Genomic DNA, 57,671 nt, shown 5'->3' on the forward strand with positions numbered 1-57,671 from the left:
GGATTTCGTGTTGAACAAGCCGGCCTACCAGAACGCCAAGATCCTCGTCGCCGGCGACAATTTCGGCTGCGGCTCCTCGCGCGAGCATGCTCCCTGGGCGCTGCTCGATTTCGGGATCCGTTGCGTCATCTCGACGAGCTTCGCCGACATCTTCTACAACAACTGCTTCAAGAACGGCATCCTGCCGATCAAGGTCAGCCAGCAAGATCTCGACAAGCTGATGGACGACGCCTCGCGCGGCTCCAATGCCATCCTGACGGTCGATCTGGAAAACCTCGAAATCACCGGCCCGGACGGCGGCTCGCTGAAGTTCGAACTCGACGAATTCAAGCGCCACTGCCTGCTGAACGGCCTCGACGATATCGGCCTGACGCTGGAAAAATCCTCCGCGATCGACAATTTCGAAAAGACGAACGCCGCATCGCGCCCCTGGGCCGCCTGATCGGTTTTATCATTATCGCATGTTTTGAAGCCGGGCATTGCGCCCGGCTTTTTTCATGCCAAGAACTCCCTCTCCCCGTCAAAAACGGGGAGAGGGCTGGGGTGAGGGGCCGCGGACCATCAACTTGATGGAGGCCTATGATTATTTCACGCAGCGAGAGCGGTAGGCACCTTCCACCGTCTTTGCGAATTGCCTGCCCATCGCAAATAGCGACACGACCGCACAATTACCGCCTCCGCAAACAGCCCCTCACCCTAACCCTCTCCCCGCGCGCGGGGAGAGGGAACTATCCTCGCAATTGCCGCACCTCCAGAGCAGAAAATGCAAATCCCGGAAACGGGACGCCATCTTTCCCGCCCGCTGTAATATGATCGACAAGAAGGAGGTCCATACAGACCGCCGAGATCCTTCGGGCCGTCTCTCCCACCCTTAAATTTTCTCCACGCAATGGAGCCCCTTCATGACCTCCCTTCCCATTGTCGGCGCCGCCATGACGCTCGACGACGTCGAAATCCATCGCAATTGGCTGCTCGAAAAGCCGCGCGATCTGGAGCTGCAGAGCTTCGTCGAAGCCGAAATCCTCAACGGTGATTGGCAGCCGCTTGCCGAGCGCGCCCGCAAGTTGCTCGACGGTCATCAGGGCCGGCTTGGCATCCATGGCCCGTTCTGGGGCTTCGTCATCGCCTCGCAGGACCCGGATGTCCGAGCCGTCGTCACCAAGCGCCTGCTGCAGGCCCTTGACATCTGCGCCAATATCGGCGCCACGCAGATGGTCATTCATAGCCCCTATACGTCGTGGTCCTACAACAACCTCGACAACAACAAGGGCGAGCGCGAGAAGATCATCGAATACACGCACCTGACGCTGAAAGAAGCCGTCAAGCGCGCCGAAGACATCGGACTCACCATGGTCATCGAGAATATCGAGGACAAGGATCCCCATATCCGAGTCGGCCTCGCCGACAGCTTCAATTCATCCGCCGTCGCCGTTTCCATCGACACCGGTCACGCCCATTACGCCCATGGCTATACGGGCGCTCCGCCGGTCGACTACTACGTCCACGCCGCCGGCAATCGCCTGCAGCATGTCCACCTGCAGGATGCGGACGGCTATGCCGACCGCCACTGGAGCCTCGGCGAAGGCAGCATCCATTGGCGCGCCGTCTTTGCCGCCCTTACCAAGCTTAACAGCAATCCGCGCCTGATCATCGAGATCAAGGATAAGTCGAAAATCCCGGCATCGGCCGCCTACCTCGCTTCGCTGGGATTGGCCGAGTAAGGCTCGAATACTCCTTCTTCCCTCGGGGAGAAGGTGCCCGAAGGGCGGATGAGGGGGCGGGCATCAAGCTGCCGTTGCCAGATTTACCAAAGAAATCCCCGGTAACGCCCCCTCACCCCGCGCGTTCCGCGCGACTCTCTCCCCGACGGGGCGAGGGTAGGCTTTCAGCCCAATATGCCCGAAAACCGTACCGTTTCGGCCCCTTCCTCGCTTGAAAAGCCGCATTTGGAAGTCTAAAAACCCCGCAACTTTTTCTTTCGCGGAGGCTTTTCCATGACAGTTCGCAATCTTTTCCTCCTGCCGGGCGACGGCATCGGCCCCGAGGCCATGGGTGAGGTTCGCAAGATCATCGCCTATATGAACGAGGCAAAGAATGCCGGCTTCGTGACGGATGAAGGCCTCGTCGGCGGCAGCGCCTATGATGCGCATGGCGCGGCGATCTCCGATGCCGATATGGCAAAGGCGATGGCCGCCGATGCGGTTCTCTTCGGCGCCGTCGGCGGTCCGAAGTGGGATGCTGTGCCTTACGAAGTGCGCCCGGAAGCCGGCCTGCTGCGCCTGCGCAAGGATCTGCAGCTGTTTGCCAACCTGCGCCCGGCCATCTGCTATCCGGCGCTGGCTTCCGCTTCCTCGCTGAAGCCGGAGCTGGTCGACGGCCTCGATATCCTCATCATCCGCGAACTGACAGGCGGCGTCTATTTCGGCGAGCCGAAGGAAATCATCGATCTCGGCAACGGCCAGAAGCGCGGCATCGATACCCAGGTCTACGACACCTATGAAATCGAGCGCATTGCCGGCGTCGCCTTCGAACTGGCGCGCACCCGCAACAACCGCGTCTGCTCGATGGAAAAGCGCAACGTCATGAAATCAGGCGTGCTCTGGAACCAGGTCGTCACCGCGACGCACAAGGAAAAATATTCCGACGTGCAGCTCGAGCATATGCTTGCCGACGCTGGCGGCATGCAGCTCGTGCGCCAGCCGAAGCAGTTCGACGTCATCGTCACCGACAACCTGTTCGGCGACATGCTCTCCGACGTCGCCGCCATGCTCACCGGCTCGCTCGGCATGCTGCCGTCGGCTTCGCTCGGCGCGCCCGACGCCAAGACCGGCAAGCGCAAGGCGCTCTACGAACCCGTGCATGGCTCGGCACCTGACATCGCCGGCAAGGGCATCGCCAACCCGATCGCCATGATCGCTTCCTTCGCCATGTGCCTGCGCTACTCCTTCGGCCTGATTGCCGATGCCGATGCGCTGGAAAAGGCGATCGCCAATGTGCTCGACAGCGGCATCCGTACCGGCGACATCATGTCGCCCGGCAGCCGCCAGGTCGGCACCGCCGAAATGGGCGATGCCATCCTGGCCGAATTCAAGGTTCTGTCGGCATAGTCTCTGGCACAAGTCGCCTGATATATTTCACGTGAAACACGAAAGCCTCGTTCTTCGCCGGAACGGGGCTTTTCATTTCGAGTAGGATAGGCTGCCCGGCCTGAGCGCACGATTGCCGCTTCGGTTCGCGTCATTAATTTTTAGAAATTTTTAGAAAATTAGAAAACTGTAATAACGGCCTGTTATTTGTTGAATTGATTGGAAATCGACAATAGGCACTGATTATGCAGGCGATCTTGACGTCTCTCGACAGGCGTTGGCGGCGGAGCAACGCCGCATTTGCACCATCCCACTGGAAAATCTGCCTTTTCCTGACCGCCAATGTCGTCCTTCTCTCGGCTCTACTGTTCGATTGGCCCGTCGGCGCCACCCTTAAAAGCCTGCCGCCCTCAATACGCTTTGTCGGCGGAATGCTGACCGATTTCGGCGATTCCGGATGGATCCTTCTCATCAGCGCCTTCCTGCTCTTCGAAGGTTGGGCCGGCAGCAAGTTGCTGCATTCGCAGCGCTGTCGCTGCCAGGCATTGCGCATCTGCCAGATCGGCGGCTACCTGCTGACGACCGTGGCACTTTCGGGTCTCCTTGCCAATTTGCTGAAGCGCGCCATCGGACGCGCCCGCCCGACGCATTTTGCCGATTGGGGTCCCTTCGGCTTCTCACCTTTCAATGGCCGTGCCAGCTTCGAAAGCTTCCCCTCCGGCCATGCCACGACCATCGGCGCCTTGTTCGTGGCGCTTGTCTTCCTGTTTCCGCGCTATCGCTATATCTTCGCTGCTTGCGCCCTGTGGCTGGCGATTACCCGCGTCATGGTCGGCGCCCATTATCCGAGCGATGTCATGGCCGGCCTGGCGCTCGGCGGCTGGTTCTCCTTCATGGTGGCGATCGTCTATTCACGCTACGGCCTACTCTTCCGCATAGACGCCGCCGGCTGGCCGACGCCGCGCTTGCCGATCTTCAAAAGCGGCAAGCCGCGACAGGCCGATTCCTGAGCCGGTCACGACCGCTGCGCAAAGGTTGCCAAGGCCCTCGCACATTCATATATCTGGCAGGTAGGGATGACCGAAGCCGGTCAACCCGATTTCGTTTCCACTTGTGATAAAAAAACCATGGATGCCGGGCCAATACGTTTGAGCGAAAGGCAGATGGGATTGATCTCCCGGGCACTTGCCGAACCGCGACGTGTGCAGATCCTGAAGGAGATCGGCACGCGCAGCGAACCCACGCCCTGCAGCATCCTAAACGAATGCCATGCCGTCAGCGCCGCAACGATGTCGCATCACATCAAGGAACTCGAAAATGCCGGGCTCATCGAGATCCAGCGCGAAGGCAAGTTCGCAAACCTTGTGCTGCGCCGTGATACGCTGAACGCCTATATGGCGGAACTTTCCAAGATCTGACGCTTCCATCCATGCCTTCAGCATTTCTTGCCATGGCTCTTGTATCAGTTAGATGATTATCTAAATATCAAAGTGACGATGCGAAACGGTTTTCGGGTCGCATGCGCCAAATGATTCGATGATTGTAAAACTGTCTAAGTTTTTCGAAGGAAAATAACATGAGCAAACTGACAGGCAAGGTCGCGATCGTGACCGGGGCATCCAAGGGCATCGGCGCCGGCATCGCCAAGGCAATGGGCGAAGCGGGTGCGGCCGTTGTCGTCAACTACGCCTCGAGCCGCGAAGGCGCCGACAGGGTCGTTGCGGAAATTACCGCCAAGGGCGGCAAGGCGCTCGCCGTCCACGGCGATGTTTCCAAGGCCGAAGACGTCAAGCATCTCTTTGCCGAGGCTAAGCAGGCCTTCGGACGCGTCGATATTCTCGTCAACAATGCCGGCGTCTACAAATTCGCGCCGATCGAGGAATTCGCCGAGCAGGAATTCCATCGCCAGTTCAATATCAACGTTCTGGGCACATTGCTGGCCACGCAGGAGGGGGTGAAACATTTCGGCCCCGAGGGCGGCAGCGTGATCAACATCGGCTCCAACGCCGTCAGCATGAACCTGCCGACCGCTTCGGTTTACACCGCAACCAAGGCCGCCGTGGATTCCATCACCAAGATTCTCGCCAAGGAACTCGGTTCACGCAATATCCGGGTCAATAATCTGGCGCCTGGCGGCGTTGAAACGGAAGGCGTCGTTGCGGCGGGCATCATCGGCACCGATTTTGAAAAGCATCTCGTCTCGCAGACGCCGCTCGGCCGTCTCGGTCAGCCGACCGATATCGCCCCGGTCGCCGTCTTCCTCGCTTCGCAGGACGCCGCCTGGGTGACCGGCGAAACTATCTATGTCGGCGGTGGCCTGAAGTAATCGCTCATCCCGATACCGCCTCCGAGAAGAGGCGATATAATCGGCGCGGCATCACGGCATGCCGCGCCAATACATTAGCAAGCAATTGCCAAACCACCTCATTTTCCTATTTAGTAGAGACGTTCGGGTTTTCCGCCTAAGCATCGCAGCTGGCCATGCCGCGAAGCGGCATTTCGGCTGTGAAATTTCAAAACAATCCTGTCTTCAATGCGATCCCACGCAGCAAGCTGATGTCATCGAACTCCCCTAAGATCCGCCGGCGATCGCTGTCGTGAACAACAAACGGAGGACGTCTTTATGAATAGCGCCAATACCAAGTCGAAATTGGGCACTCGCACCAATCTCAGCGAAGACGCGACACGTGATATTTCCGCAGCGCTGACCGCCCTGCTGGCGGATGTCTTTGCTCTCTATCTGAAGACCAAGAATTTTCACTGGCACATGAGCGGCCCGCATTTCCGCGACTATCATTTGCTTCTCGACGAACATGGCGACCAGATTTTTGCAATGACCGACCCCATCGCCGAACGCTGCCGCAAGATCGGCGGAACGACGCTCCACTCGATCGGACAGATCGCCAAGCTGCAGCGTATCCCGGACAATGATGCTGAATATGTCGATCCGCAGGACATGCTTGCCGAGTTGGCGGATGATAATCTGAAGCTCTCCGCTGAAATGCGCGCCGTCCATGATGTTTGCGACCAATATGGCGATGTAGCCACCGCGAGCCTTCTCGAAAACTGGATTGACGAGACCGAACGCCGTACCTGGTTCCTGTTTGAAACCACCCGCAAGTCCAACCGCTGACACCGAAACGGCGCGCCGTCGGACATGCTAAGCTAAAGGCCGGTTTCGACCCTCGATTTCCTCGCTCCGGCAATGATGCAAGCGAGGAAATCCTTGACTCCTGTGGAAAACCTCTTAGAACCGGCGACGGAAAAGGAAGACTTCCATGGTTCGCTTCGAACAGCTCGATAGCTTCAGTCACCTGGCGCAATGTGCCGGGCGGGATGTCTATTTTCCGGTTTCTTCCAAAACCAAGGCCAAAACGACGACGAAAACCGTCTGACGTCTCTGGCCTGCCGCTCTCTCCCCGGCCCGGCCGGGGACAGGACCCGTCGCCGATGGCCGCGGTTCCCCCCTCGCCCAAGAGGAGAGAAGAGAAAGAGAGCTTGTGAAATGGGTTTCAAAGTTGCAGTAGCGGGCGCGACCGGGAATGTCGGCCGCGAAATGCTCAATATCCTCGCCGAACGCGGCTTTCCGGCCGATGAGGTCGTGGCGCTCGCATCGGCTCGCTCGCAGGGAACCGAAGTTTCCTTCGGCGACCGGACGCTGAAGGTCGCCAACCTGGAGAACTACGATTTCTCCGATACCGACATCTGCCTGATGTCGGCCGGCGGCGACGTTTCGAAGAAGGTCTCGCCGAAGATCGGCGCCCAGGGCTGCGTCGTCATCGACAACTCCTCCGCATGGCGTTACGACGCCGACGTGCCGCTGATCGTGCCGGAAGTAAATCCGGATGCCGTCACGCAGTTCACCAAGCGCAACATCATCGCCAATCCGAATTGCTCGACCGCACAGCTCGTTGTCGCCCTGAAGCCGCTGCACGACTTCGCTAAGATCAAGCGCGTCGTCGTCTCGACCTACCAGTCGGTCTCCGGCGCCGGCAAGGATGGCATGGACGAACTGTTCAACCAGACCCGCGCCGTCTTCGTCGCCGACCCGATCGAAACGAAGAAGTTCACCAAGCGCATCGCCTTCAACGTCATCCCGCACATCGATGTCTTCATGGAAGACGGCTACACCAAGGAAGAGTGGAAGGTGCTGGCCGAAACCAAGAAGATGCTCGACCCGAAGATCAAGGTCACTTGCACGGCTGTCCGCGTCCCCGTCTTCATCGGCCATTCTGAATCGGTCAACATCGAGTTCGAAAACGAGATCACTGCCGATCAGGCCCGCGACATCCTGCGCGAAGCGCCCGGCTGCCTCGTCATCGACAAGCATGAAAACGGCGGCTACATCACGCCTTACGAATCCGCCGGCGAAGATGCGACCTATATTTCGCGCATTCGCGAAGACGCGACCGTCGAGAACGGCCTCAACCTGTGGGTCGTTTCCGACAACCTACGCAAGGGTGCCGCACTGAATGCCATCCAGATCGCCGAATTGCTCGTCAACCGTGGCCTCATCAAGCCGCGCAAGCAGGCTGCATAAGGATCTGTAAACCAATTTACGGTTTATCAACCCTCATTGGGTAAGCAGGATGGAACGAAAGCCTCGCCATTTCGGATGAAAGGCGGGGCTTTTCTGAATGATTTTGGCGGCGATGTTTCACATGAAACGAAAACATCACTCGCTAAAATATGATGACATGATGGTCGGATGCTGGCATGGTCCGGTGACGACTAAACGCGCGTGATCCCCTGGCTTTCAAGGGTTTGCGCGCCATTGAAAACGGTTACCGCGCTCGCACCGCGGTAAGAATTCGGGGACACTGAATGCGCTTCACAAAATCTGGAATGGCAGCTCTCGTGGCGGGCGGATTGCTGCTGGGAATGCCGCTTGCGGCAAACGCCGCATCCTGCGGCAACACTTCCGCCGGATTCGAGAATTGGGTGCAGGAATTCAAACGGGAAGCGCAGGGACAGGGCGTCAGCCCCTCCACCCTCGATAGGGCCTTCGCCAACGTCCATTACAACCAGCCCACCATCCGGGCCGACCGCGGCCAGAAGAGCTTCAAGCTTTCCTTCGAGGAATTCATGAAGAAGCGAGGGGGACAGACGATCATCAATCGAGGCAAGAGCATGAAGCAGGCCAACGCCGCGCTCTTCGCCACGATTCAGAAGCGGTTCGGCGTTCCCCCAGGCCCGATCATCGCCATCTGGGGCATGGAAACCGGCTTCGGCAGCTATATGGGCGACCAGCATACGCTTTCGGCCGTCTCGACGCTTGCTTATGATTGCCGTCGTTCCGCATTCTTTACCGAGCAGCTCTACGCCGCCCTGAAGCTCGTTGGCGAAGGCTATCTCAGCCCGTCGGCGCGCGGCGCAGCTCATGGCGAAATCGGCCAGACGCAGTTCATGCCGAAGAACGTGGTTCTCTACGGTGTCGACGAAGATGGCGACGGCAGGGTGGATCTTGTAGGATCGCGCGCAGACGCGCTGGCCTCGACCGCCAACTTCCTGCGCGGCCACGGATGGCAGCCCGGCGCTGGCTATCAGCCCGGTGAGCCGAATTTCTCCGCCATCGCAGGCTGGAATGACGCAAAGGTCTATCAGCAGGCGATCGCCTATATCGGCCAGCAGATCGACGGCAAGTAAGCCTGATCTCGTGAACCCAAAAAGGCGCTGCGACCAGATGGTCCGCAGCGCCTTTTCGTTTGATCCACCTGCCGCCCTGCCGGGCGCCTGGCTCTTAACCCCGGGCCCCTTAAATCTCAGGGCGGATGAAATCGCGCGTTGCCGGATCCATGACCCAGAGTTCGCCGGTCGAAATATCGAACCATGCGCCGTGAAGACTAAGCTTGCCCTCTTCCTCGCGCGCCTTGATCTCCGGAAAGCTGCGCAGATTGTCGAGCGAATTGCGGATCGAGATGCGCTCCAGCGCGGTCTGACGCTCGGTTTGCGTCATGATGTCGTTGCTCTGGATCTGTTCGGCCGCAGGCTTCAATAGCGCCATCCAACGGCCGATGAAGTCGCCCGGCGACAGCGGCTCGGCATTGGGATCGAGCGCGGCTCGGATACCGCCGCAGCGGCCGTGGCCCATCACGACGATATCAGAAACCTTGAGCGACAGGACAGCGAATTCGAGCGCCGCCGAAGTCGCATGGAAGTTGCTGTCCGGTTCGTAGGGCGGCACCATGTTGGCGACGTTACGGATGACGAAGAGTTCTCCCGGTCCTGCGTCGAAGATGATCTCCGGCGCCGAACGGGAGTCACTACAGGCAATCACGAGGGTCGACGGGTTCTGGCCGAGCTCGGCGAGAGTGCGGTAGCGTTCGCGCTCATCGACGTAACGCCCGCTCATGAAGTTGCGATAACCGTTCAGAAGGGTGTCGGGAAAGCTTTGCATGATATTGGATTACAGCGCGCTTCGACCGAAGGCAACTGCTGCGCTGCAAAAAGCGTTAACCGTCGCGAACCGCTATTTTTTCTTCCGCTGTGCCGGATGAACAAGATGGCGCAGCTGCACCATGGCCATCGGTGTCGAAAGGCTTGCGGAATCGACGGCAAGCGTCAGCTCGTTGCTGCCGCGTTTAACCGCGCGCGCCAGCACTTCAAAGACGCTGGCCGTCGTCAGCTGCAGCGCCCGCTCCTCATCCATGCCGGAAAGCAGGCGCGACAGGAACACAGCGGATAAGAGATCGCCGAGCCCGTTCGGCGCACCTTCCACGCTGCGATGTTCGGCAAGTAGCGCGTTTCGGCCGCTGAGATAGAGGTTGCCGATACCACCAGCCATCATCGGAACGGCAGACGTCACCAGCATACGCGACGGTCCAAGCGCGAGCGCCGCCTCCATGATGGCGTTGTTATCCTCGAGCGGCGCTCCCGCCAGCCAGGCAAGCTCATAACGGTTCGGCGTTGCGAGTGACGCCAGCGGGATCAGGTGGTCGCGGATCGCTTCCGCCGTTGCCTCAGGCACGTAAAGCCCGCCGGCATCGCCGATAACAGGATCGCAGGCATAGAGGAGATCGGGGTTCTTCTTCCGCAAAGCCGTTACGAGCCTTGCAACGGAATGCGCCTGCGCTGCATTGCCGAAATATCCCGACAGAACCGCCTTGACCTCCGAAAGCCAGGGCGCGGCGATGAGATCGTCGATCGCATGGTCGAAATCTGCCTCGTTGAAGGTCAATCGCGTCGAACGTCCATGGCCGGGATGCCACGGCAGAACGATCGTCGGGAGCGCCCACACCGGATGGCCAAGCGTCTCCAGCGCGAAAACGGCGGCGCGATTGCCGACTGACCCTCGGACGACGTGGCTGGAGATGACGATAACGGTGCCGGCGGACACTTGCGACATGATGCTAGCTTTCAAGTTCAGGGCTTCAAACTGCCATGGCGCCGTTGATGATCCCTTCGACGGCACTCTGTCAACCGCACTTCACAGAGTCATGAAAACCTCTGTTGACGAGCCCACTCCGCTAATTTCACACCAATGATATCCGCTTTGCATCGGGATCGCGCCCTCCGGCAAGATTTTTAAAAAAAACCGGCCAAAATCAGTCCGAAAGCAACCAAATTCGCATTCTTTTTGCCAGTTTTTTCGCTAAACCTTCTGCTACTGTCGTCAAAATTCGAAAATCGGGAGGAATTCCATGGCGCCTAAGACCAATCCGAAACGGGAAAAACAGATTGAAGCGGCACGCAAGATAGCCGCGGCAACGGGCGAGGTGCATCTCGATCCCGAAATCCTGTTCGGTCGGGCAAGCAATGACGACATGGAGCTGTACAGCCCGGAAATGCTGGCCCTTGCCGCAACGCACGCGGCCAAGGAACTGGCAGCGTGGAGCGGCACCTCTCCGCGTGTGAGCATAGAACAGGTCGCCAATATCGAACCCGATGGCGTTGCGGTGTCGATCCTCTCGATCACCGACCACAACATGCCCTTCCTCTATGAATCGATCATGGGCGAAGTGACCAGCAGCTACCGCGATCTCTATATGGCCGTCCACCCGATCCTGGTCATTGAGAAGGGCAAGCAGCCGAGCCTTTATTCCGCCGATCAACCGAGCGATCCGGCCCATCGCGTCAGCCATATCCAGCTTCATCTCTCGCCCCTGACGACAGCGCAGGCGACCGATCTGACCAAGCGGATCCAGACCGTGCTCGATCAGACGCATCTTGCCGTTTCCGACTGGAAGCCGATGCTGTCGCGCCTCGATACAGTGATATCGGAACTATCGACCTATGAGGCTGCCGGCCGCCGCAAGAATGACCGCGATGAGGCGCTTGCTTTCCTTGCCTGGCTACGCGACGGCAATTTCACCTTCCTCGGCATGCGCGAATACGTCTATTCGGGCAAGGGCGCCAACGCCAAAGTCGAGCGGGATCGTGGCACGGGCCTCGGCATCCTCTCCAATCCGGATGTCCGCGTTCTCCGGCAGGGCAAGGACGCCGTCACTACCACGCCGGAAATCCTCGCCTTTCTCGACGGCCCGGATTTCCTGATCGTCACCAAGGCGAACGTCAAATCGGTCGTCCACCGCCGCGCCTACATGGATTATGTCGGCGTCAAGCGTTTCGACGCCGATGGCAACGTAACGGGCGAGCTGCGCATCGTCGGCCTCTTCACATCGACGGCTTATACCAGCGCTGCCGCCGAAGTGCCGCTGCTGCGCTCGAAGGTGCAGAAGGTCAAGGATCACTTCGGCTTCGATCCCACGAGCCACTCAGGCCGCATGCTCGAAAACACACTGGAATCCTATCCCCGCGACGACCTCTTCCAGATCGATACGACCCTGCTCGCAAGCTTCGCCGAACAGATCAACGATCTGACCGACCGGCCGCGTGTGCGCGCATTGCCGCGCATCGACCATTTCGATCGCTTCGTTTCGGTCATCGTCTATGTCCCGCGCGAGGAATATGATTCCGTCGTTCGCGAGAAGATCGGCAACTACCTGAAGTCAGTCTATGACGGCCGTGTCTCCGCTTATTACCCGGCTTTCCCGGAAGGCGGCGTGGCGCGCGTGCATTTCATCATCGGCCGCAGCGCCGGCAAGACGCCGCATGTTCCGCAAGCCAAGCTCGAAGAGGCGATCCGCGCCATAACAGCCCGGTGGGACGAGCGCTTCGTCATGCTGGCCGGCCCGAAAGCGCCGAGCATTTCCGTCAGCCAGGCCTTCCAGGAGGCCTTCTCGCCGGAAGATGCCTTTGCCGATCTGCCTGATATCATTGCCACAGCCGGCACCGAGCCGATCCGCATCGGCTTCTATATCCGCAAGGATGAAGCGGGTGACATTCTCTCGCTGAAGATCTTCCATGGAGACGGCAATCTGGCGCTGTCGCGCCGCGTGCCGCTCTTGGAAAATCTCGGCTTCAACGTCATCAGCGAGCGCACCTTCGATATCTACGTCACGGCCAAGGACGGCTCGACCGGCCATGTCGTGCTGCACGACATGGAGCTCGAGGCCCGCAATGGCCTGACCATCGATCTCGCCCGCCACGGCGCGGCTCTCGAGGAAGCTTTCCTCGCCGCCTTCGGTGGCACGATCGACAACGACGCCTTCAACAGGCTGATCGTTTCTGCCGATCTCTCCGCCCGCGAAACCAATGTGCTGCGCGCCTATTCCCGCTATCTCAGACAGGCCGGCATCGCCTATTCGCAGGATTACATCGCCGCAACGCTGGACAAATACCCGCGTATCGCCGCATCGCTCTTCCGCCTCTTCTACGACACGCTCGATCCGAAGCTCAGCGACAAGAACCGTACGAAGAAGCTCTCCGACCTGCATGCGGGCATCGAAGCCGAGCTTGCCGACGTTCCGAGCCTTGACGACGACCGCATCCTGCGCCGCTACGTCAACGCCATCGATGCGACGCTGCGCACCAACTACTTCCAGAAGAACGCGGATGGCACGCCGAAAGCCATGCTCGCCTTCAAGCTCGATCCCAAGCTGCTCGACGGCCTGCCCGAACCGCGACCGTTCCGCGAAATCTTCGTCTACGGCGTCGAAGTGGAAGGTGTGCATCTGCGCTTCGGCAAGGTGGCGCGCGGCGGCCTGCGCTGGTCTGACCGCGCCGAGGACTATCGCACCGAAGTGCTGGGTCTCGTGAAGGCACAGCAAGTCAAGAACGCCGTTATCGTGCCCGTCGGCGCCAAGGGCGGCTTCTATCCGAAAAAGCTCCCGGTCGGCGGCAGCCGCGACGAAATCTTCAATGCCGGCCGCGAGGCCTATAAGACCTATATCCGCACCCTGCTGTCGATCACCGACAACATTTCCGGCACTGATATCATCCCGCCTGCCGATACGGTCCGGCTCGATGGCGACGACCCCTATTTCGTCGTCGCCGCCGACAAGGGCACCGCAACTTTCTCCGACACCGCCAATGCGCTGGCACAGGAAGCCGGTTTCTGGCTCGACGATGCCTTTGCGTCAGGCGGCTCGGCCGGCTACGACCACAAGAAGATGGGCATCACCGCCCGCGGCGCCTGGGAAACCGTGAAGCGCCACTTCCGCGAAATGGACATCGACATCCAGACGACGCCTTTCAACGTCGTCGGCGTCGGCGACATGTCCGGTGATGTCTTCGGCAACGGCATGCTGCTGTCGCCGAAAATCCGCCTGCTCGCTGCCTTCGACCATCGCGACATCTTCATCGATCCCGATCCGGACATGGCAAAGACGCTCGCCGAGCGGCAGCGCCTGTTCGACCTGCCACGCTCGAGCTGGCAGGATTTCGACAAGTCGGTCCTGTCGAAGGGCGCGATGATCATTTCCCGCTCGGCAAAGTCGGTCACGCTGACGCCGGAAGCCGCCGCTGCCATCGGCATCGAAAAGTCGGTTGCAACGCCCTTTGAGATCATGACGGCGATCCTCAAGGCACCCGTCGACCTGCTGTGGTTCGGCGGCATCGGCACCTACGTCAAGGCGCCATCCGAAACGGACTCGGAAGTCGGCGACCGTGCCAACGATCCGATCCGCATCACCGCCGAGGAAGTCCGCGCCAGGGTGATCGGCGAGGGCGCCAATCTCGGCGTCACGCAGAAGGGCCGCATCGCCTATGGCCTGAAGGGCGGGCGCTGCAACTCCGACGCCATCGACAATTCCGCCGGCGTCAACACCTCGGACGTCGAGGTCAACATCAAGATCGCGCTCGCCAATGCCATGTTCGACGACCGGCTGACGCGCGCCAAGCGCGATACGCTGCTCGCCTCCATGACCGACGAGGTGGCAGCGCTCGTCCTGCGCAACAACTACCTGCAATCCCTGGCGATCTCGCTGACCGAGCGCAAAGGCACCGGCAACGCCCTCGAACTCAGCCGCTTCATGAGCGTGCTGGAAGCGGCAAAACAGCTCAACCGCAAGGTCGAGACCCTGCCGGACGATCAGACCTTCGCCGAGCGTTATGCCAACGGACGCCCGTTGACCCGCGCCGAAATCGGCGTGCTGCTCTCCTACGCCAAGATCGTGCTCTTCGACGCGATTGTCGCCAGCAACCTGCCTGACGATCCCTATTTCGCCGCCACCCTCAGCCGCTATTTCCCGGCCAAGATGCAGCGTTCGAACGCCACGGATATCGAAAGCCATCGCTTGCGCCGCGAAATCATCGGCACGGCGCTCGCCAACGAAGCGATCAATCGTGGCGGTCCGGGCTTTGCCGTCAGCATGATGGATGCGACGGCGGCATCGGCGGCCGAAGTCGTCAAGGCCGCCGTTATCGCCCGGGACGGCTTCGATCTCGACCGGCTCTGGAACGAGACGGATGCGCTTGACGGTAAGGTGGGCGGCCAGATGCAGAATCGCGTCTATGGCGAGATCACCGAGGTCTATACCGTGCTGACGCGGCTCCTGCTGAAGACCGGGGCCGCCAAGGGCGAGATCGAGGAAACCGTTAGCCGGCTTCGCGCAGCTCTGAAGAAACTGCGACCTGTCTTCCTGACACATATTCCGGCGGATTTCGCGGCCGAGATCGCCGCTCGCGAAGCGGAATACCAGGCTGCCGGCCTGCCGGAGAAGTTGGCTTCGGAGATCGCAACCATCTACGCGCTCGTCCTCGTGCCGGAGATCATGCAGATCGCCGAACGCACCGGCGACACGCTGAACCGGGCAGCCGAAAGCTACTTTACCGTCTCGCAGACCTTCCGCGTCGGCCGCCTGCTGCTCGCCGGCAGCCGGATCGTCACAGGCGATCACTATGAGAGCCTCGCCTTAGCGCGCAGCCTCGACCAGATTGCTGGCGCGCGCCGCGATATCGTGATCTCCGCCTTGTCCAATCATCCGAAGGACAAGCAGCCGGTCCAAGCATGGCATGCGGAAGACCGGGTCCGCATCAATCGCATCGCCGAGGAACTCGGCGGCCTCAGCGAAAGTGGCGATCCCAACCTCGCCCGCATCACTGTCGCCGCCGGCCTGCTCAGCGATCTTGCGAACGGTCGGGCAAGGTGAGACAGTCCGCCCCAACCCGTTAGGCGGATGAGGGATTGAGGGGCAGGATCTGGTGGCAACCGAAGTTAGCAATGACGTGCCGGCGAAAGTGCCGGCACGCGGCATCTGGGGCTGGATGTTCTTCGACTGGGCGGCTCAGCCGTTCTTCACCGTCGTCACTACCTTCATCTTCGGTCCCTATTTCGTCGCGCGGCTGACGGCCGATCCCGTCTCCGCCCAGACGACCTGGAGCAACATGGCGACGATCTCCTCGGTGATCATCGCCATCCTCTCGCCGGTCCTCGGCTCGATCGCCGATCAATCCGGCGCCCGCAAACCATGGATCGCCTTCTTCGCCGTCATCAAGATTGCAAGCCTTTTCTGCCTCTGGGGCGCGGCCCCCGGGTCGCCAGTCATCTATCCGGTGATCTTCATGATCCTGGCTTCCATCTCGGCCGAGTTCTCGATCGTCTTCAACGATTCCATGATGCCACGGCTGGTGGCTAAGGACGATGTCGGCAGGCTGTCGAACGCCGCTTGGGGGCTCGGCTATCTCGGCGGCATGATCGTGCTGATCACGGTCGTGACCTTGCTCGCCGGCAATCCGCAGACCGGCAAGACCATTCTCGGCCTGACACCGCTCTTCGGCCTCGACGCCACACTCGGCGAGGATGCGCGCATCACCGGGCCGATTTCCGCCGTGTGGTATTTCATCTTCATTCTGCCGATGTTCCTCTTCACACCGGATGCCGCCCGCGGCCTGCCGCTTGGCGCCGCCGTTCGCTCGGGCCTGCGTGAACTATCGGCGACCTTGGGCGAGCTGAAGCGTCGGCGCGGCATCAGTCTCTTTCTCATCGCCCGCATGATCTACCAGGATGGCGTCAACGGCCTCTTGATCCTCGGCGGCACCTTCGCGGCCGGCATGTTCGGCTGGGCGACGATCGAGATCGGTATCTACGGCATCATCCTCAACGTCATCGCCATTTTCGGCTGCTTTGCCGCCGGTTATGTCGATCGCTGGCTTGGCTCGAAGACGACGATCATGATCAGCCTGACTTTGCTGTTGATTGCCACCTTCGGCATCCTCTCGACCGAGCCGGGCTTCACGCTCTTCGGCCTCGTGCCGTTATTGACTGTCAGCTCCGGCGGCCTGTTCGGCACGGCGGCGGAAAAAGCCTATATCGGCTACGGCCTGCTGATCGGCATCGCCTTCGGCCCCGTGCAGGCCTCCTCGCGCTCCTATCTCGCCCGTAGCGTCAGCCTCTCCGAAGCCGGGCGCTATTTCGGCATCTACGCATTGTCAGGCCGCGCCACCAGCTTCATGGCGACACTGTTCTTCTCGCTGGTGACCTATTGGAGCGGCTCTGCCCGCCTCGGCATGGCGACGCTCGTCCTCTTCCTCGCCGGAGGTCTGCTGCTTCTGCTGCCGACGCCCTATCCAGCCGACAAGGCGAAGTAGGCAAAGAAAATCCCGGCTGGAAAAGCAGCCGGGATATACGTTTTATAAATACGGTATATCCGCCGATCAATGGCGGAAATGGCGGACGCCGGTGAAGACCATCGCGACATTGTGTTCGTTGGCCGCGTCGATCACTTCCTGGTCGCGCATCGAACCGCCGGGCTGGATGACGGCCGTGGCGCCGGCGGCAATCGCCGAGAGTAGGCCGTCGGCAAAGGGCAGGAAGGCTTCGGAAGCGACGGCGGAACCCCGCGTCAGCGGCTCGGCAAGCCCCATGGCCTTGGCGGCTTCCTCGGCCTTGATGGCGGCGATCCGAGCGGAATCAACACGGCTCATCTGTCCAGCGCCGATACCGGCCGTCTGGCCATCCTTGGCATAGACGACGGCGTTCGACTTCACGTGCTTGGCGACGCGGAAGGCGAACTTCATATCCTCCAGCTCCTGCGCCGTCGGAGCGCGCTTGGTGACGACCTTGAGCTCCATATCCTCGACCAAAGCATTGTCGCGGTTCTGAACCAGTAGCCCGCCGGAGACGGTCTTTGCGGTGAGGCCAGCGGCGCGCGGATCGGGCAAGGCGCCGACCGAGAGCAGGCGCAGGTTCGGCTTGCGAGCGATGATCGCTTTGGCTTCCTCGCTAACCTCAGGCGCAATGATGACCTCGGTGAAGAGCTTGACGATCTCTTCGGCCGTTTCGGCATCGAGCAGGCTGTTCAGCGCAATGATGCCGCCGAAAGCGGAGGTGGAATCGCAGGCGAGAGCGCGCTTATAGGCTTCCACCAGGCTCGGGCCGGTGGCAACGCCGCAGGGATTTGCGTGCTTGATGATCGCGCAGGCCGGCCCCTTTTCCGGCAGGAACTCGGCGACGAGCTCATAGGCGGCGTCGGTGTCATTGATGTTGTTATAGGACAGCTGCTTGCCCTGAAGGAGTGTTGCCGTCGAGACGCCGGGGCGGTTTTCGCCGGTCAGGTAGAAAGCCGCCTTCTGGTGCGGGTTCTCGCCATAACGCATCTCCTCGCGCAAAACGCCGCCGATGACACGGTGGCGCGGCGTGGCGATATCGAGCGCTTCGGCAAACCAGTTGGAGATCATCGCGTCATAGGCGGCCGTGCGGGCAAAGGCCTTCGCGGCCATGCGCTTACGGAAATCATAGGTCGTCTGGCCGGCATCGGCGGAAAGCTGGGCCAGCAGCTCGGCATAATCGGCGGGATCGGTAAGCGTCGTCACATAGGCATGGTTCTTGGCCGAAGCGCGGATCATCGCCGGCCCGCCGATGTCGATATTCTCGACCGTCGTCGGATAATCACCGCCTGCCTTGCGCACGTCCTCGAAGGGATAGAGGTTGATGACGGCAAGATCGATGCCTTCGATGCCGTGCTCTTTCATGGCTGCCTGATGCTCGGCATCGTCGCGGATGGCGAGCAGACCGCCATGCACCTTCGGATGCAGCGTCTTGACGCGGCCGTCCATGATCTCCGGAAAATTCGTCACTTCCGAAACGTCGGTCACCGCAAGACCTGCTGCGGCGATCGCCTTGTGCGTGCCGCCGGTCGACAGCAGCCGCACGCCCTGTTCGCTCAGCGCACGCGCCAGCTCGACGATGCCGGTCTTGTCGAAAACGGACAGAAGCGCGGTTTTCACCTTCACCTTGTCGGGAGCGGGAATTTTCTTGGAAACGACGGCCATGGGCTTTCTCCGGTCTAGAGCAACTCCAGGAAAAGTGTATGGCGGTTTTCCGTCCGGAGTTGCGATAACAAAAAACAGAGCGGAAACGCTCTGGAATGAGGAGATGTGGCGTCCGGCGTAGATGGCGCGGGACGGATAATGCCGCCCCGTTAGCATAGCTCACGCGCTTAGCCTATGGCCGATGCGATAAAAACCAGCGGATTTCCGGCTTTTCCGTGATCCGAAAGACGATCTCAAGCTGATCGGAAGAACGCATCCCCGAGGGATCGGCAAAGAAGATATCCTCCGCCACAAGCACCTCGTTGCCGGGCGAGGAGAAGACCCATGTCTCTCCATCCGGCGCGATCAGCAGCGCGGAATCCGTTTCCGTCTGCAAAAGGCTGATGGAAGGGTGGATATGGAAGCGTGCGGAGGCGATGCCTTCGCCCTTCGGCTTGTTCTTCTTGCCCTCCGGCACGAAGAAGCGGTCGCGGCCGGCGACGATCGTGCCTGACGCATTGAGACTGATTTCGCGCTCATGGACATAGCCGAAGGCCGAGAGATAGCCGTCATGCGCCCCGCGCACATAGTCGCGTCCGTCCTCGGTCTCAGCGCGCTCGACGATGACCTTCTTCACGCCTGCGACCATGATCGGCCCCAGCGATTTCGATTTGGAGAACTGACAGGATGAGGTGTCGTTTAGCGTCACGGTCGAATGCGCCGCCGTCGCCCGCGCCGCCTGCATGAAGCGGTCACCGGCAAATTCGGGCGCGCCGGAATTGATGATGAAGCGCGTCTTGCCCGACGACATCTCGAAGGAGAGACAGCCGGCATGCGCCGTGCGGCTGAGATCGGTCGAAGCTGCTGTCCCGGCATCGATGATGACAACGGCCTGGCCGGCGGCCAAACGATGATACTTGGTATGCGGCAACGCCTTGAAGGCCTGACCGGCCGTTTCGTCATAGCGCAGCACCGACATCAGCTCATTGGCGAGCGTCGATGTCGCACCGTTGAACAGCGCCAGATCGCCATCCTGGTGGCGGAAGAAGCGCAGCGCCGGATACATGCGATCGATACCGGGGATCAGCCGCACCGGCACGTCGTGGCCGAGATTGACGTATGTCTGGCGCAACGGCAGCAGATCGAGCAGCAGCTCCAGCGATGCGCGAGGATTGCGGGAGATGTGACCCCCATCCTGCAGAATCTGCCGGTCGATCTCCCGGTCGAGCGCCTGCCCCGCCCGCTTCAGCGTGAGAGAACTGCTCGGCATGGCGACCGAGGCCATGGCAAGCGCGATGCGCACACGGAACCGGGTGATGCCATCCGGTGACGACGCAACGATCCGGCGCAGAAAGCGCACGTGGAAAACCAGCATACGCATGAAACGGCGGTAAAAACCGCTATCCGTGCCCTGCAAAAGCACGGGCGAATGCGACAGAAGCGCGATCAGCCGCTGCGCCGCTATATCGGGCGACCACGCAAGGCCATGCAGCCGGCGACCGTGGACCGCAATCCAGTCGGTAAGGATCGACCGCGCCATGGCCGAGGCCTGATCGCTCTTTTCCGCCCGCAAATGCCGCAGCCAGCGAAAATTATGCAGCCGGGCAGCAAAAGCCAGCGATGGCAGCTCCAATGAGAAGGGCGACGCGCCTTGTGTTTCCAGAACGCGCCCGGCGAGCAGAATGCGGCCGTTCAAAAGCTCTTCGACGAAAAAGGGATCGACGCTGCGCAGATCGGTCGGTGCCACGATCAGGCGCTCCGGCACACGCATCGTGTGGCGGGTGAGACGCAATCGCGTCAACGCCGCGCGGCGCGACATCCGCCGCCATGCTTCCCGCATGTATGAACTCACTAAACCCTGCCGCAGATCTGCATATTTGCTTCTGCTTACTCTCATTACCCGTGGTTAAAAAGAGGTTACAGATATACCAATTAAAGACATGTTCGCCGGTTTTTTAACCGTCCGGTAAAAACGATTCGAGGTGGGACTAATGCGTCCGGCGAAGCACGACGGCAAAGAAGCCGTCGAGGCCGGAGGCAAAACCTTCGCCAAGCGGCAGCATATCCGGCGTGGTGCGGAAGGCTCCAAGCGGCGAAATCGCCGCTTCCAGACCCGGCCAATCGCCTGATGCGATCGGTACGCGCTCGACATTGCCAGTATCGGCAAGCAGGCGTGCAACCAGATCTTCGCCCTCTTCGGGATCGAGCGAACAGTTGGAGAAGACCACCACACCGCCCGGTTTGACCAAGGACAGGGCATAGCGAATCAGGCGTTCCTGCAGGGCGGCCAGCTTGGCGATATCCTCCGGTCCCTTGGTCCAGAGCACATCCGGATGGCGGCGCGTCGTTCCCGTCGAGGAGCAGGGGGCATCGAGAAGAGCGGCGTCGAAAAGTTCGTCGGGCTGATATTTGCTCATATCGGCAACGACGGTTTCTGCTTCGAAGCCAAGGCGTGCCAGATTGCCGGACAGCCTCTTCAGGCGATTGGCGGATTGATCGAGAGCCGTGACCTCAGCGCCGGCGAGAATGAGTTGCGCCGTCTTGCCGCCAGGTGCTGCGCAAAGGTCCACGACCCGCTTGCCGGCCAGCGAGCCGAAAAGCTTTGCCGGAATGCTGGCGGCAGCATCCTGAACCCACCACTCGCCATCCTCGAAGCCTTCCAGCGAGGGAATGGACCCTTCGAACGCGGCAAGCCGCACGCCGCCAGTCGGCAGCACCATGCCATTCAGCCGCTTTGCCCAACCCTCGGCATCGGATTTCACAGTAAGATCGATCGCCGCCGGCTCGAGCTGCGTGTCGGAAATCCTGAGCGCCGCAGGCGCGCCATAGGCAACTTCCAGGCGGGACAGGAACCAATCCGGCATGGCCGGCACCTTCGAGACCCGCTCGAGAATCTCCTGCTTCTCGCGGCCGATGCGGCGAAGAATGGCATTGACTAGCTTGGCGAAACGGCGATTGCGGGGATCACGGTTGGCCTGCTCGACGGCAAGATCGACGGCGGAATGATCCGGCACGTCGAGATAGAGGATCTGCGTCGCACCGACAACAAGCACATGATGCAGCGCGCGCGCACCCTCCGGCAGCGGTGAGTCGAGCAGCGACGATATCGCCGCCTCGATGCGCGGCAGGTGCCTAAGCGCGCTGTTCAAGATTGCTCGCACCAAAGCACGATCGCCATCACTGAGCGTCGTATAGGCGGCGCTGCCGCCTTCGGCATCGAGCATGCCGTCGAGTGGCGTCTTGCGGTCCAGCACGGCTCCCAGGATCTTCGACGCCGCCGCCCGGGCCGCAAGGCCGGGCTTCGGCGGAGACGAATCGACCGGCCTCGGCGGCTGCGGCCGTTTGCCCGATCGTTTTCCGTCTCTCTTGGAAGCGTTGTTTTTCGTGTCAGAACTCAAGACCAGGGACCCTTCGGCGGTTGCGAACCACCGCGACCCGTATTCGGCACGGAGCGCGATTTGCGCCCCGGATTAGCAGTGAAGGACGGTCCCGTCGAGCCAAAGCCGGAAGATGGGCCGGAAGACGGTGTCATCGACGAGGCACCACCGCCGCCGTAGCGGGCCATGTCATGCAGCGCGGCGATGCGGTTTTCCGTGTTCGGATGGGTGGAGAACAGGTTGTCCATCCGCTCGCCGGAGAGCGGATTGATGATGAACATATGTGCCGTAGCAGGATGACCTTCGGCCTCTTCGTTCGGAATATGCGCCGCGCCGCGGGCGATCTTGCCGAGCGCAGAGGCGAGCCACAGCGGATTGCCGCAGATTTCCGCGCCGCGGCGGTCGGCGGAATATTCACGCGTGCGGCTGATCGCCATCTGCACCAGCATGGCAGCAAGAGGAGCGACGATCATCGCCACGAGAACACCGACCATGCCGAGCGGATTGTTGTTGTCGCGGCGGCCGCCGAAGAAAAAGGCGAAATTGCCGAGCATGGAAATGGCGCCGGCAAGCGTCGCCGTGATCGTCATGGTCAGCGTGTCGCGGTTCTGGACGTGGGCAAGCTCGTGGGCCATTACGCCGGCCACTTCTTGGGGCGTCAGCGCGTGCAGCAGGCCGGTGGAGGCGGCAACGGCGGCGTTTTCCGGATTGCGGCCCGTCGCAAAAGCGTTCGGCTGCGGGCTGTCATAGAGATAAACCCTAGGCATCGGCAGGCCGGCATTGCGGGCGAGATCGCGGACGATGCGGTAGAATTCCGGCGCGCTGCGCTCATCCACCTCCTGCGCACCGTAGGTTGACAGTACCATGCGGTCTGAATTCCAGTAGGAAAAGAAATTCATGCCGGCAGCGACGACAAATGCGATCAGCATGCCCGATTGGCCGCCGATCAAAAAGCCGACGCCCATGAAGAGCGCGGTCATGAAGGCAAGCAGCATGGCAGTACGCATGAGATTCATCGAGGGGTCTCCAACACGATCGGCAGTCCGAACCTTTCTCTTTGCGGCCGGACGCACTATGATTTGGCTATTCCTCCGCCTAATTCAACGGTTCCGGACCGATCAGATCATGCAGACAGCCGATAACGACAATAAACTCGACACCGAAACCGGTGAAATCACGCGAAAGCCGCTCTCGCCTGCCGCCAAGCGAGCGCTCGCCGAAGCAGAAGAGCGCCGCAAAGCGCAGGAAGCTCAAGCACAGGCCGAACTTCCCCCCGAAATCGGCGGCCGCGGCGGCGCCGACCCCGCGCGCTTCGGCGATTGGGAGATCAACGGCCGCGCGATCGATTTTTGAGATATGCGCGAATCACTAGAGACCAGTTCCACGCTGCAGGGGCACCATATGTGGTATCTGCGCTGGAATGATTCACAGTTCGCTATTTAGCATTAAACTGTTGATATAATTACATTTAAAGATATAAAATAATTGATCGTAAAATTCAGTATATAGTGTCTCTTGACTCATCATGCTGAATTCTCGTTAATTTGATGGTGCAAACAAAGAAGCCGCCACCCCCGGCCAAGGAAAGTGACGGCTTCGATATTTGCATCCCGCAATGACTGATGTCAGGGCGCGGGCGCGGTATACTTTGCATTAGTATTGAGTCAGAAAATTCTGCCGTGGTCAACCCTGACATCTTTATTTTGATGAAAGGATGCCAGTTATGGCAACACGTACCTACCCATCCTATTGGATGTACAAAGATAATCGTAATGAATGGCGTTGGACATATGAAGCTTCTAACGGCAAAACCATCGCCGTGAGCAGTGAAGGGTATGTAAAACGCATCGATTGCGAACGCAGCATTGATATAATGAAGGGCTCGTCAGGCAGCCCAGTTTGGTTCCCTGCAAATCTCGCAAACGCCGCTTAAGCTAAGTATACGCCGCGTCGCTAGAACGACGCGGCGTTTTTCGTTTTAAGCCGCATCCGCCTTGTTCTGCCTATTGGCGATCAGATCATCGACCACAGCCGGATCGGCAAGTGTCGAGGTATCGCCAAGCGCGCCAAAATCGCCTTCCGCGATCTTGCGCAGGATGCGGCGCATGATCTTGCCCGAGCGGGTCTTCGGCAGGCCGGGGGTGAACTGGATCTTGTCCGGCGAGGCGATGGGGCCGATTTCGGCGCGAACGTGCTTCACCAGCTCCTGCCGCAACGCTTCTGTGCCTTCCATCCCGACCATCAGCGTTACATAGCAATAGATGCCCTGACCCTTGATCGAATGCGGATAGCCGACGACGGCGGCTTCCGAGACGTGCTTGTGGGATACGAGCGCCGATTCCACCTCCGCCGTGCCGAGACGGTGGCCCGAGACGTTGAGCACGTCGTCGACACGGCCGGTGATCCAGTAGTAGCCGTCCTCGTCGCGGCGGCAGCCGTCGCCGGTGAAGTACTTGCCCTTGTAAGTGGAGAAGTAGGTCTGGATGAAGCGCTCATGGTCGCCATAGACGGTGCGCATCTGGCCGGGCCAGCTATCGGCGATGACGAGATTGCCGTCGGCCGCCCCTTCCAGCACATTGCCTTCATTGTCGACCAGCTGCGGCTGCACGCCAAAGAAGGGCAAGGTGGCTGAACCGGCCTTGAGATCGGTCGCGCCCGGAAGCGGCGTGATCATGTGGCCGCCGGTTTCCGTCTGCCACCAGGTATCGACGATCGGGCAGCGGCTGTCGCCGACCACCTTGTAATACCATTCCCATGCCTCGGGATTGATCGGCTCGCCGACGGTACCGAGGATGCGCAGGCTGGAGCGCGAGGCACGCTTGACGAACTGATCGCCGGCGCCCATCAGCGAACGGATCGCCGTCGGCGCCGTGTAGAAGATATTGACCTTGTGCTTGTCGATCACATCCCAGAAACGGCCCTGGTCCGGGTAGTTCGGCACACCTTCGAACATCAGCGAGGTCGCTGCATTCGCAAGCGGCCCATAGACGATGTAGGAATGGCCCGTCACCCAGCCGACATCGGCCGTGCACCAGTAGATATCGCCGGGATGATAGTCGAACGTGTATTCGTGCGTCATCGCCGCATAGACGAGATAGCCGGCCGTCGTGTGCAGCACGCCCTTCGGCTTGCCCGTGGAGCCCGAGGTATAGAGGATGAAGAGCGGGTCTTCCGCCTTCATCTTCGCCGGCGGGCAATCCGCCTTCACCTTGGCGGTTTCCTCGTGATACCAGACATCGCGGCCGGGCTCCCAGGCAACCTTGTCGCCGGTGCGGCGCACGGCAATCACGGTCTTGACCGCAACCTGCTGCTTGGCGGCGATCTGAATTGCCTTGTCGGTGTTTTCCTTCAGCGGAATGGACTTGCCGCCGCGGACTCCTTCATCGCAGGTGATGACGACGGTCGAGACGCAATCGACGATGCGGCCGGCAAGCGCCTCCGGCGAGAAGCCGCCGAAGACCACCGAATGCACCGCGCCGATGCGGGCGCAGGCCAGCATCGCATAAGCGGCTTCCGGGATCATTGGCATGTAGATGGTAACGCGGTCGCCCTTCTTGACGCCGTATTTCTTCAGAACATTCGCCAGTCGGCAGACCTGCTCGTAGAGCTCGTTATAAGTGATCTTTTTGTCGATATAGGGATTGTCGCCTTCCCAGATGAAGGCGACGCGATCGCCATGCTTCTTCAGATGCCGGTCGATGCAATTATAGGAGACGTTGGTGACGCCGTCCTCAAACCACTTGATCGAGACCTGGCCGGTAAAGGATGTGTTCTTGACCTTCGTGTAGGGCTTGAACCAGTCGATGCGCTTGCCGTGCTTGCCCCAGAATTTGTCGGGATCCTCGACGCTCTGCTCATACCATTTCTGGTACTTCGCCTTGTCGATCAGGGCGCGCGCCTTGACCGGTTTGGTCACGGGATGGATCTTCTCCGACATTGTTTCCTCCTCAAATCCTCGCACCCCGATTTGTAACCGCGAGTGCTCTTTCCGCGCAATAAATAGCAGGTCAAACTACGACAGCAATTGGACAAAGTGCATTTCATCCGCAAAGAATTGCAATTACGCGACACTATCGCTATATAGGGCCGTATTTCCCGGACAATGTGGTGTTACACCCCGGACCGCGACACCGGCGCGGACTGACAGAAGGACTATATCCATGGCTCAACAATTGCTCATGCCGAAGGCAACTGCCATCTGGCTTGTCGACAATACGGCCTTGTCATTCGACCAGATCGCGCAGTTCTGCAAGCTGCATCCGCTCGAAGTGAAGGCCATTGCCGATGGCGAAGCAGCGCAGGGCATCAAGGGCCTCGACCCGATCTCGACCGGCCAGCTGACCCGCGATGAAATCGCCCGCGCCGAAGCCAACCCGAACCACAAGCTGAAGCTTTCCGAGCCGAAGGTCCGCGTGCCGGAATCCAAGCGCCGCGGCCCGCGTTACACGCCGGTTTCCAAGCGTCAGGACCGTCCCAACGCCATCCTGTGGCTGGTGCGCAACCATCCGGAACTGAAGGATGCGCAGATTTCGCGCCTGGTCGGCACCACCAAGTCGACCATCGAGCAGATCCGCGACCGCACGCACTGGAACTCGGCCAATCTGACGCCGATGGATCCGGTCACGCTCGGCCTCTGCAGCCAGATCGACCTCGACATGGAAGTCGAAAAGGCATCAAAGGGCCGTCCGCTGCCGACCGCCGCCGAACTCGGCGCAACCCTGCAGCCGGCTCAAGAAACCGAAAAGCTCGGTTTCAGCTATGATCGCGAAGAAGAGAAGGAAAAGGAAATCGACGCCGACGCCGTTTTCGCCAAGCTGAAGTCGCTGAAATCGACCAGCCGCGACGACGAGGACGACGATCAGTTCTGAAATCCGGTATCATTGAAGATTTACCGAGCTCCGGTCGCAATGCGACCGGAGCTTTTCGTTGTGCGGGCACGGCAGGCTCCCTCTCCCCGCAATTACCATTTTCGGGACTGAAAAGTCCCGTCAAATCCCAATCCGGTCCGCTCGTGTGTTCCACGCAGCAAGGCCTTCAGACATATTTTATTTCGGCGGAACTATCGCGCCCCAAAAATCGCAGAACCGACGCGCACGCTCGTCGCGCCGAAGGCAACCGCAATTTCATAGTCGCTGGACATGCCCATCGAAAGTTTTTCGACGCCGGCCTGCTTGGCGAGCTTTGCCAGCAGGGCAAAATGCGGCCCCGGATTTTCCTCGGCCGGCGGAATGCACATCAGGCCCTCGATCGAAAGCCCCAGCTCCCTGCGGCACAGCTCGACGAAAGCGACGGTATCGTCGGGCGCAATCCCGGCCTTTTGCGGTTCCAGTCCGGTATTGACCTGCACATAGAGCCGCAAACTCTTGCCCTGCCGCTTCATTTCATCGGCGACGCCCCGCGCGATCTTTTCCCGGTCGATCGTCTCAATAACGTCGAATAGCGCCACCGCATCTGCGGCTTTGTTCGATTGCAGTGGCCCGATCAGGTGCAGCTCGATTCCAGGCGTTTCAGCTTTCAGCTCCGGCCACTTGCCCTGACTTTCCTGCACGCGGTTTTCGCCGAACACGCGCTGGCCGGCCGAAATCGCCGGTCGGATCTGATCGGCATCGAAAGTCTTCGAGACGGCAACGAGCTGCACGGAGCCGGCAGCTCGGCCGGCCTGACGCTCGGCAGCCGCGATATGGGAACGGACTTCGTCCAGGCGCTCTTGAAGTTCCATCTTTTCGCCTCGATATTTGGCTTGCTTCTCAAACTTTGCAGTAATGAGGCTCGCAGGCTTTGCCAAGGGCGAATGCGGCCGAATCCGGCTTTGCTTTGCAAGATAAGGCACTTGCTGCACCCGCTAAACTTGACGCTTGGGTGGTTTCGTGGTGAAGGTCACGCCTTAATCCCCATGATTTTCCGGAATACAAAATCAGATGACTAGCGAACGTTATAATCCGCGCGACGCCGAGCCCCGCTGGCAGGAAAAATGGAACGAAGAAAAGGTCTTCGTGACAGACAATGCCGATCCGCGTGAGAAATACTACGTTCTAGAAATGTTTCCCTATCCGTCGGGCCGCATCCATATGGGGCATGTGCGCAACTACGCCATGGGCGATGTCGTTGCCCGCTACAAGCGCGCCCGCGGCTATAACGTGCTGCATCCGATGGGCTGGGACGCCTTCGGCATGCCGGCGGAAAACGCAGCGCGCGACAACAAGGTGCATCCGAAGGAATGGACCTACCAGAACATCGCCTCGATGCGCACCCAGCTGAAGGCCATGGGCCTGTCGCTGGACTGGAGCCGCGAATTCGCGACCTGCGACGTCGATTATTATCACCGTCAGCAGATGCTCTTCATCGACATGATGGAAAAAGGCCTCGTCTATCGCAAGAAGTCCAAGGTCAACTGGGACCCGGTCGACAATACCGTTCTCGCCAATGAGCAGGTCATCGACGGCCGCGGCTGGCGGTCCGGCGCACTCGTCGAGCAGCGCGAGCTGACGCAGTGGTTCTTCAAGATCACCGAATTCAGCCAGGAACTGCTGGATGCCCTGGATACGCTGGACCACTGGCCGGAAAAAGTGCGGCTGATGCAGAAGAACTGGATCGGCCGCTCCGAGGGCCTGACGGTTCGATGGGAAATCGTGGCCGAAACCGCTCCCAACAGCGATCGCGAGATCATCGTTTACACGACCCGTCCGGATACGCTGTTCGGCGCCTCCTTCCTGGCGATCTCGGCCGACCATCCGCTCGCCAAGGAAGCGGCCGCCAAGGACCCGGCAATCGAGGCCTTCTGCGAGGAATGCCGCCGCGCCGGCACCTCGCTGGCAGCGCTCGAAACCGCCGAGAAGAAGGGCATGGACACCGGCATCCGCGTCCACCATCCCTTCGACCCGTCTTGGGAGCTGCCCGTCTATATCGCCAATTTCGTGCTGATGGATTATGGCACGGGCGCCATCTTCGGCTGCCCGTCCGGCGACCAGCGCGACCTGGATTTCGCCCGCAAATACGGTCTGCCTGTCGTTCCCGTCGTCATGCCTGCCGATGGCGATGCAGCGACCTTTACCGTCGGCGACGTCGCCTATGACGGCGATGGCGTGATGATCAATTCCCGCTTCCTCGACGGCATGAGCACCGAGGAAGCCTTCCAGACGGTAGCAACGAAGCTCTCCGAGACGAGACTTGGCAATGCACCGCAGGCAGAGCGAAAGGTGAATTTCCGTCTGCGCGACTGGGGCATCTCCCGTCAGCGCTATTGGGGCTGCCCGATCCCGGTCATCCACTGCGACGATTGTGGCGTACTGCCGGTGCCGAAAAAGGACCTGCCGGTCCGGCTGCCCGACGACGTCACGTTTGACCAGCCGGGCAATCCGCTCGACCGGCACGCCAGCTGGCGGCATGTCGCCTGCCCGCAATGCGGCAAGGATGCCCGGCGCGAAACCGATACGATGGACACCTTCGTCGATTCGAGCTGGTATTTCGCCCGCTTCACCGCTCCCTGGGAAAATCAGCCAACGGATCCGAAGGCCGCCAATCATTGGCTGCCTGTCGATCAGTATATCGGCGGTATTGAACACGCGATCCTGCACCTGCTCTATTCGCGCTTCTTCACCCGCGCCATGCGCGAAACCGGCCATCTCGACGTGAAGGAGCCCTTCAAGGGCCTGTTCACGCAAGGCATGGTGGTGCATGAAACCTATAGCCGAGGAAGCGGCCTGACGCGCGAATGGGTGTCGCCCGCCGATATCAAGATCGAGGAAGTGGACGGCCAGCGCCGCGCAACGCTGCTGTCGTCAGGCGAGGACATCGCCATCGGTTCGATCGAGAAGATGTCGAAGTCGAAGAAGAATGTCGTCGATCCCGATGACATCATCGCCTCCTACGGTGCCGATACCGCGCGCTTCTTTGTGTTGTCCGATTCGCCGCCCGATCGCGACGTCATCTGGTCGGAAGCCGGCGTCGAGGGTGCGTATCGGTTCACCCAGCGCATGTGGCGCCTGGTGTCCGAAGCCGCCGATGCTCTGAAGGCGGTCGAATCTACGCCGGCTAAGGAAGGCGACGCTCTGGCGATTTCGCAGATCTCACACCGTACGCTGAAGGCGGTTCAGGGGGATTACGACAAGCTCGCCTTCAACAAGGCCGTGGCTCGCATCTATGAATTCGTCAATGCGCTGGCGGCACCGCTGACGAAAGTGGCTGCCGGTCAGGCGGATGGCGCCTATCGCTCTGCCGTCCGCGAAGCCGTCGAGATCCTGATTGCTTTGGTCGCGCCGATCACGCCGCATCTGGCCGAGGAATGCTCCGCTGCGCTTGGCAACGTCAACATGGTCGCGACCAGCCCATGGCCGGTTTATGACGAGGCGCTCGTGATCGAGAACGAGATCATCTATCCCGTTCAGATCAACGGCAAGAAGCGCGCCGAATTGACAATCGCGCGCGATGCAGATCAGAATGCCGTACAGCAAGCCGTGCTCGCCCTGGACGCCGTTACAAGCGCATTGAATGGTCAGGCGCCAAAGAAGATCATCGTCGTTCCACAGAGGATCGTAAACATTGTCGTCTGATAGTCTTTTCAAATTCGCCCGCATCGCCGGCGTTGCGTCTCTGGTGGCCGTTGCCGGCCTTCTGTCTGCCTGCCAGGTTCGGCCGCTCTATGCCGTCAGCACCGGTGTCACGCAGAAGCTGTCGGAAGTTTCCTTCTCCGACGTCGGCTCGCGTGTCGGTCTCCAAGTGCGCAACCAGCTGATCTTCATTGCGGGTCGCGGCGCAGGCGAGACCAAGACGCCGAAATACAGTGTCGATCTGAGTGTCAGCTCCGGCACTGGCGGCGTGCTCTATCTACCGTCTTCGAGTACGTCGGCCGCAGGCCGCACGACTGTGACCGTCTCCTTCACATTGAAAGAGATCGGCACCGGCAAGGTTATCAAATCGGGCAGCCGTGCGGTGACTTCGCTCGTCGACTTCCCGACGCAGGAATTCGCCAAGCAGCGCGCAATCCGTGATTCGGAAGACCGTGCCGCCCGCGAAGTTGCCGAAATGGTCGCAGCCGACATCGCTGCCGCGCTCAGCCGCTGATAAAGAGCGCGGCATGGCGGAAATCAAGTCTCACGAATTCGACGGATTCCTCCAAAATGCCGCGCGCAGCTACCGGATCTTTGTGATCTACGGTCCGGATCGCGGCCTCGTTTCTGAACGTGCCGCGCAGATCGCTGCCAAAACCGGCGTGGATCTCAACGATGCCTTTTCCCTCATCAAACTCGACGTCGGCGACCTGCAGAACGATGCAGGACGCCTGCTCGACGAAGTCAACGCCATCGGTCTGTTCGGTGGCGAAAAACTCGTCTGGATTCGCGGCGCCGCCAATGAAAAAGCATTGGTCGATTCGCTGCAGATCATTGCCGAAGACCCGCCGGAGGCGAGTTTCGTCATCATCGAAGCCGGCGATCTGAAGAAGGGCGCAAGTCTGCGAAAGGTGGCGGAACCGGCGCGCTCCGTCGCAACCATTCCCTGCTATGCCGACGATGCCAGAGCTCTGAATGGTCTGATCGATACGGAGCTGGCAAATGAAGGGTTGCGCATAGCCCCAGCAGCTCGCCAAGCATTGCTCGAACTTCTGGGCGGCGACCGGATCGCCTCGCGCAACGAGGTGCGCAAACTGGCGCTTTACTGCCGCGGGCAGGGCACGATCGAAGAGAGCCATGTCATGGAGATCATCGGTGATGCCAGCGCAATTTCCACTGACGATGCCGTCGATGCCATCTTGAAGGGGGATTCCGAGGCCTTTCTGCACGCCATGCAGAAGATCGCCTCCTCCAAGACTCCGATGTTTCTCGTGCTGCAGGGCTGCCTGCGGCAATTTCAGATGCTCGATACGATGCGAGCCGAAATGGATGAAAAGCGTGTTGCCCCGGCACAGGTTATGCAGACGCACGGGCGCCATCTGCATTTCAGGCGCAAGCCGATCATAGAACAGGCCCTCAAGACCTGGTCCGGTCCTGCGATCGCCCGCGAGATGAACAGGCTGCAGTCCGCCATTCTCCAGACACGCCAGCGTGCGAGCCTCGAAGACACGATCGCGACGCAAACCCTGCTTGCCACCACATTGCAGTCGGCACGCAGGGGCTGATGTTTCACGGGAAACGGACGTGGATAGGCATACGCATAATGGATACTGAAGTAGCCTATCCCACTGTTTTTACAGGGCTATAGTACCTTTCCGCGCAAATCGCCGAAAGGTGCGTAATCGTTTCCATAACAATTTGACGTTTCATGTGAACAGACCGATTTAGCGGCGCTCCAGAAGTCGGCAGATTTCCTCAAGCTGTTCCAGCGTCTTGTAGCTGATCTTCACCTGGCCGCCATTGCCGCGGTGATTGATGGAAACATCGAGCCCGAGCGTGTCCGACAGCGTGCGCTCGAGCGCCAGCGTATCGGAATCCTTTTCATCCCTGCGCCCGCCGGCAGGACGAGGATCGTTCTGCGCCTTGATGTCGTTCTGTGCGAGACGCTCGGCATCGCGAACCGACATGCCCTTGGAAACGATAGTTCGCGCCAGCGCAGTCGGATCGGAGGTCGAAACGAGGGCGCGGGCATGGCCGGCGGAAAGCGAGCCTCCAGCAAGCATATCGCGCACCGGATCGGGAAGCTTCAGGAGGCGTAGGGAATTAGCGACATGGCTGCGGCTCTTGCCAATGATTTCGCCGAGATCATTCTGCGTATAGCCGTGTTCAGCGATCAGCTGCTCGTAACCCAACGCCTCTTCCAATGGGTTGAGGTCCGCGCGCTGGACATTCTCGACAATGGCGATTTCCAGCGCCGTCTTGTCGTCGACATCGCGCACGATCACCGGAATTTCGATCAGCCCGGCAAGCTGAGCCGCGCGCCAGCGCCGTTCACCGGCAATGATTTCAAAGCGATCGCTGGAAACTGTGCGAACGACGACCGGCTGGACGATACCGTGCTGGCGAATGGAGCTGGCGAGATCATGCAGCTCGGTCTCATCGAAATAGCGGCGAGGATTGCGTGGATTGCGGCTGATGAATTCGATCGGCACCAAGCGATCCGGATTGACGGCCGGTCTGCCGGCATCGACGGGCGTCGACTGGTCCATCTCCCCGATGAGAGCCGCCAGTCCGCGCCCGAGACGCCGCTTCGAAAGATCATCATTCATCGCCGATACTCACTCTGGAACAAATACTAGGTCATATCAGGCGGCAGCTTTTCGCTGCCGCTCTCTTTGGATCACTTCCGAAGCAAGCTGCAGATAGGCCTGGCTGCCTGCGCACTTCAGGTCGTAAAGAATGGCAGGCTTGCCGTAGGACGGCGCTTCCGACACGCGGACGTTGCGCGGAATCAACGTATGGTAGACCTTCTCGCCAAGATGCGTCCGCACATCGCTGACGACCTGCTGCGCCAGATTGTTGCGGGAATCGAACATGGTCAAGACGATTCCCTGGATATCGAGTGACGGATTGACCGTGCGCCGCACCTGATCGACCGTCTCCAGCAGCTGGCTGAGACCTTCCAGAGCGAAAAATTCGCACTGTAACGGCACCAAAACGGAATGAGCCGCGGCCATGGCATTCATCGTTAGGAGGTTAAAGGAAGGCGGGCAGTCCACCAGAATATAGGAAAAGGCGAGAGCGTCCGACGCATTCAACGCACGCCGCAGCTTGAAAACGCGGTCCGATTGCTGCGCAATTTCCATCTCCACACCAAGAAGATCCATCGTCGATGGCACAATGAAGAGATTCGGAACGGCCGTTTCCTGCACCGTATCCATGATCCCGTGGCTGCCCACCAGCAGATCGTAGGAGGACAGCTTGCGGTCACGGCGCTCGATGCCCAAACCCGTGCTGGCATTGCCCTGGGGATCGAGATCGACAATCAGGACGCGTTCGCCAATGGCGGCAAGAGCCGTCGCCAGGTTGATCGCGGTCGTCGTCTTGCCAACGCCGCCCTTTTGATTTGCGATGGTAATAATCCGGTTTCGCTCGCCGATCATCTGCCGCACATCCAATTATGGTTAAATCAGGCGTCGAAGACGACTTAGCTCCAGAATGACGGAATCTCGCTCAACGACACTCTGATGTTTTACCAGATCGAATTCCCAACGACCACGGGCTTTCTGCAGCTCGCGTTCGTAATCCCGGCCTTTATGTAGAAAGAGGCGCAGATTTTCATTGCGCTCGAGCCAGGGAGCTGCGTAATCCAGCAACAGTTCAAGCTCCGCAAGCGCCCGGGCCGAGATAGCATCGCAGGTCTGGATCGCAGCCGGCGCCTCTTCGATACGAATGGCATGAACAGCGCCCCGGGCCGCGCATTCCCGTAGACAGACACGTAAAAAAGCAGCCTTTTTCTGATTGCTTTCGACCAGATCGACATGTCCGGCACCCTTTTCGGCTAGCAGGATTGCCGTTATCACGCCCGGAAATCCGCCACCGCTCCCTAAATCGACCCAATGGTCGGTTGCCGGATGCAGCTGGAAAATCTGCGCACTATCCGCGATATGGCGACGCCAGAGATCATCGATCGTAGACGGCGCGACAAGATTGATGGTCTTCGCCCATTTCTGGAAAAGCTGCGCAAAATGCTGCAGCCGTTCCTGTGTTTCACGTGAAACACGCACACCGTTCAATTCCATACTCTGGACTCTCTAGCCTTGTAGTCGTGTCAGGAAACGAGCTTCTGTTCGTCCGGTATGCTCATTTTTCTTAAATAAGCCAATAGCAAAGAAATAGCCGCGGGCGTCATCCCGTCAATGCGCGACGCCTGGGCGATATTCTTGGGCCGCGCCGTTCCCAACTTCTGCTTCAGCTCATTTGACAATCCCGAAAGAACGGAAAAATCAAATTCCGCCGGGATGACGCGCTCTTCTTCCCTACGAGCCTGAATAATATCAGCTGTCTGGCGATCCATATAGACGGCATAGGCCGCCTCGATCTCAATGGCTTCGGCCACGTTGCGCTCGATGGACTGCAATTGCGGCCAGAGCCGCGACAAGTTCTCCACCGACTGCCCAGGATGAGAAAGGAGCTCATAGGCAGAACGCCGCTGACCATCCTTATTGAGATGCATACCGCCCTTTTCAGCTTCGTTCGGCGTTATGGTCAAGCTTCTCAGCTGATCACGCGTCTGTTCAAGCCTCTTCAGATATTGGCCGAAACGCGCTGCGCGGCCGAAACCGACGCAGCCCAAGGCAAGCCCGACCGGCGTCAGGCGGACGTCAGCATTGTCCGCGCGGAGCGACAAGCGATATTCCGCGCGGGATGTGAACATACGATACGGCTCCGCCACGCCCCGCGAGGTCAAATCGTCGATCATCACACCGATATAGGATTCCGTTCGGCTAAACTCGATGGCTTTGCCGCCGCTGGCGAGACGCGCCGCATTCAGCCCTGCGACAAGACCCTGAGCGCCAGCCTCCTCATAGCCAGTCGTACCGTTGATCTGGCCAGCCAGGAAAAGTCCAGGAATCTTTTCCACTTCGAGGGACAGCTTCAATTCGCGGGGATCGACATGATCATACTCGATGGCATAGGCGTGCTGGAGAATGCGAACTCGTTCCAGACCCGGAATGGTCTTGATGAATTCATCCTGAACATCCTCGGGCAGGGAGGTCGATATGCCGTTTGGATAGACCGTATTGTCGTCCAGGCCCTCTGGCTCAAGAAAGATCTGATGCCCGTCACGTTCACCGAATTTGACAATCTTGTCTTCGATCGATGGGCAATAGCGCGGTCCCACACCTTCAATCTGACCGGAATACATTGCCGAGCGCTTCAAGTTTTCGGCGATAATCCTGTGGGTTTCGGGCGTCGTACGGGTTACCCCGCATTCGATCTGCGGATTCACGATGGAGTCGGTCATGAAAGAGAAGGGGGTCGGATCTTCGTCCGCACCCTGACGTCCGACGGAATCCCAATCGATGCTCGTGCCGTCGAGGCGGGCAGGGGTTCCGGTCTTCAACCGCCCTAGAGCAAGGCCGTGTCGCAACAATGTCGCAGAAAGTCCGAGGGACGGCTCCTCGCCAACGCGGCCAGCCGGTATCGTCTTGTCGCCAATATGAATGAGACCGCGAAGAAAAGTTCCTGTTGTCAAAACAACGGCGCCGCAGCGAAAGGCGCGGCCGTCCTTCAATATCACCGCGGACACCCTGCCGTGCTCGAAGGTAAGATCAAAAGCATCGCCTTCGATAACCTCAAGATTGTCGATCGCGTTGATCTCCGCCTGCATGGCCAGGCGATAGAGCTTGCGATCTGCCTGGGTGCGGGGACCGCGCACGGCGGGACCCTTCTTGCGATTGAGCATGCGGAATTGAATACCAGCCGCATCCGCAACGCGGCCCATCAAGCCGTCCAGGGCGTCAATTTCCCGAACCAGATGACCTTTGCCGAGACCGCCAATGGCGGGGTTGCAAGACATGATACCGATCGTGTCGCGCTTGTGCGTTACCAGTGCCGTGCGCGCACCAAGGCGTGCGGCCGCAGCGGCAGCTTCGCTGCCTGCATGGCCGCCACCCACAACGATCACGTCATACGCTTTATCGAACATCATCAGGTCCTCGGTCGTGCCGCTTGTTTGGCACACCAATTTCAGGAGTCAAGAAGGTTTCACGTGAAACGTCAGTCAAGAAGCTCTAGCCACTCTGTTTCACGTGAATCATTTTCCTATGCAGAATTCCGAGAAGATTACATCCAGCAAATCTTCCACATCGACCCGTCCGGTAATGCGCCCAAGGCTTGTTGCCGCCTGTCTCAGGTATTCGGCTCTGATATCCAGGCCACGATCTTCCGAAGCCAGTGCAGCCTCAACCGCGTTAAGGCTCTCGGCAAGCAGGGTGCGATGGCGCAGCCGGCTCGGCAAAGCGAGCGACAACATCCCGGAACGGGCCTGCAGATCCTGGCGAAGAAGCTCGTGCAATTCCGCCAGGCCTGAGCCAGTGGTCGAGGAGATCAACAAATCATAGCCGTTGGCTTCTTCCCCGGCATGAATATCCGCTTTCGTACCCATAGTCAGGACCTTACCGGGAAAACCGGGAAAACTCCGCTGCGCCTCACTGCCGATCTCAGCAAGAGACAGAACAAGATCCGCATCCGCAACTGTCCGTAGCGCCCGACGAATGCCTTCGCGCTCGACGACCTCATCCGTTTCCCGCAGGCCCGCCGTATCGTAAAGCTTGACCGCATATCCTTCGATATTCAGATCGACATGCAGCACGTCGCGGGTCGTGCCGGCAATATCGGTAACAATCGCCACCTCGCGCTTTGCCAACGCATTCATGAGACTGGACTTGCCGGCATTGGGCGCGCCTGCGATGACCACCTTCAAGCCATCGCGAATGATTTCGCCGAGATCGGCGCCGGCAAGATGATCGGAAATTTCAAGACGCAGCCGCTTAATATCGGTCCATACCATGTCCGAGACGGAACCAGGCACATCGTCTTCATCAGCGAAATCGAGTTCCGCCTCGATCAGAGCGCGTGCCCGCGTCAGCCTGTCGGCCCAACCGTTATAGAGATTCGACAGCCCGCCGGCCGCATGCTCCAACGCGAGCCTGCGCTGCATCTCCGTTTCAGCACCGATGAGATCGGCAAGGCCCTCCACCTCAACGAGATCCATCTTTCCATTTTCGAGGGCTCGGCGCGAAAACTCACCATGCTCCGCCAAACGACAATGCTCAAAGGTCGAGAGCTCCTTCAGAAGCGCATTCACCACGGCCTTGCCGCCGTGAACATGAATCTCCACGCAATCTTCGCCCGTGAAAGAGGCCGGACCCGGAAAAACCAGCACAAGGCCACGATCAATGACCAGATCGTTACGAGTCCGAATCGTTCTAAGTGCAGCTTGTCGGGGCTGCGGCAACACGCCAGCAAGAGCTTCAGCAATGCGAAGCGCCAGATTTCCGCTGATGCGGATCACGGCGACGCCGGCCGGCAAGCCGCCGCTGGACAAAGCATAGATCGTCTCGTTCATCGTCAGCATAAGATTGATCCGCATCCGAATCGATCGCCTCGCGTTCCTCGAGGTCGGCTTCTGATCCCAAAAAACAAAATCGGGCCGCAATACGCAGCCCGATCATAACATCCTAAAAGCACCGTCAAAGCGCCGATTTGATGAATCCGGCTAAGGATTACGTATTCATCGAATCGAAGAAATCCGGGTTATTCTTCGTCTGCTTGAGCTTGTCGATCAGGAATTCGATCGCGTCGGTCGTCCCCATCGGCGCGAGGATGCGACGAAGAACGAAGATCTTTTGCAGATCCTGGCGCGGAACCAGGAGGTCTTCCTTACGCGTGCCGGACTTGAGGATATCCATGGCAGGGAAGATGCGCTTGTCGGCAACCTTGCGGTCAAGCACGATTTCCGAGTTACCGGTACCCTTGAATTCTTCGAAGATCACTTCGTCCATACGGCTGCCGGTATCGATCAGGGCCGTCGCAATGATGGTTAGCGAACCGCCTTCCTCGATATTACGCGCAGCACCGAAGAAGCGCTTCGGGCGCTGGAGGGCATTGGCGTCCACACCACCAGTCAGAACCTTACCGGAGGAGGGGACGACGGTGTTGTAGGCGCGGCCGAGGCGGGTAATGGAATCGAGCAGGATGACCACGTCGCGACCATGCTCGACGAGGCGCTTGGCCTTCTCGATGACCATTTCGGCGACCTGAACGTGGCGCACGGCCGGCTCGTCAAAGGTCGACGAGATGACTTCGCCGCGCACAGAGCGCTGCATATCAGTCACTTCTTCGGGGCGCTCGTCGATCAGCAGAACGATCAGATAGCAATCCGGATGATTGGCGGTGATCGAATGGGCGATGTTTTGCAGCAGGACGGTCTTACCCGTGCGCGGCGGTGCGACGATCAGACCGCGCTGGCCCTTGCCGAGCGGTGCGACAAGATCGATCACGCGGGGCGAAAGATCTTTCGAGGTGGGAACGTCGAGCTCCATCCTGAAACGCTCGTTCGGATAGAGCGGCGTTAGATTGTCGAAGTGTACCTTGTGACGGATCTTTTCCGGATCGTCGAAATTGATGGTGTTGACCTTCAGCAGCGCGAAATAGCGCTCGCCTTCCTTCGGTCCGCGGATCGGTCCCTCGACCGTGTCGCCCGTCTTCAAGGAGAAGCGGCGGATCTGGGAGGGAGAGATATAGATATCGTCCGGACCGGGAAGATAATTTGCATTTGCGGAACGCAAGAAACCGAAGCCGTCCTGCAGAACTTCGACGACGCCCTCGCCGATGATTTCTACGTCCTGGCTCGCCAGTTCCTTCAGGATTGCAAACATCAGTTCCTGTTTGCGCATCGTGCTAGCGTTTTCGACCTCGAGCGATTCGGCAAAGGCCAGGAGATCGGTCGGGGATTTATTTTTCAGTTCCTGAAGCTTCATTTCAGCCATGAAGGGAATTACTCATTTTTTTAGGAGGGGAAAGGCAATGTTGTTCGTATTCAGAACCGCGATAGGGGCGCTCGCGGGCGACAGAATGGATACATGCCACGAAGAGAGATGGCGGGAAAATAGCGACTCACTTTCTGAACCGCAAGGGGGGCAAACAAAATGAAAGAAATTTAACGCTGCCCCTAATACAGCCCCGCCTCACGCAAACGGCTTGACGACCACGAGAATGACGATCGCGATCATCAAAAGTGTCGGCACCTCGTTCATGAGACGCCAATAACGCGCCGAATGCTTGTTTTCGTCCCTTGCGAAAGCCCGGACCGCAGTGCTGAAATAACCGTGAACGCCCGACAGAATCACGACAAGCCCGATCTTCGCATGCAGCCAGCCGCCTTGGAAATCATACACCGACCAGGCAAGATAAAGCCCAAAAATCCAGGTCAGGATCATCGCCGGGTTGATGATATAGCGCAGCAGACGCTGCTCCATCACCTTGAAGGTCTCCGATTGCTGCGAACCCGGCTCGGCATCGATGTGATAGACGAAAAGCCGCGGCAGATAGAACATGCCGGCCATCCACGAGATGACGGCGATGATGTGCAGCGCCTTGATCCAGAGATAGAGATCGGCCGGATGCCAGGCGAAAAGACCGATCGCGAGCACCGCAAAGATCAGGATCATGAAATAGGCCCGCCGTCCGGCCTTCTGGCCCGGCGCGGAATCCGTCTGCTTTTCCACTGTCATCAGTTCCTCCGTCCCCGCACGCGTTCGACCAGCGCCGCCACATTGGCGGGATCAGCCTGCGGCGTGATGCCATGCCCGAGATTGAAAATCAGCGGGCTATTTCCGAGCTGCTGCAGGATATCGTCGATCCCGTCCTCCAGAGCCTTGCCGCCGGCAACCACGCGCATCGGATCGAGATTGCCCTGCACCGGTCCGTCCTTCTGCAGTTCCCGAGCAAAGGCCAAAGGCACCGACCAGTCGAGGCCGATCGCATCGGCACCAGTCTTCTGCCGATAGGTCTTCAGCAGATAGCCCGCACCCTTGGCGAAGGCGATCACCCGAGCCTGCGGCCGCCGCGCGTTGATCGATGCGATCATCTTTGCGACCGGCTTGATGGCGAAAGCCTCGAATTCTTTCTCGCCAAGCACACCGGCCCAGGAATCGAAAATCTGCACGGCATCTGCACCGGCATCAATCTGGGCCACGAGATAATCGGCTGAAATGTCCGCAAGCAGCATCAGCAGATGTTCGAAGGCCTTGGGATAGCGATAGGCAAACAATCGGGCAGGGGCCTGATCCGGCGTGCCATGTCCGGCGATCATATAGGTCGCAACGGTCCAGGGAGCCCCACAGAAGCCGAGAAGCGTGGTTTCCTGGGGCAAGTCCCGCCGCAGCCGACGCACCGTCTCCATGATAGGCTCCAGATACGTCAAGATGCCCTCCGGTTTCAAAGCCAGGATGCCCGTCTCGTCGATTGGGTCCATTTCCGGCCCATGTCCCTCGGTGAAGCGAACATTCCGCTTCAATGCATCGGGGATGACAAGAATGTCGGAGAAGAGAATGGCAGCATCGAAGCCATAACGGCGGATCGGCTGCAGCGTCACCTCGACGGCGTGCTCTGGTGAATAACAGAGATCGAGAAAGCTTCCCGCCTTCGCGCGCGTTTCACGATACTCGGGTAGATAACGGCCTGCCTGCCGCATCAGCCAGAGCGGGGGAGGGGTGAGCGTTTCTCCGCTCAAGACCCGCATAATCTTCCGGCGTTCATCGGTCACAGACGTCGTCCTATATAAAACCAAACATATATTGAAAGGTTTCTATTTCTTAGAGTCGGTGAGTAGCAAGGATTAAAGTTCATCCCTTGCCTGTCCAATTTGTCGCGCCTCGCGCATAAATCTGGAGAGATTTCGAGATCGCAAGCCGATATGTGGAAAAGAAAGGTGATTCTTCAATCTTTTGAGGAGCTTGAGGAGAAATTCGGCTTTTCGCCTTCTGGGGACAAGTCGGGAATGAGTGAGGTGTTGTCGATCTTATCCACATTGCTCACAGCCACCGCGAAAGCCATCTCTCGAAAATTCCAAATGTGGAAAACTCGACCGTTTTCCACTTGCCCAAGATGGCCCCCTTCCCGTACCTCTCTTTTCTCCCGAGATATCAACAGGTGATGGAAAGTAGCGTGGAAAACCGAACAAGCTTCTTTCATCTGCACCTGATTTCTGACTCAACGGGCGAGACTCTCATCTCCGCCGGCCGCGCCGCTTCGGTGCAATTCCATGCCAGCCAGCCGATCGAGCACGTCTATCCGCTGATCAGAAACCGCAAGCAGCTTCTGCCTGTGTTGGAGGCGATCGACCACAGCCCCGGCATTGTCCTCTATACGATCGTCGATCGCGAGCTTGCCGATTTCATCGCCGAGCGCTGCCGTGAGATGGGCGTACCATCCGTCAATGTTCTTGAGCCGGTCATGAACGTATTCCAGACCTATCTCGGCACGGCATCGCGTCGCCGGGTCGGCGCGCAGCATGTGATGAATGCCGATTATTTTGCCCGCATCGAGGCGCTGAACTTCACCATGGATCACGACGACGGCCAGATGCCCGATGACTATGACGACGCCGATGTTGTCATAATCGGTATCAGCCGCACCTCGAAAACGCCGACGAGCATCTATCTGGCGAACCGTGGCATCAAGACGGCCAACATTCCGATCGTCCATGGCGTGCCGTTGCCGGAAAGCCTTGCCAGGGCGACGAAGCCGTTGATCGTCGGGCTGGTTGCGACGACCGACCGGATTTCGCAGGTTCGTGAAAATCGCATTCTCGGGGCGACCCCTGGCTTCGATCGTGGTGGCTATACGGATCGAGCCGCCATCTCCGAAGAGCTCAAATATGCTCGTTCCCTCTGCGCGCGGCACAATTGGCCGGTCATCGATGTGACTCGCCGGTCCATCGAAGAGACCGCCGCCGCCATTGTTGCCCTGCGACCCAAGCTGCGCTAAGCGCTCCCCATGACTATCTCGGAGGCAGCCGTCATGACCTCGCCCCTTATCCTTGCATCATCCAGCCCATTCCGGCGGATGCTGATGGAAAACGCCGGATTGCATTTTCAGGCTATCGCTGCCGATATCGATGAGCGTGCGATCGAAGCACCACTGGAACTGGGTGGCGCCGGCCCGGATGCGGTCGCGCTCGTGCTGGCAAAGGCGAAGGCAAAAGAGGTGAGCGATCGCTTCCCCGGTTCGCTTGTGATCGGTTCGGATCAGACCATGTCGCTCGGTGCCCACGTCTTTCACAAGCCGAAGTCGATGGCCGATGCGGAAAATCATCTGAGGACGCTATCGGGTAAAACCCATCGGCTGAACAGCGCCATCGCTTTGGCGCGCAACGGCGATATCATCTGGGAACATGTATCCCACGCCGATCTGACCATACGGCAGCTGCCGGCCGACTTCATCCATCGGCATCTGAGCCGCGTCGGCGAGAAGGCATTGTCAAGCGTCGGCGCCTATCAGCTTGAGGGCGAAGGCATCCAGCTCTTCTCGAAAATCGACGGCGACTACTTCACCATCCTCGGATTGCCGATGCTGCCGCTTCTGGAAAAACTGCGAGAGTTGGGGATGATCGATGGATGATTCACGTGAAACACAAAGCGTAAACGCTTTCGTAACGGGTTATCCCGTCAGGCATTCGCGCTCGCCGCTGATCCATGGCTATTGGCTGAAACAGCTCGATCTGGCCGGAACCTACCGCGCCCATGAAGTGGCAGCGGAGGATTTCGCCGCCTTCATTGCGTCCCTGAAAGATGGCACCAGCGGCTTCGTCGGCGGCAACGTCACCATCCCTCATAAGGAAGCAGCCTTCAAACTCGCCGATCGGCCCGACGAACTTTCGGAAGAATTGGGCGCGTCCAACACCCTGTGGCTTGAAAATGGCAAGCTGCATGCAACGAATACCGATGGCCGCGGCTTCACGGCAAACCTCGACGAGCGTCATCCCGGTTGGGATCGCAGCGATCGTGCCGTCATCCTTGGAGCCGGCGGCGCCAGCCGAGCCGTCATCCAGGCCGTGCGCGATCGCGGTTTCAAGGAAATTCATGTGGTCAACCGCACGATCGAGAGGGCGCAGGAATTGGCGGATCGCTTCGGCGAGCGGGTCCATGCTCATCCGATGACCGCACTCGGCGAGGTCATGCAGGATGCCGGTCTCTTTATCAATACGACATCGCTCGGCATGGATGGCGAAGCAGCGCCCCGCATCGATTTCTCTCCCCTTGCCGAAGGCGCCGTCGTCACCGACATTGTCTACGTACCGCTGAAGACGCCGCTTCTCGCCCAAGCCGAGGAACAGGGCTTTGCCATCGTCGACGGTCTCGGCATGCTACTGCACCAGGCCGTGCCGGGCTTCGAAAAATGGTTTGGAAAGCGTCCGGCAGTTGATGAAACCTTGAGGGCATTGATCATCGCCGACATGGAAAAGCACTAATATGATCAGGATCGGGCTCACCGGATCGATCGGTATGGGAAAATCGACCTCGGCAAAACTCTTCGCCGAAGCCGGAATACCTGTGAACGATTCCGATGCGGTCGTGCACGACCTCTATAGTGGCGAAGCCGTTCCGCTGGTCGAGGCGGCCTTTCCGGGCACGACCAGCAGCGGCAAGGTCGACCGGCAGGAGCTCAGCCGAAAGCTTGCCGGCGATCCTTCCGGGTTCAAGCGTCTCGAGGCCATCGTTCATCCGCTGGTGCGCGAACGCGAGCGTCAGTTTCTGGAACGTCAGCGCAAGGCCGGCGCCGATATGGTGATGCTGGATATCCCACTGCTCTTCGAAACCGGCGCCGACAAACGCGTGGATAAAATCGTCGTCGTCAGCTGCGATCCACAGATTCAACGGCAGAGGGTGCTTGCCCGACCGGGCATGACGGAGGAAAAATTCAATATGATTCTCTCCCGCCAGACGCCGGATGCGGAAAAGCGGGCGCGCGCCGATTACGTCATCGATACCGGCGGAAGCATCGAGGCGGCCGGCGAACAGGTCAGAGAGATCATTGCGGATCTGCGGCGCAAACAGCAGAACAAGACATAGGAAAGCGGAGTTTCGATATGCGCGAAATCATTTTCGATACGGAAACCACAGGCCTCGACAACAGGGCCGACCGTATTATCGAAATCGGCGGCATCGAGCTCTTCAACCATTTCCCGACCGGAAAGACGCTGCACATCTATATCAATCCGGGTGACCGCAAAGTGCATCCCGATGCTCTGGCCGTGCACGGCATTACCGACGAGTTCCTGACGGGCAAACCGCTCTTCGAAACCGTCGCAGACGAAATTCTCGAATTTTTCGGCGATGCCAAATGGATCGCGCATAACGCCACCTTCGACATGGGCTTCGTCAATGCGGAGTTCGCAAGGCTTGGCCGCCCGCCGATCCTGCCCGACATGGTGATCGATACGCTGGCCATGGCCCGGCGCAAACATCCGATGGGTCCGAATTCGCTCGATGCTCTTTGCCGTCGCTACGGCATCGACAACTCGCACCGCACGAAACACGGCGCGTTGCTCGACTCCGAACTGCTGGCTGAAGTCTATATCGAGATGATCGGCGGCCGGCAGACGGCCCTTGGGCTTGGCAGTGTCACCGGTTCATCGGCGCGCTCGCGCCAGAACGATGTCGCCGAGGAAATCGTCGTCGATATCTTCGCGCGGCCCGCTCCACTGCCGAGCCGGCTGACCGAGGAGGAACTCGCGGCTCATGCGGCGCTGGTCGCCAAGCTCGGCACGAAGGGAATTTGGTCGAAATACCCTGCTTCCGAATAGAGTATTTTTTCAAGCATCAAAAGGAAATGCCCGGACGTGCGATCCGGGCATTTTCTTTTTCAGAATAGGAAAAACCGAGGCTCAGTTCGGAACGGCCGAAACCTGAGCGCGAGCCTGCTCTTCGGCCATGCGCTGCGTGAACATCTGCGCGAAATCGATGGGGTCGATCATCAGCGGCGGGAAGCCGCCATTGCGCGTGACGTCTGCGATGATCTGGCGTGCGAAGGGGAACAGCAGGCGCGGGCATTCGATGAAGAGCAGCGGCAGCATGTGTTCCTGCGGGAAACCGGTGACGCGGAAGACGCCGCCATAGACCAGCTCGGTGTGGAAGAGTACGCGCTCGCCATCCTTGGCTTCGGCGCTCAGCGTCAGCACGACGTCGAAATCGGAATCCGACAGCGGGTTGGCGTTGACGTTCACATTGATATTGATGTCGGGGGCATTTTCCCGGGCCTGAAGCGAGCGCGGAGCACCCGGATTTTCAAAGGAAAGATCCTTGGTGTACTGAGCAAGGATGCTGAGGCTCGGGCTGGCAGCACCGTTGCCGTTGGTCTCGTTGGCCATGGGGGTGTCCTCTCACGTCTCGATGGGTGTCGCCATCTAGCATTTAGAAAAGGGGCTTACAACCCTTATGGCTCCGGCGCTCCGGAGGCCGTTCTCTAGTCTTCCAGCCGCTTTTGGTCCGACCAGGGCGAGTTGCGGTTCGGCTCTCGATGGAAATCGCCTTCATCGAGATCGACGACGTTTCCGGGTTTGTTCGGCCGGCCCTGCGGTCCTGCACCCGGGCCTTGCCCTCGGCGGAACGCCCGCGAATTGCCGACGACGACGATGCGCTTGCGCAAAACCTGCCAGGCGAGATCGCGTACGGCCGGAATGAAAAGCAGCAAGCCGATGATATCGGAGATGAAGCCGGGCAGCATCAGGAAGAAGGCTGCCACGACGATCATGGCGCCATGCACCATCTCGCGACCGGGATCGCCGCCGTTGCGGCTTTCGGCAGAGATGCGCTGGAGAATGCCAATGCCCTGGATTCTCAAAAGAGCAGCACCGAGCAGCACGCTGAGGATGACCAGCCCCAGTGTCGCCCAGACGCCGATCATTTTTCCGACCACGATGAATCCGGCGATTTCAGCCAGAGGCATCAGAAAAACGACGATAGGAAGAAGTGATAGGCGCATGTTACGGTGGTCCTGAGAGCGTGTTTCTTCGCGTAAGCGTTGGTTTCTCGCATATAATAAAGAAACTGGTCCGCTATTTGAATGATAGATCGATGCGGACTATATGGGGTTTGATCTTTTAATTTTAACGGTGGTTCCGATACGAGATGGGTGCAAACGACTTTGTGACGATCTTTTTCCTGGTGGCGGCGGTGCTGATCTTCTTTCAGCTGCGCAGCGTTCTCGGCCGCCGCACGGGGAATGAGAAGCCGCCGCGCGATCTCTATGGTTCCGCAGATCCGGCCAATGGCCCGACGCCGCCAGATGCCGGCAAGGTAGTCACACTGCCGCGCCGCGATGGTACCGAAGAGGAAGACCGTTTTGCTGCGATCGATGCCTTCACCCCCGCCGGAACGCCGCTCAATGATTCGCTGCGCGACGTAAGCAAGGCCGATCCTTCCTTCAATCCGAAGGAATTCGTCAACGGTGCCCGCATGGCCTATGAGATGATCGTCATGGCCTTTGCCGAGGGCGATCGCAAGTCGCTGAAGGGGCTGCTGTCGCGCGAGGTCTATGACGGGTTCGATGCCGCCATCGCCGAACGCGAAGCCAAGGGCGAAAAGGTCAAATCGACCTTCGTCGGCATCGACAAGGCCGATATCGTCACCGCCGAGGTGAAGGGAACGGATGCCCTCATCACCATGCGCATCGTCAGCCAGATGATCTCAGCCACCTATGACAAGGCCGGCACTTTGATCGATGGCGATGCCGAAGCCGTTGCCGAGATCAGCGACCTCTGGACCTTCGCCCGCGACACACGTTCGCGCGATCCGAACTGGAAACTTGTGGCGACCGAATCGGAACAATGACGAGCCTATCGCAGGACTTCAGGCTGGAGCCGGCAACCTTCGCCGATCTGAAGGGCTGGGAGGAGGACGATCCTTCCAGCCTTTTTCGCGCGATGAAAGACTGTCGCACCCATATCCGCGATGTGAAGCCCTATCGCACGGGTGCGGTGGGACTGACGGCTGAGGATCTCCTGACGCTCCTCGATGCGGCAGACGGGCAGGAACCGCGCAATGCGGCCGAAGCCAGAGCCTTCTTCGAAGAGCACTGCCAGCCCTTCTTCATTCGCCGCGATGGCGGTGCCAGTGGTTTCGTAACCGCCTTCTTCGAGCCGGAAATAGACGTTTCGGCTGTGCCGGGTGGACCCTATCGCTACCCCTTCTATCGCCGGCCGGGCGATCTGATCGATCTGGATGACAGCAACCGACCCGCGGAACTTGACCCATCCTACATGTTCGGACGGTTGCGAGACGGGATAATTTCCGCCTATCCCGACCGCGGCGAGATCGATCGCGGCTATCTCGAAGGCAAGGGCCTGGAGATCGCCTGGGCGAAATCCAAGGTCGATATCTTCTTCGTGCATGTGCAGGGTGCGGCACGTCTGCGCTATCCGGACGGGCGTCTCGGCCGCATCACCTATGCCGCCAAGGCCGGTCATCCCTTTTCGGCGGTCGGTCGCCTGCTCATCGACCGCGGCCTGCTGGATCGCGCGACGATCTCCATGCAGACGATCCGCGACTGGCTCTACGCACACCCCGAGCAGGTCGATGAAGTCCTCTCACACAATCGATCCTATATCTTCTTCCGCGAGGCCGATGTTAGCGATCCCGCTCTCGGGCCGATTGCAGCGGCGAAGGTGCCGCTGGTGGCTGGGCGTTCCCTTGCGGTCGACAGGCTCATCCACACCTTCGGCTTCCCCTTCTTCATCCGGTCTGAAAGCCTGACGCATCTCGACGCCGGCAAGCCTTTCGCCCGGCTGATGCTGGCGCTCGATACCGGCTCGGCGATCGTGGGGCCGGCGCGTGGCGATATCTTTACCGGTTCGGGTTACGATGCCGGGGAGCTCGCCGGTACCGTGCGCAATGACGCCGATTTTTATATACTCATTCCGAAGGCGGCAGCGCAGAGGTTCGGCTGATGGCCCCGGAACGGAAGGATAAGGAACGAAAGCTTAGTACAGAGGACCGCATCCTCTGGGGTAAGGTCGCCAAGAGCACGCGCCCTATGCCGGGCCGGATAGCTGACATCGAGGCTTTCGAAGCCGCACTGCAGGCGGAAGCCGAAATCGAAGAAATCGCCCGCGCCGCAAAGACGAAGCCAGTGTCTCCCTCGGCCGAAACGCAGGAAACTCCGGCGCCGGTCAAGCAGCCCGCCGGCCGTCATCATCCGTTGGAACGTCCGGTCAAGCGCAAGATCGCTAGGGGGCATCTGGCGCTTGAGGCCCGGATCGACCTTCACGGCCTCATCCAGAGCGAGGCTCATGGCATGCTTCTGGATTTCCTGTTGCGCGCCCATAGCCGCGGCCTTCGCCATGTGCTCGTCATAACAGGCAAGGGCAGCTCCATGGGCAGCGAGGGAGCCCTGAAGCGCGCCGTGCCGCTCTGGTTTTCTAAGCCGGAGTTCCGTTTTCTGATTTCCTCTTACGAAACGGCGGCACAACATCACGGTGGTGAGGGTGCGCTCTATATCCGCCTGTCGCGCCTGAAGGGGGAGAAGCTTTGACCCCTTTCGGCGAAGCGGTACGCAAGCTGCGGCTGCGCAAGGGCGTTTCGCAGAAGCAGATGGCGGCTGCGCTGAACGTGACTCCGGCTTATTTATCCGCCTTAGAACACGGAAAGCGCGGTCTGCCGACCTTTGATCTCCTGCAGCGCATCGCCGGGTACTTCAACATCATCTGGGACGAGGCCGAGGAATTGTTCTTGCTGGCGCGGTTTTCCGACCCGCGCGTCGTCGTCGATACCTCCGGGCTTGCGCCGGAATATACGGCCTTTGTCAATCACTTGGCAGGCAAGATCCGCAGCCTTGACGCAGCAACGATCCGCGAACTCTCGAAGGTTCTGGAAAATGCCGGAAAAACCGGCTGAAAACCGCCTTAATCCCCTGTTTTATACCTGATTTCGGGGCCTTCCGTTTGGAACTTCAGGGTGAAACATCCTATATACAAGCTAGGAAAAACCGCTGATTCGCGACCTGAAATCTGAATCCGCTCTAAACTTAAAGAAGTAGAGCATGATGTCGTCCGAAAACCGCTCACACTTTTCGGCATCATGCTCTAGGGATCGGCAGCGTTCTCTAAACACTGGAAAGACTTCAATATATGACTGACACGTCCGTAACCGATAATGGTGGCAACGCCGAGTATGGCGCAGATTCCATCAAGGTCCTGAAGGGACTCGATGCCGTGCGCAAGCGTCCCGGCATGTATATCGGCGACACGGATGATGGTTCGGGCCTGCATCACATGGTCTATGAGGTGGTCGATAACGCGATCGACGAGGCCTTGGCCGGCCATGCCGATATCGTCACGGTGACGCTCAATCCCGACGGTTCAGTCACGGTCACCGACAACGGCCGCGGCATCCCGACGGATATTCACAGCGGCGAAGGTGTTTCGGCGGCTGAGGTTATCATGACCCAGCTGCATGCCGGCGGTAAGTTCGACCAGAATTCCTATAAGGTTTCCGGTGGCCTGCATGGCGTCGGCGTCTCGGTCGTCAATGCGCTGTCCGTCTGGTTGAAGCTGAAAATCCGCCGCCAGGGCAAGATCCATGAAATGAGCTTCACCCATGGCGTGGCCGATGCGCCGCTGAAGGAAACCGGTGATGCGGGCGATGAGACCGGCACCGAAGTCAGCTTCATGCCGAGCTCCGAAACCTTCACCATGATTGAGTTCGATTACAGCACGCTCGAGCATCGTCTGCGCGAACTCGCCTTCCTGAATTCCGGCGTCCGCATTCTTCTGACCGACAAGCGTCATTCCGACATCAGGCAGGAAGAGTTGCTTTACGACGGCGGCCTGGAAGCCTTCGTTTCCTATCTCGATCGCGCCAAGAAGCCGCTGGTTCAAAAGCCGGTATCGATCCGCAGCGAGAAGGACGGAATCACCGTCGAAGTGGCGATGTGGTGGAACGACAGCTACCACGAAAACGTGCTCTGCTTCACCAATAACATCCCGCAGCGCGATGGCGGCACGCATATGGCCGGCTTCCGCGCCGCCCTGACGCGCCAGATCACCTCCTATGCGGACAGCTCGGGCATTACCAAGAAGGAAAAGGTGACGCTGACCGGCGACGACTGCCGCGAAGGCCTGACGGCCGTGCTGTCGGTCAAGGTTCCCGATCCGAAATTCTCCTCGCAGACCAAGGACAAGCTGGTTTCCTCCGAAGTTCGTCCCGTCGTCGAAAGCCTGGTCAACGAAGCCCTCAGCACCTGGCTCGAAGAGCATCCGTCCGAAGCCAAGGTTCTGGTCGGCAAAGTCGTCGAGGCTGCAGCTGCCCGAGAAGCGGCCCGCAAGGCCCGCGAGCTGACCCGCCGCAAGGGCGCGCTGGATATCGCTTCGCTGCCCGGCAAGCTTGCGGACTGCTCGGAGCGCGATCCCGCCAAGTCCGAAGTCTTCCTCGTCGAGGGCGACTCGGCGGGCGGTTCGGCCAAGCAGGGCCGTTCGCGCGAAAACCAGGCCATCCTGCCGCTGCGCGGCAAGATCCTCAACGTCGAGCGCGCCCGCTTCGACAAGATGCTGTCGAGCCAGGAAATCGGTACGCTCATTACCGCGCTCGGCACCGGCATCGGCAAGGACGAATTCAACGCCGAAAAGCTGCGTTACCATAAGATCATCATCATGACGGACGCAGACGTCGACGGCGCGCATATCCGCACGCTGCTGCTGACCTTCTTCTTCCGGCAGATGCCCGATCTCATCGAGCGCGGCCATCTCTATATCGCCCAGCCGCCGCTCTATAAGGTGACGCGCGGCAAGTCGGTGCAATATGTCAAGGACGAGAAGGCACTGGAAGAATATCTGATCGGACAGGGCACGGACGATGCAAGTCTGCGCCTCGGCAATGGCGAAGTCCGCACCGGTCAGGATCTGCGCGAGGCGATTTATGACGCGCTTCGCCTGCGTACGCTGATCGACAATCTGCATTCCCGCTACAATCGCGCTGTCGTCGAACAGGCCGCTATTGCGGGGGCTCTCAACGCCGAAATGGTCAGCAATCCCACGCGTGCGGAGGCGCTCGCCAATGACGTTGCCAAGCGGCTCGATGTCATCGCCGAGGAAACCGAACGCGGCTGGAGTGGCGCTGTGACGGGCGAGGGTGGCCTGCGCTTCGAGCGCACCGTACGCGGCGTCAAGGAAGTCGTCTTCCTCGACATGGCGCTCATCGGTTCGCAGGATGCTCGCCTCATCGATCAGCTCGGCGCGCGGCTGAAGGAAGTCTATGTCACACCGCCAAAGCTCGTTCGCCGCGATGGCGAGACGGAGATTTCCGGCCCTCGCCAGCTGCTGGACACGATCTTTTCCGGCGGCCGCAAGGGGCTGACATTGCAGCGTTATAAAGGTCTCGGCGAGATGAATGCCGAGCAGCTCTGGGAAACGACGCTCGACCCGAACGTCCGCTCGCTGCTGCAGGTGAGGGTCACGGATGCGACCGATGCCGACGGCTTGTTTGCCCGGCTCATGGGCGATGAAGTCGAGCCGCGGCGCGAGTTCATTCAGGACAATGCGCTGAACGTCGCCAATCTCGACATCTGATCGCTCGAAGAAGATGCAAAAAAGGCCCGCCAGATAATTTTGGCGGGCCTTTCTTTTTATCAATTACTTGGCAACGAAAGTGCCGTTGAAGGCGAGCCCCGAAAGCGGATTGCGCTGGCTCGGAACTTCGCGCTCGCGCAGCTTTTCCGGAAGCTGGTTCTTGTCGCCGATCTTGCCGATCGCAACGGCAGCCTCGACCCGGAAGCCGTCGGGAACGCCGAGAACCTCATACGCCTTCTCGACGTGGAAGCCGGTCATGCCATGGGCTTCATAGCCGGCTAAATGCGCCTGGATCGCCAAGAAGCCCCAGGCCGCGCCCGCATCGAAAGAATGACTGTAGCTGGGCTTCTGCTCAGCGGAGCCGAGTTCCCCACTGTGGGTGCGGGAAATGACGAAAAGCAGCGCACCAGCGGATTTCACCCAGCCCTGATTGAAGTCGATCAGGACGCTCAAAAACCGATCCCAATGTTCCGAGCCGCGCAGAGCATAGAGGAAACGCCAGGGCTGCAGATTCGAGGCGGAGGGTGCCCAATGCGCCGCTTCCAGGATGGTCAGCAGGTCGGCTTCCGGCAGGGTCTCATTGGAAAAGGCGCGCGGCGACCAGCGGTCGAGAAAGAGCTTGTCGATCGGATATTGGGATTCGCGGCTATTACTTGATGTCATGAGGGCTTCTTCCTTGGTGAACGTCTGCCGCGGGCGATCGAAACTGGCCGTTGGCTGGTTATAAATAGAGGATGGAAACTTAAACTCGGGCAGCCCAGCTCACGTCTAGCTCCTCGCGGAAGGCGAAGCGCTTGAGGTGGTCGGCAACGACGCTCTGCATGCGCTCGAGGTCTTCGGGCTTCTCGACCGTCAGCGTCATGACGAGGTTGCTGGGCTCGGCGGCCAGATCGAGGAAGTTTTCCGCGCTGAACGGCACCCTGCCGGCAACCGCATCGAATTCCACGCTGAAGCGATGACTCCAATGCTTGCAGAGCTGCTGGAGATAGCGGCTGGCATGGTCGGTCCTGACGTTGGAAACGGATGTCGCCATGGGATTTCTCCGATAAACCTGATCGCAAACGCGTCATTTGATACATAGAGGCATCTGCATTCGCCAGGTAGACAGTCTGTTTCAAGTTTGCGTTATTCCAGTGAAATTCTGTTCCGCTATGCTCCGCGCCTATAGGAACGCGTGCGAGCGGAGACAGAGCCTTGCTGGTAAATGGAAAATGGACTGAGGATTGGCAGCCGGTCCAGGCCAAGGATGAGAAGGGCGGTTTCGTTCGCCAGATTTCGAGCTTCCGCAACTGGGTCACACCCGATGGTCGTGCAGGACCGACGGGTGACGGCGGTTTCAAAGCAGAGGCCGGCCGCTATCATCTTTACGTCGCTCTGATCTGCCCCTGGGCTTCACGTACCCTGATTGGCCGCAAGCTGAAGGGTCTGGAAGAGGTCATTTCCGTTTCCGTCGTCCAACCCGTGTTGTCCAAGCAGGGCTGGCGGTTTGGCGACTATCCCGGTGCGACGAACGATCCGATAAACGGCGCTACCTACATGCACGAGATTTACACCAAGGCCGATTCTGTCTTCACCGGACGCGCAACCGTGCCTGTTCTTTGGGACAAGCAGAAAGGCACGATCGTCAACAACGAATCCTCCGATATCCTGCGCATGCTGAATGACGGCTTCGGCGATCTTGCCCGCAATGACATCGATCTCTATCCGGCCGGCAAGCGGGATGAAATCGACAGTTTCAATGCCCGGATCTATCCCGCTCTCAATAATGGCGTCTATCGGACGGGCTTCGCCACGACGCAGATCGCCTATGAAGAAGCCTTCAGCGAAGTCTTCGATTGCCTCGATCAGATCGAAACCGACCTGGAGGGCAGGGATTTCCTCTTTGCCGACAATCCGACGGAAAGCGATATCAGGCTCTTCGTCACCCTCGTCCGTTTCGATGTCGCCTATCACGGCCTGTTCAAATGCAATCTCCGCCGCCTGTCGGATTATGCCAATCTGCAGTCCTTCTGCCGTCGGATGTTCGATTGGCCAGGTGTTGCCGAAACCGTTGACTTCGATCATATCAAGCGCGGCTACTACTCGATTTCGACGCTCAATCCCACCGGCATCGTGCCGCTGGGGCCAGCTCTCGACGAGCTGTTCTGATACTCGACCGAGTATCGAAACCGGTCTAAGGTCCGCCCGTCCGATGGAACAGGGAGGATCGTCATGGATTGGGAGCAATTCCGGCAGTGGTCGGAGAAGGCGGCCAATTGGGGCGCGGATTATCGTGCATCGCTGCGCGACAGGCCGGTCCGGGCGAAGACGGCGCCGGGCGAGATTGCGGCTCATATCGCCGATTCCCCACCGGAAACGGGCGAAACCATGGCGGATATCTTCAAAGATTTTGAGGATATCCTGGTGCCCGGCATGACGCATTGGCAGCATCCGCGCTTTTTCGCCTATTTTCCTGCAAATGCCGCGCCCGTTTCGGTGGTTGCCGAATATCTGGTCAGCGCCATCGCCGCCCAATGCATGCTGTGGCAGACATCGCCCTCTGCGACCGAACTTGAAACGAAGGTCGTTGACTGGCTGCGCCAAGCCCTCGGCCTGCCTGAAACCTTCACCGGCGTCATTCAGGATTCCGCCTCGACCGCGACCCTTGCGGCTGTGCTGGTCATGCGCGAAAGAGCGCTGGGCTGGCAGGGCAACAAAAGCGGGCTTGCGGCCAACAAGGCAGTCCGTATCTATTCGACAGATCAGGTCCATACCTCCATCGACCGGGCCATCTGGATATCAGGTGTCGGCGAGGAAAATCTGGTGCGGATTTCCACCGGCGGTCCCAACAAGGCCATGGATCCGAAAGCACTTGCCGATGCGATCGAGCGTGATCGCGCTGCCGGTTTGCTGCCGGCCGGCGTCATCGCCTGCGTCGGTGGCACCAGCGTTGGCGCCTGTGACGATATCGCCGCCGTTGTCGAAGTTGCCCATGCCCATGGGCTTTATGTCCATGTCGATGCCGCGTGGGCTGGCTCGGCGATGATCTGCCCGGAATTCCGCACCCTATGGCAAGGTGTCGAACGGGCCGATTCCGTCGTCTTCAACCCGCATAAATGGCTCGGTGCGCAATTCGATTGCTCCGTCCAGTTCGTGCGCGAGCCGGAGACGCTGGTCCGCACGCTGGCGATTCAGCCCGAATATCTGCGCACGCACGGCCATGATGGCATCATCAATTATTCGGAATGGTCGGTGCCGCTGGGCCGCCGCTTCCGTGCGCTGAAGCTCTGGTTCCTGTTGCGCTATCACGGCTTGGAAGGCTTGCGGACGATGATCCGCAACCATGTCGCCTGGTCGCGGAATCTGGCGAAGCGCCTGGCTGCAGAGCCGGATTTCGAAATTGTCACCGAGCCGTTCCTGTCGCTGTTTTCCTTCGATCACAAGGCGCCCGAGGGGGGCGATCAGGAAAGCCATACCCAGCGGCTGCTGAATGCGATCAACAATGACGGCCGTATCTATCTGACGCAGACTCGTGTTTCCGGGCGTCTGGTTATCCGTTTCCAAGCCGGCCAGTTTGAGGCGACGGCTGATGATATCGACACCGCCTTCGACGTCATCGTTGAAATCGCCAGATCATTATCCTCGGCTTAGAAAAGCTGTTTTTCCAGCGCGGAGGGCCAAGCCATGCTAGGCTCCCTAAAATCGCCTGATGACACTGGTAAATAGTTCGTTCATATATGGCGTCATCAATTTCGTCTTTGAAAATGCAGGGAAGGAAAATCCATGAAACTGTTGCGTGTTGGCGAAGTCGGCAAGGAAAAGCCGGCGCTTCTGGATAGCGACGGCAAGATCCGCGATCTCTCCGCCCATGTTGCCGATATCGGCGGCGAGGCGATTTCGCCCGCAGGTCTTGCGAAGATCGCAGCCCTCGATCCGAAAAGCCTGCCCGAGTTGCCGGAAGGCCGTCTCGGTGCTTGCGTTGCCGGCACCGGCAAGTTCATCTGCATCGGCCTGAACTTCTCCGACCACGCCGCCGAAACCGGCGCCACCGTGCCGCCGGAGCCGATCATCTTCATGAAGGCGAGCTCTGCCATCGTCGGCCCGAACGACAACGTGCTGATCCCGCGCGGTTCTGAAAAGACTGACTGGGAAGTCGAGCTCGGGGTCGTCATCGGCAAGACCGCAAAATATGTCAGCGAAGCCGACGCTCTCGACTATGTCGCCGGTTACTGCGTTTCCCACGATGTCTCCGAGCGCGCCTTCCAGACCGAGCGTTCGGGACAGTGGACCAAGGGCAAGTCCTGCGACACCTTCGGCCCGATCGGCCCCTGGCTCGTTACCAAGGATGAAATCGCTGATCCGCAGAATCTCGGCATGTGGCTGAAGGTCAACGGCAAGATGATGCAGAACGGCTCGACCAGGACCATGGTCTATGGCGTTGCCTACCTCGTCTCCTATCTCAGCCAGTTCATGTCGCTGCATCCGGGCGATGTCATTTCCACCGGCACGCCTCCGGGCGTCGGCATGGGCATGAAGCCGCCGCAGTACCTCAAGCCGGGCGATGTCGTCGAGCTCGGCATGGAAGGCCTGGGCACGCAGAAGCAGACCTTCCTGGCCGACGCGTAAGGGGTGCGAAGCTCCGGAACTTTAACCTTTTGAGATCATTGTTGATGCCGGGGAAGCGATTCTCCGGCGTTTTTTATCGATAAGAACCAATTGTAGTTATGTTGCTCTGCAGCAAAAACTGCTAGGTTGGATCATAAGGAAGGATGAGGATCGCGCCTGAGGAGCCGTCATTATCCTGCTGCGCAGCGCCGACTGGAGGAGCGCCGCAGTGAAGGCATCGACACGCAAGACGCGTGCGCTTCAATGATTTAGGTGATTTGTGCGGCCGGATGCCTCGCATCACGAAAGGTAAAGCCCCGATGTTTTATCAGTTTTATGAACTCAACCATGCCGCTCTCGCCCCCTTTCGCGCCGCAGCAGACATGATGCGCCTGGCCTATGCCAATCCCCTCAATCCCCTTTCGCATACGGTATTCGGCCGCACCCTGACGGCCAGTCTCGAGGTCTTCGAGCGCACCACCCGGCGCTACGGCAAGCCGGAATTCGGCCTGCCTGAAACCGAGATTGAGGGCAAACGCGTCTCCGTGCACGAAAAGATCGTTTGGAAGAAGCCCTTCTGCAATCTCATCCATTTCGAGCGCAGCCTGCCCGCCGGCCACGGCGCCGATCCGCGTATCCTGATCGTCGCGCCAATGTCGGGCCACTATGCGACGCTGCTGCGCGGCACCGTGGAGGCGCTGCTGCCGGGCGCCGATGTCTATATCACCGACTGGATCGATGCCCGCATGGTGCCGATGACTGAAGGTACCTTCGATCTGGAAGACTACATCGATTATGTCATCGAGATGCTGCACCACCTCGGGCCGGATACGCATGTCGTTGCCGTCTGCCAGCCGTCCGTCCCGGTCCTTGCCGCCGCTGCCGTGATGGAAGCTGCGGGCGATCGCCTGGCACCCTCGTCGATGACGCTGATGGGCGGCCCGATCGATACCCGCATCAATCCGACGGCGGTCAACCAGCTTGCCAAGGAAAAGCCGCTGGAATGGTTCGCCGACAATGTCGTCATGAACGTGCCCTGGCCGCAGCCGGGCTTCCTGCGGCCCGTCTATCCCGGCTTCCTGCAGCTTTCCGGCTTCATGTCGATGAACCTCGATCGCCATATGATCGCCCACAA

General features: G+C 59.5%; 51 protein-coding genes (2 of these 51 cut by a window edge). 31 read left to right on the forward strand and 20 right to left on the reverse strand.

Features of this window, described 5'->3' with window-relative positions; genetic code table 11:
• From leuD to AC13RM_RS12305, 9 genes are all read left to right on the forward strand, one after another.
• Positions 1 to 442 carry the 3' portion of a 3-isopropylmalate dehydratase small subunit gene (leuD, locus tag AC13RM_RS12265; RefSeq protein WP_113232943.1) on the forward strand. Its footprint begins 167 nt before the window's first position, so only the last 442 of its 609 coding nucleotides appear in the window; its start codon lies off the left edge, out of view; it ends in the stop codon at positions 440 to 442.
• 460 nt (positions 443 to 902) lie between these two features.
• Positions 903 to 1,721 carry a sugar phosphate isomerase/epimerase family protein gene (locus AC13RM_RS12270; RefSeq protein WP_488555094.1) on the forward strand — a complete coding sequence of 273 codons (819 nt, stop codon included), beginning with the start codon at positions 903 to 905 and terminating at the stop codon, positions 1,719 to 1,721.
• Positions 1,722 to 1,994: 273 nt separating this feature from the next.
• Entirely contained in the window at positions 1,995 to 3,107 is a 1,113-nt protein-coding gene (gene leuB / locus AC13RM_RS12275) for a 3-isopropylmalate dehydrogenase (protein WP_113232945.1), read from the forward strand.
• A 224-nt stretch (positions 3,108 to 3,331) separates the two neighbouring features.
• The gene (lpxE, locus tag AC13RM_RS12280) at positions 3,332 to 4,096 is read left to right on the forward strand and encodes a lipid A 1-phosphatase LpxE (RefSeq protein WP_488555095.1); all 765 of its coding nucleotides are present in this window, start codon (positions 3,332 to 3,334) and stop codon (positions 4,094 to 4,096) included.
• Positions 4,097 to 4,249: 153 nt separating this feature from the next.
• Positions 4,250 to 4,504, forward strand: coding sequence for a winged helix-turn-helix domain-containing protein (locus AC13RM_RS12285; protein ID WP_488555096.1), 255 nt, complete (start codon positions 4,250 to 4,252; stop codon positions 4,502 to 4,504).
• A gap of 158 nt (positions 4,505 to 4,662) precedes the next feature.
• A complete protein-coding gene (locus AC13RM_RS12290; RefSeq protein ID WP_488555097.1) occupies positions 4,663 to 5,412 on the forward strand; it encodes an SDR family NAD(P)-dependent oxidoreductase in 750 nt (249 codons plus the stop codon).
• A gap of 297 nt (positions 5,413 to 5,709) precedes the next feature.
• Positions 5,710 to 6,219 carry a Dps family protein gene (locus AC13RM_RS12295; RefSeq protein WP_488555098.1) on the forward strand — a complete coding sequence of 170 codons (510 nt, stop codon included), beginning with the start codon at positions 5,710 to 5,712 and terminating at the stop codon, positions 6,217 to 6,219.
• 372 nt (positions 6,220 to 6,591) lie between these two features.
• Positions 6,592 to 7,626 (forward strand): aspartate-semialdehyde dehydrogenase, encoded by a 1,035-nt coding sequence (locus tag AC13RM_RS12300; protein ID WP_113232950.1) that lies wholly within the window; start codon positions 6,592 to 6,594, stop codon positions 7,624 to 7,626.
• A 284-nt stretch (positions 7,627 to 7,910) separates the two neighbouring features.
• Positions 7,911 to 8,732 carry a lytic murein transglycosylase gene (locus AC13RM_RS12305; protein ID WP_488555099.1) on the forward strand — a complete coding sequence of 274 codons (822 nt, stop codon included), beginning with the start codon at positions 7,911 to 7,913 and terminating at the stop codon, positions 8,730 to 8,732.
• 109 nt (positions 8,733 to 8,841) lie between these two features.
• Here AC13RM_RS12305 and AC13RM_RS12310 read toward each other — a convergent pair whose 3' ends face one another.
• Together AC13RM_RS12310 and pdxY are read right to left on the reverse strand one after the other, a co-directional pair.
• Positions 8,842 to 9,483: a carbonic anhydrase gene (locus tag AC13RM_RS12310; protein ID WP_285175635.1), complete on the reverse strand. Its 642-nt coding sequence runs from the start codon at positions 9,481 to 9,483 to the stop codon at positions 8,842 to 8,844.
• Between the two features lie 72 nt (positions 9,484 to 9,555).
• Positions 9,556 to 10,431 (reverse strand): pyridoxal kinase PdxY, encoded by an 876-nt coding sequence (gene pdxY / locus AC13RM_RS12315; RefSeq protein ID WP_113408487.1) that lies wholly within the window; start codon positions 10,429 to 10,431, stop codon positions 9,556 to 9,558.
• A gap of 295 nt (positions 10,432 to 10,726) precedes the next feature.
• Here pdxY and AC13RM_RS12320 point away from each other — a divergent pair, with 295 nt between their 5' ends.
• On the forward strand, positions 10,727 to 15,517 hold the full coding sequence (locus AC13RM_RS12320) for an NAD-glutamate dehydrogenase (protein WP_488555100.1): 4,791 nt from the start codon (positions 10,727 to 10,729) through the stop codon (positions 15,515 to 15,517).
• A 49-nt stretch (positions 15,518 to 15,566) separates the two neighbouring features.
• Positions 15,567 to 16,955 (forward strand): MFS transporter, encoded by a 1,389-nt coding sequence (locus tag AC13RM_RS12325; protein ID WP_488555140.1) that lies wholly within the window; start codon positions 15,567 to 15,569, stop codon positions 16,953 to 16,955.
• 66 nt (positions 16,956 to 17,021) lie between these two features.
• On the opposite strand, the gene purH is transcribed toward AC13RM_RS12325, so the two are convergent.
• The 4 genes from purH to htpX form a co-directional block, all read right to left on the reverse strand.
• Entirely contained in the window at positions 17,022 to 18,638 is a 1,617-nt protein-coding gene (gene purH, locus AC13RM_RS12330) for a bifunctional phosphoribosylaminoimidazolecarboxamide formyltransferase/IMP cyclohydrolase (RefSeq protein ID WP_488555101.1), read from the reverse strand.
• Positions 18,639 to 18,810: 172 nt separating this feature from the next.
• Complete coding sequence (locus AC13RM_RS12335; RefSeq protein ID WP_488555102.1) at positions 18,811 to 20,457, reverse strand: heparinase II/III family protein; 1,647 nt, start codon at positions 20,455 to 20,457, stop codon at positions 18,811 to 18,813.
• 148 nt (positions 20,458 to 20,605) lie between these two features.
• Entirely contained in the window at positions 20,606 to 22,015 is a 1,410-nt protein-coding gene (locus AC13RM_RS12340) for an RsmB/NOP family class I SAM-dependent RNA methyltransferase (RefSeq protein ID WP_488555103.1), read from the reverse strand.
• Complete coding sequence (gene htpX, locus AC13RM_RS12345; RefSeq protein ID WP_488555104.1) at positions 22,012 to 23,010, reverse strand: zinc metalloprotease HtpX; 999 nt, start codon at positions 23,008 to 23,010, stop codon at positions 22,012 to 22,014. Before htpX ends, AC13RM_RS12340 begins: the two co-directional genes overlap by 4 nt.
• 109 nt (positions 23,011 to 23,119) lie before the next feature.
• On the opposite strand from htpX, the gene AC13RM_RS12350 reads away from it, so the two are divergent.
• Positions 23,120 to 23,347 (forward strand): DUF1674 domain-containing protein, encoded by a 228-nt coding sequence (locus AC13RM_RS12350; RefSeq protein ID WP_112338663.1) that lies wholly within the window; start codon positions 23,120 to 23,122, stop codon positions 23,345 to 23,347.
• 370 nt (positions 23,348 to 23,717) lie between these two features.
• Positions 23,718 to 23,927, forward strand: a complete 210-nt coding sequence (locus AC13RM_RS12355; protein ID WP_488555105.1) for a YegP family protein — start codon at positions 23,718 to 23,720, stop codon at positions 23,925 to 23,927.
• Between the two features lie 45 nt (positions 23,928 to 23,972).
• Here AC13RM_RS12355 and acs read toward each other — a convergent pair whose 3' ends face one another.
• A complete protein-coding gene (gene acs, locus AC13RM_RS12360; protein WP_488555106.1) occupies positions 23,973 to 25,931 on the reverse strand; it encodes an acetate--CoA ligase in 1,959 nt (652 codons plus the stop codon).
• Positions 25,932 to 26,154: 223 nt separating this feature from the next.
• Between acs and AC13RM_RS12365 the strand changes: the two genes are divergently transcribed.
• Positions 26,155 to 26,862: a DUF1013 domain-containing protein gene (locus tag AC13RM_RS12365; protein ID WP_095433387.1), complete on the forward strand. Its 708-nt coding sequence runs from the start codon at positions 26,155 to 26,157 to the stop codon at positions 26,860 to 26,862.
• Between the two features lie 191 nt (positions 26,863 to 27,053).
• Here AC13RM_RS12365 and AC13RM_RS12370 read toward each other — a convergent pair whose 3' ends face one another.
• Positions 27,054 to 27,713, reverse strand: a complete 660-nt coding sequence (locus AC13RM_RS12370) for a YggS family pyridoxal phosphate-dependent enzyme (RefSeq protein WP_488555107.1) — start codon at positions 27,711 to 27,713, stop codon at positions 27,054 to 27,056.
• A 199-nt stretch (positions 27,714 to 27,912) separates the two neighbouring features.
• On the opposite strand from AC13RM_RS12370, the gene leuS reads away from it, so the two are divergent.
• Genes leuS through holA form a run of 3 tightly spaced genes read left to right on the forward strand, consistent with a single transcriptional unit; the run spans position 27,913 to position 32,105 of the window.
• Complete coding sequence (gene leuS / locus AC13RM_RS12375) at positions 27,913 to 30,543, forward strand: leucine--tRNA ligase (RefSeq protein ID WP_488555108.1); 2,631 nt, start codon at positions 27,913 to 27,915, stop codon at positions 30,541 to 30,543.
• A complete protein-coding gene (lptE, locus tag AC13RM_RS12380; RefSeq protein WP_488555109.1) occupies positions 30,533 to 31,054 on the forward strand; it encodes an LPS assembly lipoprotein LptE in 522 nt (173 codons plus the stop codon). The genes leuS and lptE overlap by 11 nt, the downstream gene beginning before the upstream one ends.
• 13 nt (positions 31,055 to 31,067) lie before the next feature.
• The gene (gene holA, locus AC13RM_RS12385; protein ID WP_488555110.1) at positions 31,068 to 32,105 is read left to right on the forward strand and encodes a DNA polymerase III subunit delta; all 1,038 of its coding nucleotides are present in this window, start codon (positions 31,068 to 31,070) and stop codon (positions 32,103 to 32,105) included.
• A 159-nt stretch (positions 32,106 to 32,264) separates the two neighbouring features.
• Here holA and AC13RM_RS12390 read toward each other — a convergent pair whose 3' ends face one another.
• The 8 genes from AC13RM_RS12390 to hemE all read right to left on the reverse strand — a co-directional run bounded on the left by AC13RM_RS12390 (position 32,265) and on the right by hemE (position 41,155).
• Positions 32,265 to 33,149 carry a ParB/RepB/Spo0J family partition protein gene (locus AC13RM_RS12390; RefSeq protein WP_488555111.1) on the reverse strand — a complete coding sequence of 295 codons (885 nt, stop codon included), beginning with the start codon at positions 33,147 to 33,149 and terminating at the stop codon, positions 32,265 to 32,267.
• A 36-nt stretch (positions 33,150 to 33,185) separates the two neighbouring features.
• On the reverse strand, positions 33,186 to 33,983 hold the full coding sequence (locus tag AC13RM_RS12395; protein WP_113232966.1) for a ParA family protein: 798 nt from the start codon (positions 33,981 to 33,983) through the stop codon (positions 33,186 to 33,188).
• A 21-nt stretch (positions 33,984 to 34,004) separates the two neighbouring features.
• The gene (rsmG, locus tag AC13RM_RS12400; protein WP_374823680.1) at positions 34,005 to 34,622 is read right to left on the reverse strand and encodes a 16S rRNA (guanine(527)-N(7))-methyltransferase RsmG; all 618 of its coding nucleotides are present in this window, start codon (positions 34,620 to 34,622) and stop codon (positions 34,005 to 34,007) included.
• Between the two features lie 29 nt (positions 34,623 to 34,651).
• The gene (gene mnmG, locus AC13RM_RS12405; protein ID WP_374823683.1) at positions 34,652 to 36,532 is read right to left on the reverse strand and encodes a tRNA uridine-5-carboxymethylaminomethyl(34) synthesis enzyme MnmG; all 1,881 of its coding nucleotides are present in this window, start codon (positions 36,530 to 36,532) and stop codon (positions 34,652 to 34,654) included.
• A 108-nt stretch (positions 36,533 to 36,640) separates the two neighbouring features.
• Positions 36,641 to 37,978: a tRNA uridine-5-carboxymethylaminomethyl(34) synthesis GTPase MnmE gene (gene mnmE, locus AC13RM_RS12410; protein ID WP_374823686.1), complete on the reverse strand. Its 1,338-nt coding sequence runs from the start codon at positions 37,976 to 37,978 to the stop codon at positions 36,641 to 36,643.
• 133 nt (positions 37,979 to 38,111) lie between these two features.
• Positions 38,112 to 39,377 (reverse strand): transcription termination factor Rho, encoded by a 1,266-nt coding sequence (gene rho, locus AC13RM_RS12415; protein ID WP_015341775.1) that lies wholly within the window; start codon positions 39,375 to 39,377, stop codon positions 38,112 to 38,114.
• Positions 39,378 to 39,575: 198 nt separating this feature from the next.
• On the reverse strand, positions 39,576 to 40,121 hold the full coding sequence (gene hemJ, locus AC13RM_RS12420; protein ID WP_208409520.1) for a protoporphyrinogen oxidase HemJ: 546 nt from the start codon (positions 40,119 to 40,121) through the stop codon (positions 39,576 to 39,578).
• A complete protein-coding gene (gene hemE / locus AC13RM_RS12425; protein ID WP_488555112.1) occupies positions 40,121 to 41,155 on the reverse strand; it encodes a uroporphyrinogen decarboxylase in 1,035 nt (344 codons plus the stop codon). Before hemE ends, hemJ begins: the two co-directional genes overlap by 1 nt.
• A 401-nt stretch (positions 41,156 to 41,556) precedes the next feature.
• Here hemE and AC13RM_RS12430 point away from each other — a divergent pair, with 401 nt between their 5' ends.
• Genes AC13RM_RS12430 through dnaQ form a run of 5 tightly spaced genes read left to right on the forward strand, consistent with a single transcriptional unit; the run spans position 41,557 to position 45,196 of the window.
• Positions 41,557 to 42,378 carry a pyruvate, water dikinase regulatory protein gene (locus AC13RM_RS12430; RefSeq protein WP_440477879.1) on the forward strand — a complete coding sequence of 274 codons (822 nt, stop codon included), beginning with the start codon at positions 41,557 to 41,559 and terminating at the stop codon, positions 42,376 to 42,378.
• Positions 42,379 to 42,411: 33 nt separating this feature from the next.
• A complete protein-coding gene (locus tag AC13RM_RS12435) occupies positions 42,412 to 43,011 on the forward strand; it encodes a Maf-like protein (protein WP_488555113.1) in 600 nt (199 codons plus the stop codon).
• Positions 43,004 to 43,861: a shikimate dehydrogenase gene (locus AC13RM_RS12440; protein ID WP_488555114.1), complete on the forward strand. Its 858-nt coding sequence runs from the start codon at positions 43,004 to 43,006 to the stop codon at positions 43,859 to 43,861. The genes AC13RM_RS12435 and AC13RM_RS12440 overlap by 8 nt, the downstream gene beginning before the upstream one ends.
• A gap of 1 nt (position 43,862) precedes the next feature.
• Positions 43,863 to 44,462 carry a dephospho-CoA kinase gene (gene coaE, locus AC13RM_RS12445; protein ID WP_488555115.1) on the forward strand — a complete coding sequence of 200 codons (600 nt, stop codon included), beginning with the start codon at positions 43,863 to 43,865 and terminating at the stop codon, positions 44,460 to 44,462.
• Positions 44,463 to 44,479: 17 nt separating this feature from the next.
• On the forward strand, positions 44,480 to 45,196 hold the full coding sequence (dnaQ, locus tag AC13RM_RS12450; RefSeq protein WP_488555116.1) for a DNA polymerase III subunit epsilon: 717 nt from the start codon (positions 44,480 to 44,482) through the stop codon (positions 45,194 to 45,196).
• A gap of 81 nt (positions 45,197 to 45,277) precedes the next feature.
• On the opposite strand, the gene secB is transcribed toward dnaQ, so the two are convergent.
• Complete coding sequence (secB, locus tag AC13RM_RS12455; RefSeq protein ID WP_069613913.1) at positions 45,278 to 45,760, reverse strand: protein-export chaperone SecB; 483 nt, start codon at positions 45,758 to 45,760, stop codon at positions 45,278 to 45,280.
• A 95-nt stretch (positions 45,761 to 45,855) separates the two neighbouring features.
• Complete coding sequence (locus AC13RM_RS12460) at positions 45,856 to 46,374, reverse strand: FxsA family protein (RefSeq protein WP_095433401.1); 519 nt, start codon at positions 46,372 to 46,374, stop codon at positions 45,856 to 45,858.
• Positions 46,375 to 46,520: 146 nt separating this feature from the next.
• Between AC13RM_RS12460 and AC13RM_RS12465 the strand changes: the two genes are divergently transcribed.
• The 5 genes from AC13RM_RS12465 (at position 46,521) to gyrB (ending at position 51,952) form a co-directional block, all read left to right on the forward strand.
• Positions 46,521 to 47,222, forward strand: coding sequence for a Tim44/TimA family putative adaptor protein (locus AC13RM_RS12465; RefSeq protein WP_488555117.1), 702 nt, complete (start codon positions 46,521 to 46,523; stop codon positions 47,220 to 47,222).
• On the forward strand, positions 47,219 to 48,337 hold the full coding sequence (gene mltA / locus AC13RM_RS12470) for a murein transglycosylase A (RefSeq protein ID WP_488555118.1): 1,119 nt from the start codon (positions 47,219 to 47,221) through the stop codon (positions 48,335 to 48,337). The genes AC13RM_RS12465 and mltA overlap by 4 nt, the downstream gene beginning before the upstream one ends.
• Complete coding sequence (locus AC13RM_RS12475; RefSeq protein WP_488555119.1) at positions 48,337 to 48,921, forward strand: Smr/MutS family protein; 585 nt, start codon at positions 48,337 to 48,339, stop codon at positions 48,919 to 48,921. The genes mltA and AC13RM_RS12475 overlap by 1 nt, the downstream gene beginning before the upstream one ends.
• Positions 48,918 to 49,283 carry a helix-turn-helix domain-containing protein gene (locus tag AC13RM_RS12480; protein WP_015338176.1) on the forward strand — a complete coding sequence of 122 codons (366 nt, stop codon included), beginning with the start codon at positions 48,918 to 48,920 and terminating at the stop codon, positions 49,281 to 49,283. The genes AC13RM_RS12475 and AC13RM_RS12480 overlap by 4 nt, the downstream gene beginning before the upstream one ends.
• A gap of 233 nt (positions 49,284 to 49,516) precedes the next feature.
• Positions 49,517 to 51,952 (forward strand): DNA topoisomerase (ATP-hydrolyzing) subunit B, encoded by a 2,436-nt coding sequence (gene gyrB, locus AC13RM_RS12485; protein WP_285175592.1) that lies wholly within the window; start codon positions 49,517 to 49,519, stop codon positions 51,950 to 51,952.
• A gap of 63 nt (positions 51,953 to 52,015) precedes the next feature.
• Here the strand turns inward: gyrB and AC13RM_RS12490 are convergent, their stop codons facing one another.
• Both AC13RM_RS12490 and AC13RM_RS12495 read right to left on the reverse strand, forming a co-directional pair.
• Positions 52,016 to 52,615: a nitroreductase family protein gene (locus AC13RM_RS12490; RefSeq protein WP_285175591.1), complete on the reverse strand. Its 600-nt coding sequence runs from the start codon at positions 52,613 to 52,615 to the stop codon at positions 52,016 to 52,018.
• Positions 52,616 to 52,694: 79 nt separating this feature from the next.
• The gene (locus AC13RM_RS12495; protein ID WP_285175590.1) at positions 52,695 to 52,985 is read right to left on the reverse strand and encodes a DUF2218 domain-containing protein; all 291 of its coding nucleotides are present in this window, start codon (positions 52,983 to 52,985) and stop codon (positions 52,695 to 52,697) included.
• Positions 52,986 to 53,146: 161 nt separating this feature from the next.
• Here AC13RM_RS12495 and AC13RM_RS12500 point away from each other — a divergent pair, with 161 nt between their 5' ends.
• From AC13RM_RS12500 to AC13RM_RS12515, 4 genes are all read left to right on the forward strand, one after another.
• Entirely contained in the window at positions 53,147 to 54,100 is a 954-nt protein-coding gene (locus tag AC13RM_RS12500; protein WP_374823720.1) for a glutathione S-transferase family protein, read from the forward strand.
• A gap of 63 nt (positions 54,101 to 54,163) precedes the next feature.
• On the forward strand, positions 54,164 to 55,582 hold the full coding sequence (locus AC13RM_RS12505; RefSeq protein ID WP_488555120.1) for a pyridoxal phosphate-dependent decarboxylase family protein: 1,419 nt from the start codon (positions 54,164 to 54,166) through the stop codon (positions 55,580 to 55,582).
• A gap of 132 nt (positions 55,583 to 55,714) precedes the next feature.
• Positions 55,715 to 56,557: a fumarylacetoacetate hydrolase family protein gene (locus AC13RM_RS12510; protein WP_167078383.1), complete on the forward strand. Its 843-nt coding sequence runs from the start codon at positions 55,715 to 55,717 to the stop codon at positions 56,555 to 56,557.
• A gap of 299 nt (positions 56,558 to 56,856) precedes the next feature.
• Positions 56,857 to 57,671, forward strand: the 5' portion of a protein-coding gene (locus AC13RM_RS12515; protein WP_285175587.1) for a polyhydroxyalkanoate depolymerase. It continues 463 nt past the right edge of the window; 815 of the gene's 1,278 nt are visible here — the first part of the coding sequence; its start codon is at positions 56,857 to 56,859; its stop codon lies off the right edge, out of view.

Source organism: Martinezella sp. CNPSo 3732, from assembly GCF_057784515.1.

Bases quoted from the DNA above. Each gene is read 5' to 3' on its own strand.
- AC13RM_RS12270 (WP_488555094.1), top strand. From the start codon at position 903: ATGACCTCCCTTCCCATTGTCGGCGCCGCCATGACGCTCGACGACGTC.
- leuB (WP_113232945.1), top strand. From the start codon at position 1,995: ATGACAGTTCGCAATCTTTTCCTCCTGCCGGGCGACGGCATCGGCCCC.
- lpxE (WP_488555095.1), top strand. From the start codon at position 3,332: ATGCAGGCGATCTTGACGTCTCTCGACAGGCGTTGGCGGCGGAGCAAC.
- AC13RM_RS12285 (WP_488555096.1), top strand. From the start codon at position 4,250: ATGGGATTGATCTCCCGGGCACTTGCCGAACCGCGACGTGTGCAGATC.
- AC13RM_RS12290 (WP_488555097.1), top strand. From the start codon at position 4,663: ATGAGCAAACTGACAGGCAAGGTCGCGATCGTGACCGGGGCATCCAAG.
- AC13RM_RS12295 (WP_488555098.1), top strand. From the start codon at position 5,710: ATGAATAGCGCCAATACCAAGTCGAAATTGGGCACTCGCACCAATCTC.
- AC13RM_RS12300 (WP_113232950.1), top strand. From the start codon at position 6,592: ATGGGTTTCAAAGTTGCAGTAGCGGGCGCGACCGGGAATGTCGGCCGC.
- AC13RM_RS12305 (WP_488555099.1), top strand. From the start codon at position 7,911: ATGCGCTTCACAAAATCTGGAATGGCAGCTCTCGTGGCGGGCGGATTG.
- AC13RM_RS12310 (WP_285175635.1), bottom strand. From the start codon at position 9,483: ATGCAAAGCTTTCCCGACACCCTTCTGAACGGTTATCGCAACTTCATG.
- pdxY (WP_113408487.1), bottom strand. From the start codon at position 10,431: ATGTCGCAAGTGTCCGCCGGCACCGTTATCGTCATCTCCAGCCACGTC.
- AC13RM_RS12320 (WP_488555100.1), top strand. From the start codon at position 10,727: ATGGCGCCTAAGACCAATCCGAAACGGGAAAAACAGATTGAAGCGGCA.
- purH (WP_488555101.1), bottom strand. From the start codon at position 18,638: ATGGCCGTCGTTTCCAAGAAAATTCCCGCTCCCGACAAGGTGAAGGTG.
- AC13RM_RS12335 (WP_488555102.1), bottom strand. From the start codon at position 20,457: ATGCGGGAAGCATGGCGGCGGATGTCGCGCCGCGCGGCGTTGACGCGA.
- htpX (WP_488555104.1), bottom strand. From the start codon at position 23,010: ATGAATCTCATGCGTACTGCCATGCTGCTTGCCTTCATGACCGCGCTC.
- AC13RM_RS12350 (WP_112338663.1), top strand. From the start codon at position 23,120: ATGCAGACAGCCGATAACGACAATAAACTCGACACCGAAACCGGTGAA.
- AC13RM_RS12355 (WP_488555105.1), top strand. From the start codon at position 23,718: ATGGCAACACGTACCTACCCATCCTATTGGATGTACAAAGATAATCGT.
- acs (WP_488555106.1), bottom strand. From the start codon at position 25,931: ATGTCGGAGAAGATCCATCCCGTGACCAAACCGGTCAAGGCGCGCGCC.
- AC13RM_RS12365 (WP_095433387.1), top strand. From the start codon at position 26,155: ATGGCTCAACAATTGCTCATGCCGAAGGCAACTGCCATCTGGCTTGTC.
- AC13RM_RS12370 (WP_488555107.1), bottom strand. From the start codon at position 27,713: ATGGAACTTCAAGAGCGCCTGGACGAAGTCCGTTCCCATATCGCGGCT.
- leuS (WP_488555108.1), top strand. From the start codon at position 27,913: ATGACTAGCGAACGTTATAATCCGCGCGACGCCGAGCCCCGCTGGCAG.
- holA (WP_488555110.1), top strand. From the start codon at position 31,068: ATGGCGGAAATCAAGTCTCACGAATTCGACGGATTCCTCCAAAATGCC.
- AC13RM_RS12390 (WP_488555111.1), bottom strand. From the start codon at position 33,149: ATGAATGATGATCTTTCGAAGCGGCGTCTCGGGCGCGGACTGGCGGCT.
- AC13RM_RS12395 (WP_113232966.1), bottom strand. From the start codon at position 33,983: ATGATCGGCGAGCGAAACCGGATTATTACCATCGCAAATCAAAAGGGC.
- rsmG (WP_374823680.1), bottom strand. From the start codon at position 34,622: ATGGAATTGAACGGTGTGCGTGTTTCACGTGAAACACAGGAACGGCTG.
- mnmG (WP_374823683.1), bottom strand. From the start codon at position 36,532: ATGTTCGATAAAGCGTATGACGTGATCGTTGTGGGTGGCGGCCATGCA.
- mnmE (WP_374823686.1), bottom strand. From the start codon at position 37,978: ATGCGGATCAATCTTATGCTGACGATGAACGAGACGATCTATGCTTTG.
- rho (WP_015341775.1), bottom strand. From the start codon at position 39,377: ATGGCTGAAATGAAGCTTCAGGAACTGAAAAATAAATCCCCGACCGAT.
- hemJ (WP_208409520.1), bottom strand. From the start codon at position 40,121: ATGACAGTGGAAAAGCAGACGGATTCCGCGCCGGGCCAGAAGGCCGGA.
- AC13RM_RS12435 (WP_488555113.1), top strand. From the start codon at position 42,412: ATGACCTCGCCCCTTATCCTTGCATCATCCAGCCCATTCCGGCGGATG.
- AC13RM_RS12440 (WP_488555114.1), top strand. From the start codon at position 43,004: ATGGATGATTCACGTGAAACACAAAGCGTAAACGCTTTCGTAACGGGT.
- coaE (WP_488555115.1), top strand. From the start codon at position 43,863: ATGATCAGGATCGGGCTCACCGGATCGATCGGTATGGGAAAATCGACC.
- dnaQ (WP_488555116.1), top strand. From the start codon at position 44,480: ATGCGCGAAATCATTTTCGATACGGAAACCACAGGCCTCGACAACAGG.
- secB (WP_069613913.1), bottom strand. From the start codon at position 45,760: ATGGCCAACGAGACCAACGGCAACGGTGCTGCCAGCCCGAGCCTCAGC.
- AC13RM_RS12460 (WP_095433401.1), bottom strand. From the start codon at position 46,374: ATGCGCCTATCACTTCTTCCTATCGTCGTTTTTCTGATGCCTCTGGCT.
- AC13RM_RS12465 (WP_488555117.1), top strand. From the start codon at position 46,521: ATGGGTGCAAACGACTTTGTGACGATCTTTTTCCTGGTGGCGGCGGTG.
- mltA (WP_488555118.1), top strand. From the start codon at position 47,219: ATGACGAGCCTATCGCAGGACTTCAGGCTGGAGCCGGCAACCTTCGCC.
- AC13RM_RS12475 (WP_488555119.1), top strand. From the start codon at position 48,337: ATGGCCCCGGAACGGAAGGATAAGGAACGAAAGCTTAGTACAGAGGAC.
- gyrB (WP_285175592.1), top strand. From the start codon at position 49,517: ATGACTGACACGTCCGTAACCGATAATGGTGGCAACGCCGAGTATGGC.
- AC13RM_RS12490 (WP_285175591.1), bottom strand. From the start codon at position 52,615: ATGACATCAAGTAATAGCCGCGAATCCCAATATCCGATCGACAAGCTC.
- AC13RM_RS12495 (WP_285175590.1), bottom strand. From the start codon at position 52,985: ATGGCGACATCCGTTTCCAACGTCAGGACCGACCATGCCAGCCGCTAT.
- AC13RM_RS12505 (WP_488555120.1), top strand. From the start codon at position 54,164: ATGGATTGGGAGCAATTCCGGCAGTGGTCGGAGAAGGCGGCCAATTGG.
- AC13RM_RS12510 (WP_167078383.1), top strand. From the start codon at position 55,715: ATGAAACTGTTGCGTGTTGGCGAAGTCGGCAAGGAAAAGCCGGCGCTT.